The 57,473-nt window shown below is 62.7% G+C and carries 49 protein-coding genes (1 of these 49 running past the window's edge); 31 read left to right on the forward strand and 18 right to left on the reverse strand.

Going from position 1 to position 57,473, the window contains the following annotated elements; translation table 11 throughout:
• The first annotated feature begins 709 nt into the window (after positions 1-709).
• Both mgtA and ACK59Z_RS17420 read left to right on the forward strand, forming a co-directional pair.
• The gene (gene mgtA / locus ACK59Z_RS17415; protein WP_108191336.1) at positions 710-3,424 is read left to right on the forward strand and encodes a magnesium-translocating P-type ATPase; all 2,715 of its coding nucleotides are present in this window, start codon (positions 710-712) and stop codon (positions 3,422-3,424) included.
• 21 nt (positions 3,425-3,445) lie between these two features.
• Entirely contained in the window at positions 3,446-3,823 is a 378-nt protein-coding gene (locus tag ACK59Z_RS17420; protein WP_108191337.1) for a DUF2493 domain-containing protein, read from the forward strand.
• A 106-nt stretch (positions 3,824-3,929) separates the two neighbouring features.
• Here ACK59Z_RS17420 and ACK59Z_RS17425 read toward each other — a convergent pair whose 3' ends face one another.
• From ACK59Z_RS17425 to ACK59Z_RS17440, 4 genes are all read right to left on the reverse strand, one after another.
• Complete coding sequence (locus tag ACK59Z_RS17425; protein WP_108191338.1) at positions 3,930-5,156, reverse strand: MFS transporter; 1,227 nt, start codon at positions 5,154-5,156, stop codon at positions 3,930-3,932.
• Positions 5,157-5,448: 292 nt separating this feature from the next.
• Positions 5,449-6,324, reverse strand: a complete 876-nt coding sequence (locus tag ACK59Z_RS17430) for a universal stress protein (RefSeq protein ID WP_108191372.1) — start codon at positions 6,322-6,324, stop codon at positions 5,449-5,451.
• 159 nt (positions 6,325-6,483) lie between these two features.
• Entirely contained in the window at positions 6,484-6,786 is a 303-nt protein-coding gene (locus ACK59Z_RS17435; RefSeq protein WP_003254138.1) for an AzlD family protein, read from the reverse strand.
• Positions 6,783-7,502 (reverse strand): AzlC family ABC transporter permease, encoded by a 720-nt coding sequence (locus tag ACK59Z_RS17440; protein WP_003254136.1) that lies wholly within the window; start codon positions 7,500-7,502, stop codon positions 6,783-6,785. The genes ACK59Z_RS17435 and ACK59Z_RS17440 overlap by 4 nt, the downstream gene beginning before the upstream one ends.
• Positions 7,503-7,621: 119 nt before the next feature.
• Here ACK59Z_RS17440 and ACK59Z_RS17445 point away from each other — a divergent pair, with 119 nt between their 5' ends.
• Positions 7,622-8,086, forward strand: coding sequence for an Lrp/AsnC family transcriptional regulator (locus ACK59Z_RS17445; protein WP_014753443.1), 465 nt, complete (start codon positions 7,622-7,624; stop codon positions 8,084-8,086).
• A gap of 99 nt (positions 8,087-8,185) precedes the next feature.
• On the opposite strand, the gene ACK59Z_RS17450 is transcribed toward ACK59Z_RS17445, so the two are convergent.
• A complete protein-coding gene (locus tag ACK59Z_RS17450) occupies positions 8,186-9,127 on the reverse strand; it encodes a LysR family transcriptional regulator (RefSeq protein ID WP_003254134.1) in 942 nt (313 codons plus the stop codon).
• Positions 9,128-9,269: 142 nt separating this feature from the next.
• Here ACK59Z_RS17450 and ACK59Z_RS17455 point away from each other — a divergent pair, with 142 nt between their 5' ends.
• The 3 genes from ACK59Z_RS17455 to ACK59Z_RS17465 all read left to right on the forward strand — a co-directional run bounded on the left by ACK59Z_RS17455 (position 9,270) and on the right by ACK59Z_RS17465 (position 12,724).
• Positions 9,270-10,412, forward strand: coding sequence for an iron-containing alcohol dehydrogenase (locus ACK59Z_RS17455; RefSeq protein ID WP_108191339.1), 1,143 nt, complete (start codon positions 9,270-9,272; stop codon positions 10,410-10,412).
• Between the two features lie 44 nt (positions 10,413-10,456).
• Complete coding sequence (locus ACK59Z_RS17460) at positions 10,457-11,800, forward strand: MFS transporter (protein ID WP_108191340.1); 1,344 nt, start codon at positions 10,457-10,459, stop codon at positions 11,798-11,800.
• A gap of 138 nt (positions 11,801-11,938) precedes the next feature.
• On the forward strand, positions 11,939-12,724 hold the full coding sequence (locus ACK59Z_RS17465) for a 2-keto-4-pentenoate hydratase (RefSeq protein ID WP_108191341.1): 786 nt from the start codon (positions 11,939-11,941) through the stop codon (positions 12,722-12,724).
• Here the strand turns inward: ACK59Z_RS17465 and ACK59Z_RS17470 are convergent.
• Positions 12,714-13,532 (reverse strand): helix-turn-helix domain-containing protein, encoded by an 819-nt coding sequence (locus ACK59Z_RS17470; protein WP_108191342.1) that lies wholly within the window; start codon positions 13,530-13,532, stop codon positions 12,714-12,716. The two genes, ACK59Z_RS17465 and ACK59Z_RS17470, sit on opposite strands and share 11 nt — an antisense overlap.
• A gap of 106 nt (positions 13,533-13,638) precedes the next feature.
• On the opposite strand from ACK59Z_RS17470, the gene ACK59Z_RS17475 reads away from it, so the two are divergent.
• The 12 genes from ACK59Z_RS17475 to ACK59Z_RS17530 all read left to right on the forward strand — a co-directional run bounded on the left by ACK59Z_RS17475 (position 13,639) and on the right by ACK59Z_RS17530 (position 24,894).
• Entirely contained in the window at positions 13,639-13,953 is a 315-nt protein-coding gene (locus ACK59Z_RS17475; RefSeq protein ID WP_108191343.1) for a DUF2834 domain-containing protein, read from the forward strand.
• A complete protein-coding gene (locus ACK59Z_RS17480; protein ID WP_108191344.1) occupies positions 13,950-14,375 on the forward strand; it encodes an MAPEG family protein in 426 nt (141 codons plus the stop codon). Before ACK59Z_RS17475 ends, ACK59Z_RS17480 begins: the two co-directional genes overlap by 4 nt.
• Before the next feature lie 71 nt (positions 14,376-14,446).
• A complete protein-coding gene (locus tag ACK59Z_RS17485; RefSeq protein WP_014753437.1) occupies positions 14,447-14,680 on the forward strand; it encodes a hypothetical protein in 234 nt (77 codons plus the stop codon).
• Positions 14,681-14,996: 316 nt separating this feature from the next.
• Entirely contained in the window at positions 14,997-16,028 is a 1,032-nt protein-coding gene (gene pstS, locus ACK59Z_RS17490) for a phosphate ABC transporter substrate-binding protein PstS (protein ID WP_003254123.1), read from the forward strand.
• A 70-nt stretch (positions 16,029-16,098) separates the two neighbouring features.
• On the forward strand, positions 16,099-17,067 hold the full coding sequence (gene pstC, locus ACK59Z_RS17495) for a phosphate ABC transporter permease subunit PstC (protein WP_003254121.1): 969 nt from the start codon (positions 16,099-16,101) through the stop codon (positions 17,065-17,067).
• Positions 17,064-17,957 (forward strand): phosphate ABC transporter permease PstA, encoded by an 894-nt coding sequence (gene pstA, locus ACK59Z_RS17500; protein WP_003254119.1) that lies wholly within the window; start codon positions 17,064-17,066, stop codon positions 17,955-17,957. The genes pstC and pstA overlap by 4 nt, the downstream gene beginning before the upstream one ends.
• A 50-nt stretch (positions 17,958-18,007) precedes the next feature.
• Complete coding sequence (gene pstB, locus ACK59Z_RS17505) at positions 18,008-18,793, forward strand: phosphate ABC transporter ATP-binding protein PstB (protein WP_003254117.1); 786 nt, start codon at positions 18,008-18,010, stop codon at positions 18,791-18,793.
• A 94-nt stretch (positions 18,794-18,887) separates the two neighbouring features.
• Positions 18,888-19,586 carry a hypothetical protein gene (locus tag ACK59Z_RS17510; RefSeq protein ID WP_004574211.1) on the forward strand — a complete coding sequence of 233 codons (699 nt, stop codon included), beginning with the start codon at positions 18,888-18,890 and terminating at the stop codon, positions 19,584-19,586.
• A complete protein-coding gene (locus ACK59Z_RS17515; protein WP_003254112.1) occupies positions 19,586-20,185 on the forward strand; it encodes a hypothetical protein in 600 nt (199 codons plus the stop codon). Before ACK59Z_RS17510 ends, ACK59Z_RS17515 begins: the two co-directional genes overlap by 1 nt.
• A 350-nt stretch (positions 20,186-20,535) precedes the next feature.
• Positions 20,536-21,723 carry a porin gene (locus ACK59Z_RS17520; protein ID WP_003254111.1) on the forward strand — a complete coding sequence of 396 codons (1,188 nt, stop codon included), beginning with the start codon at positions 20,536-20,538 and terminating at the stop codon, positions 21,721-21,723.
• Between the two features lie 140 nt (positions 21,724-21,863).
• The gene (gene nosP / locus ACK59Z_RS17525; RefSeq protein WP_003254110.1) at positions 21,864-23,027 is read left to right on the forward strand and encodes a nitric oxide-sensing protein NosP; all 1,164 of its coding nucleotides are present in this window, start codon (positions 21,864-21,866) and stop codon (positions 23,025-23,027) included.
• Entirely contained in the window at positions 22,996-24,894 is a 1,899-nt protein-coding gene (locus ACK59Z_RS17530; RefSeq protein ID WP_014860443.1) for a NahK/ErcS family hybrid sensor histidine kinase/response regulator, read from the forward strand. Before nosP ends, ACK59Z_RS17530 begins: the two co-directional genes overlap by 32 nt.
• A gap of 45 nt (positions 24,895-24,939) precedes the next feature.
• Here ACK59Z_RS17530 and ACK59Z_RS17535 read toward each other — a convergent pair whose 3' ends face one another.
• From ACK59Z_RS17535 to ACK59Z_RS17570, 8 genes are all read right to left on the reverse strand, one after another.
• Positions 24,940-25,605: a response regulator transcription factor gene (locus tag ACK59Z_RS17535; RefSeq protein WP_012052074.1), complete on the reverse strand. Its 666-nt coding sequence runs from the start codon at positions 25,603-25,605 to the stop codon at positions 24,940-24,942.
• A gap of 54 nt (positions 25,606-25,659) precedes the next feature.
• A complete protein-coding gene (locus tag ACK59Z_RS17540; RefSeq protein WP_108191345.1) occupies positions 25,660-26,220 on the reverse strand; it encodes a PQQ-dependent catabolism-associated CXXCW motif protein in 561 nt (186 codons plus the stop codon).
• A 267-nt stretch (positions 26,221-26,487) separates the two neighbouring features.
• A complete protein-coding gene (locus ACK59Z_RS17545; protein WP_003247711.1) occupies positions 26,488-27,270 on the reverse strand; it encodes an amino acid ABC transporter ATP-binding protein in 783 nt (260 codons plus the stop codon).
• Between the two features lie 22 nt (positions 27,271-27,292).
• A complete protein-coding gene (locus ACK59Z_RS17550; protein WP_012052076.1) occupies positions 27,293-28,537 on the reverse strand; it encodes an FAD-binding oxidoreductase in 1,245 nt (414 codons plus the stop codon).
• Positions 28,538-28,553: 16 nt separating this feature from the next.
• Complete coding sequence (locus tag ACK59Z_RS17555) at positions 28,554-29,264, reverse strand: ABC transporter permease (protein ID WP_003247716.1); 711 nt, start codon at positions 29,262-29,264, stop codon at positions 28,554-28,556.
• A complete protein-coding gene (locus ACK59Z_RS17560) occupies positions 29,261-29,980 on the reverse strand; it encodes an ABC transporter permease (RefSeq protein WP_003247720.1) in 720 nt (239 codons plus the stop codon). Before ACK59Z_RS17560 ends, ACK59Z_RS17555 begins: the two co-directional genes overlap by 4 nt.
• A gap of 152 nt (positions 29,981-30,132) precedes the next feature.
• Complete coding sequence (locus ACK59Z_RS17565; protein ID WP_012052077.1) at positions 30,133-30,885, reverse strand: transporter substrate-binding domain-containing protein; 753 nt, start codon at positions 30,883-30,885, stop codon at positions 30,133-30,135.
• 22 nt (positions 30,886-30,907) lie between these two features.
• Positions 30,908-31,780, reverse strand: a complete 873-nt coding sequence (locus ACK59Z_RS17570) for a MurR/RpiR family transcriptional regulator (RefSeq protein WP_019751876.1) — start codon at positions 31,778-31,780, stop codon at positions 30,908-30,910.
• Positions 31,781-31,922: 142 nt separating this feature from the next.
• On the opposite strand from ACK59Z_RS17570, the gene ACK59Z_RS17575 reads away from it, so the two are divergent.
• The 3 genes from ACK59Z_RS17575 to ACK59Z_RS17585 all read left to right on the forward strand — a co-directional run bounded on the left by ACK59Z_RS17575 (position 31,923) and on the right by ACK59Z_RS17585 (position 36,021).
• Positions 31,923-32,948 (forward strand): Ldh family oxidoreductase, encoded by a 1,026-nt coding sequence (locus tag ACK59Z_RS17575; RefSeq protein ID WP_108191347.1) that lies wholly within the window; start codon positions 31,923-31,925, stop codon positions 32,946-32,948.
• 220 nt (positions 32,949-33,168) lie between these two features.
• A complete protein-coding gene (locus tag ACK59Z_RS17580) occupies positions 33,169-34,365 on the forward strand; it encodes an aromatic amino acid transaminase (RefSeq protein ID WP_003247729.1) in 1,197 nt (398 codons plus the stop codon).
• Positions 34,366-34,740: 375 nt separating this feature from the next.
• Positions 34,741-36,021, forward strand: coding sequence for a serine/threonine transporter (locus tag ACK59Z_RS17585; RefSeq protein WP_003247731.1), 1,281 nt, complete (start codon positions 34,741-34,743; stop codon positions 36,019-36,021).
• Between the two features lie 71 nt (positions 36,022-36,092).
• Here the strand turns inward: ACK59Z_RS17585 and ACK59Z_RS17590 are convergent, their stop codons facing one another.
• A complete protein-coding gene (locus tag ACK59Z_RS17590; protein ID WP_258229835.1) occupies positions 36,093-37,280 on the reverse strand; it encodes an MFS transporter in 1,188 nt (395 codons plus the stop codon).
• 297 nt (positions 37,281-37,577) lie between these two features.
• On the opposite strand from ACK59Z_RS17590, the gene tpx reads away from it, so the two are divergent.
• The 6 genes from tpx to ACK59Z_RS17620 all read left to right on the forward strand — a co-directional run bounded on the left by tpx (position 37,578) and on the right by ACK59Z_RS17620 (position 49,637).
• Positions 37,578-38,078 carry a thiol peroxidase gene (gene tpx, locus ACK59Z_RS17595; protein ID WP_064492664.1) on the forward strand — a complete coding sequence of 167 codons (501 nt, stop codon included), beginning with the start codon at positions 37,578-37,580 and terminating at the stop codon, positions 38,076-38,078.
• Positions 38,079-38,425: 347 nt separating this feature from the next.
• Complete coding sequence (locus tag ACK59Z_RS17600) at positions 38,426-39,733, forward strand: MdtA/MuxA family multidrug efflux RND transporter periplasmic adaptor subunit (protein WP_108191351.1); 1,308 nt, start codon at positions 38,426-38,428, stop codon at positions 39,731-39,733.
• Positions 39,730-42,828, forward strand: a complete 3,099-nt coding sequence (locus ACK59Z_RS17605) for an MdtB/MuxB family multidrug efflux RND transporter permease subunit (protein ID WP_108191352.1) — start codon at positions 39,730-39,732, stop codon at positions 42,826-42,828. The genes ACK59Z_RS17600 and ACK59Z_RS17605 overlap by 4 nt, the downstream gene beginning before the upstream one ends.
• Complete coding sequence (locus ACK59Z_RS17610; RefSeq protein WP_108191353.1) at positions 42,825-45,932, forward strand: efflux RND transporter permease subunit; 3,108 nt, start codon at positions 42,825-42,827, stop codon at positions 45,930-45,932. Before ACK59Z_RS17605 ends, ACK59Z_RS17610 begins: the two co-directional genes overlap by 4 nt.
• A complete protein-coding gene (locus ACK59Z_RS17615; protein ID WP_012052084.1) occupies positions 45,929-47,419 on the forward strand; it encodes an efflux transporter outer membrane subunit in 1,491 nt (496 codons plus the stop codon). Before ACK59Z_RS17610 ends, ACK59Z_RS17615 begins: the two co-directional genes overlap by 4 nt.
• Before the next feature lie 130 nt (positions 47,420-47,549).
• Positions 47,550-49,637, forward strand: coding sequence for a bifunctional diguanylate cyclase/phosphodiesterase (locus ACK59Z_RS17620; protein WP_108191354.1), 2,088 nt, complete (start codon positions 47,550-47,552; stop codon positions 49,635-49,637).
• Positions 49,638-49,688: 51 nt separating this feature from the next.
• Here ACK59Z_RS17620 and ACK59Z_RS17625 read toward each other — a convergent pair whose 3' ends face one another.
• Together ACK59Z_RS17625 and ACK59Z_RS17630 are read right to left on the reverse strand one after the other, a co-directional pair.
• Positions 49,689-49,949: a DUF1652 domain-containing protein gene (locus ACK59Z_RS17625; protein WP_003247746.1), complete on the reverse strand. Its 261-nt coding sequence runs from the start codon at positions 49,947-49,949 to the stop codon at positions 49,689-49,691.
• 275 nt (positions 49,950-50,224) lie between these two features.
• Positions 50,225-50,872, reverse strand: a complete 648-nt coding sequence (locus tag ACK59Z_RS17630) for a DUF1345 domain-containing protein (RefSeq protein ID WP_003247748.1) — start codon at positions 50,870-50,872, stop codon at positions 50,225-50,227.
• Between the two features lie 173 nt (positions 50,873-51,045).
• Here ACK59Z_RS17630 and pgm point away from each other — a divergent pair, with 173 nt between their 5' ends.
• From pgm to ACK59Z_RS17650, 4 genes are all read left to right on the forward strand, one after another.
• Complete coding sequence (gene pgm, locus ACK59Z_RS17635) at positions 51,046-52,683, forward strand: phosphoglucomutase (alpha-D-glucose-1,6-bisphosphate-dependent) (RefSeq protein WP_108191355.1); 1,638 nt, start codon at positions 51,046-51,048, stop codon at positions 52,681-52,683.
• A gap of 78 nt (positions 52,684-52,761) precedes the next feature.
• Positions 52,762-53,274, forward strand: a complete 513-nt coding sequence (locus ACK59Z_RS17640) for a sigma-70 family RNA polymerase sigma factor (protein ID WP_108191356.1) — start codon at positions 52,762-52,764, stop codon at positions 53,272-53,274.
• Positions 53,271-54,215 carry a FecR domain-containing protein gene (locus ACK59Z_RS17645; RefSeq protein ID WP_409293513.1) on the forward strand — a complete coding sequence of 315 codons (945 nt, stop codon included), beginning with the start codon at positions 53,271-53,273 and terminating at the stop codon, positions 54,213-54,215. The genes ACK59Z_RS17640 and ACK59Z_RS17645 overlap by 4 nt, the downstream gene beginning before the upstream one ends.
• 67 nt (positions 54,216-54,282) lie before the next feature.
• Entirely contained in the window at positions 54,283-56,688 is a 2,406-nt protein-coding gene (locus ACK59Z_RS17650; protein ID WP_409293514.1) for a TonB-dependent siderophore receptor, read from the forward strand.
• 125 nt (positions 56,689-56,813) lie between these two features.
• Here ACK59Z_RS17650 and ACK59Z_RS17655 read toward each other — a convergent pair whose 3' ends face one another.
• On the reverse strand, positions 56,814-57,473 hold the 3' portion of the coding sequence (locus tag ACK59Z_RS17655; protein WP_108191359.1) for a LysR family transcriptional regulator. Its footprint extends 279 nt past the window's final position; 660 of the gene's 939 nt are visible here — the last part of the coding sequence; the start codon falls outside the window, past its right edge; its stop codon occupies positions 56,814-56,816.

Raw genomic sequence — 57,473 nt, forward strand, 5'->3', positions numbered from 1 at the left:
GTGAAACTTATGTAAGTTTACCCTTAAGTGTTGAGCAAGATACTACGCTTGAATAAAGTTCGACCGCCCCGAGCACGGGGCCTTTTTTCCCTTCACTGAAGAACTCAATGGACACAGTATCTCGTCGCTGCCTGACCTCTGCCGAATGGCCGGGTCAGGCACTTGAACCGGAACACCGGTCCCGACACCCTGGTCGGGCAAGCCGCGCCAGAGCCTGATGCTCCGCCGTGACTTGCCGCCGCCGGTGTTGGCCGGTTGGAGGCAAGCTCATGAACCTCACTTCATTCGTTTCACATCGCCAGCCTGCGTGCCTTGCACCGCGGCAGGCCTGCGCCTGGCCGCGGCGTCTGCACGGCTACCTTGACCACCACCAGCACCCCCCAAGTAGTTGCGGGGTGCTGGTGCGTGTTCATGCACGCTTGAGCCCCCGCACTTCTCACTGAATAAAAGATATTGAACGGTATCTTTGTGCTCGAACTTTTTACCTTAAAAGTTCGCGGGATAACTATTGCCCTGTGTTTATGAAAAGGAATCAAACCATGGATTGCGCGAGTAGAAAGTTCGCTGCCGACACAACTTCCGACTCTCGGCAGCGGACAGACAACTGTCGGAAAGAACCAGCATTATTCAGCGACCCGACATGCCTTCGTTCACCGCCTGAGTGAAACGTCTGTGTGTCGTGCCGCCGCAGCGGCAGGAGCACAGCAACATGACTGTCAAATACCGTAACACCTCATCGGCCAAGGCCGAACGCGAAACCCGCCTGTCCACCCGCGCCGCCCGTGAAGCGCGCAATGGCCTGGCGGTCACCCTCGCCAACCTCGATGCCAGCGAACAGGGCCTGACCGAGCACGAAGCCGCCAAGCGCCTGGCGCGCGATGGGGCCAACCATGTTGCCCACGACCCGCAACCCCACGCCCTGGTGCAGCTGCTCAAGGCCCTGAACAACCCGTTCATCTATGTACTGCTGACCCTGGCCGGGATCAGCTTCGTCACCGACTACTGGCTGCCGGTCAGTGCAGGCGAAGCAGACGACGCCGACCTGACCAAGGTCATCATCATCATGACCATGGTCAGCCTCAGCAGCCTGCTGCGCTTCTGGCAGGAGTACCGCTCGAACAAGGCTGCCGATGCGCTCAAGGCAATGGTGCGCAGCACTGCCACGGTGTTGCGCCGCGAGCAGATCGGGCAAGCCCCGCGCCTGCGCGAAGTGCCCATGGACGAACTGGTGGCCGGCGACATCGTGCAGCTTTCTGCAGGTGACATGATTCCCGCCGATATCCGTCTGCTCGAAGCGCGTGACCTGTTTATCAGCCAGGCCGTGCTCACCGGCGAGGCGTTGCCGGTCGAAAAGTACGACACCTTGGGTAATGTCGCGCAGAAGTCCGCCGCCGAGCATGGCGCACATCAGGACAACCTGCTCGAGTTGCCGAACATCTGCTTTATGGGTACCAATGTGGTCAGTGGCCGCGCCCGCGCCGTGGTGGTGGCGACCGGCCGACGCACCTATTTTGGCTCGCTGGCCAAGGCCATTGCCGGTTCGCGCAGCCAGACCGCTTTTGACCGCGGCGTGAACAGCGTCAGTAGCCTGCTGATCCGCTTCATGCTGGTGATGGTGCCGGTGGTGTTCATGATCAACGGTGTGGTGAAAGGCGACTGGGGTGATGCCTTCCTCTTCGCGCTTGCCGTGGCAGTGGGCCTGACCCCGGAAATGCTGCCGATGATCGTCAGCGCCAACCTGGCCAAGGGCGCCGTGGCCATGGCCCGGCGCAAGGTGGTGGTCAAACGCCTGAACGCCATCCAGAACCTGGGCTCCATGGACGTACTGTGCACCGACAAGACCGGTACGCTCACCCAGGACCGGATCATCCTCGAGCACCATGTGCGCTTCGACGGCCAAACCGACAAGCACATCCTTGAGCTGGCCTGGCTCAACAGCCATCACCAAAGCGGCATCCGCAACCTGATGGACCAGGCCGTGCTGCATTTCGCCGGCCAGGACCACCAGTTCCAGGCGCCTTACGCCTACGCAAAGGTCGACGAACTGCCGTTCGACTTCATCCGCCGCCGCCTGTCAGTGGTGGTGAAGAATGCCTTGGGCGATCACCTGCTGGTAAGCAAAGGGGCGGTCGAGGAAATGCTCGCCATCGCCACCCATGTGCAGGAAGGCGATAAGGTCGTTGCCCTCGATTCGTGCCGCCGCCAGCAGCTGATGGCCAGTGTCGATGCCTTCAACCAGGACGGCTTCCGCGTGCTGGTGGTTGCCACCCGGGAGATCCCGGCGGCCGACGGCAAGGCGCAGTATCACACCGAAGATGAGCGCGATCTGGTCATCCAGGGCTTGCTGACCTTCCTCGACCCGCCCAAGGAAACGGCCGGCCCGGCCATTGCCGCCTTGCGCGACATGGGCGTGCAGGTAAAGGTACTGACCGGCGACAACCCGGTGGTCACGTCCAAGGTCTGCCGTGAAGTGGGCCTGGCGCCAGGCCAGCCGTTGCTCGGCCAGGACATCGAGGGCATGGACGACACCACCCTGAAGCTTCAGGTGGAGGAGCGCACCGTCTTCGCCAAGCTCACCCCGTTGCAGAAATCACGGGTGCTCAAGGCCCTGCAGGCCAATGGTCACACCGTGGGCTTTCTTGGCGACGGCATCAACGATGCCGCCGCCCTGCGCGATGCTGACGTCGGTATCTCGGTGGACAGCGGCACCGACATCGCCAAGGAATCGGCCGATATCATTTTGCTGGAAAAGAGCCTGATGGTGCTCGAGGAGGGCGTGCTCAAAGGCCGCGAAACCTTCGGCAACATCATGAAGTACCTGTGCATGACTGCCAGTTCCAATTTCGGCAACGTGTTCTCGGTCCTGGTGGCCAGTGCGTTCATTCCGTTCCTGCCCATGCTGGCGATCCACTTGTTGCTGCAGAACCTGATGTATGACTTTTCCCAGCTGTCGCTGCCCTGGGACCGCATGGACAAGGCGTTCCTCAGCAAGCCACGCAAATGGGATGCCCGCAACATCGGCCGCTTCATGTTGTGGATAGGTCCTACGTCGTCGATCTTCGACATCACCACGTTCGCCCTGATGTGGTACGTGTTCGCCGCCAACAGCGTCGAAATGCAGGCGCTGTTCCAGTCTGGCTGGTTCATCGAGGGCTTGCTGTCACAGACGCTGGTAGTGCACATGCTGCGCACTCGCAAGGTACCGTTCTTCCAGAGCACCGCTGCATTGCCGGTGGTTTTGGCAACGGGGCTGGTCATGGCATTGGGTATCTACATCCCGTTCTCCCCGGTGGGCGCGATGGTTGGCCTGGTGCCGCTGCCGTGGGAGTACTTCCCTTGGCTGGCCGCCACCCTGCTGGGCTACTGCGTGGTCGCCCAGGCCATGAAGACCCTCTATATCCGCCGTTTCGGCCAGTGGTTCTGAGCGATGCAAGGAGAGCAGACCATGCGAGTACTGATTTGTGCAGGACGCAACTACGCCGACACCCGACGCTGTCGCCAGGCCTTGGACGACGTCCAGCGCCAGCGGCCGATCCGGGTGTTGATCCACGGTGGCAGCCAGTTCATTGGAGGGGAAATCGAAAGCTGGGCGCGCGAGCATGGCGCCGATCTGGTGCGCTACCCGCCAAACTGGCAGCTGCACGGCAAGCAGGCCGAACGCTTGCGCAACCTGTTCATGCTCAATGACAGCCGCCCTGACCTGTTGCTTGCCTTGCCCGGTGGCGATGACACCGAGGAGCTGCTGGCCAGGGCCCGTGGCGCCGAGGTTCAGGTGGTGTGCGCCAGGCAACCACGCCAGCCCGAGCGGGACGATTGCAGCTAATGCAAGCGCCTGGAGCCGTACGGTACCTGTAGGAGCGGGCTTGCCCGCGAAGCAGGCGCCTCGGTTTCACGGCCCCACGCTTTGCGCAGCCGCCTTGGGCGGCTGCTTAGCCTGGCTGCGCCGCCAGATCGTTGCTGACGTTGCGCCCCAGCACCAACACGGTTACAAAGCCACAGCCCACCAGCGCCGTGGCCAGGCTCAGCAGCACCGCAGTGCCCATATGGTCCACGACTTGCCCGCCGAAGAACGAGCCCACGGCAATGATTACCTGGAACAGGGCCACGAACAGCGGCATGCCACGTTCGACATCCTTGGGCGCCACGACAAACATCCAGATATTGGCACAGGCCGGGAACGCACCGAAGGCAAAGCCCCACAGCGCGATCAGCATGGCGGCGCCCGTCATGCCGGTGGCGAAGTGCGGGAACAGGGCGGTGCTGACTGCGATCATGAGCGCGACCAGCATCAGGGTATGCCGCACGCTGCGGTTGGCCGCAAAGCCGGCGAAGATGTTGCCCATGAAGCCGGCCACGCCATACAGCAGCAACAATGAACCGATCGTAGGCCCGTCAAAGCCGGCATTCTGTTTGAAGAACGGTGCGACGTAGGTGTACGCCGCAAAGTGCGCCAGGCCGATCAGCAACACGGCGATCAAACCGACCCGTGCTTGCGGGTTGGTGAACAACGCCGGCAGGTCGCGGATGCGAATGGCCTTTTCCGGCATCAGCCGCGGCAGCAGGAAGACCTGTGCCAGCAGCACCGGTACGCCTACCAGTGCAGTGACCAGGAACGTCATGCGCCAGCCCATCAGGCCACTCAGCCAGGTGCCGACAGGCACGCCCACTACCGTCGCCAGGGTTACGCCCGCCATGATGATGGAGTTGGCTTTGGCTACGCCCATCCCGTCAGGTGCCAGGCGGCCGCTGAGGGCGATGGCTGTCGCCCAGAAGCCGCCGATACTGATACCCAGTAGCACACGGCCGGCCAACAGCAGGTTGAAGTCGCCGGCGTAGGCGACGATGGCGTTGGCGATGATCATGATCAGCGTCAGGCCGATCAGCAGGTAGCGCCGGTCCAGCGCGCCGACGCCTACGGAAATCAACGGGGCGGCTAACGCAGCCATGATCCCTGGCAGGGTCACCATCAGGCCGGCAAGGCCTGCACTGATGCCCAGGTCGCTGGCCACATCGTTCAGCACCCCCACCGGGAGGAACTCACTGGTGACCAGGGCGAAAGCACCCACGGCTACCGAGAGGATTGCCAGCCATTGCTGGGTCACGCTTTGTTGGCTGTGTTCGGGAAGGCCGCGAGGGGCCTGGCTGTTGCTTGGCATGGGTTAGGTTCCATGAGGGATCTCGCCTGTAGCAGGCGCAGGAGCGGGGGGATTTGCAGGGGATTGTAGAGGCGGCCGTGCCCAACCGACAGGCAGGCCGCTCGATAGTCATCATCAGTGCAATCGATGAAACGCTTTGCGTAGAGCCGCTGCTCTCAGCAATGATGCCCCACTCGCGAATGCAGTGGGCAGGAGGAGCTCTTTTCAAGTCCGCACGTCAGCAGGCAAGGCCAGCCACCGTGGCTTGACCTGGATAGGCGCAACAGGCGGCAGTGCAGAACGTTCACGCAGCCTAAGGTGTTACCAGCACATCACACTGCGATTCGTTCAGTACATGCTTGGTGACGCTGCCCACCAGCAGTTCCTCCAGCGCGCTTGCCCCCTGCTTGCCGACCACGATCAGGTCGCACTCCAGCTCCTGTTCCTGCTCGGCAATGCGCCAGCCAGGGTCGCCGTGCACGAGGATCTGCCGTGCATCGGCCAGGCCGGCAGCCTCACTCAGCGCCGCGAGCTGTACTTGTGCATCCTTGCGGATGACATTGCGGTAGTGGGTGAGGGTATCGTGGTCGAGATGGGCGAAGCGCACGCTGGCTTCGAACGGGGCTTCGTACGCATGCAGCAGAATGATCTCTGCTTGCGGGGCAATGGCCTTGGCCAATTCGATCGTGCGCAGTGAAACGGACGAAAAATCGACTGGCACCAGCACGGTGCGGTAGGCATCACGAGGGGCCGGCTTGACCACCAGCAAAGGGCAGGGCATGCGGTTGAGCAGTTTCTGCACGGTCGAGCCCAGCAGCAGGCGCCGCGCTACGTTCTGGCCCCTGGCCCCACACACCAGCAGGTCGCTGTGCTTGTCCTGCACCACCCGGTTGATCTCCGTGATCACCGAGCCGCTGGCGACCTGCACGCCAGCGGAGATACCGTAACGCTGGAACAGCAGCGCTGCCAGTGCGTGGGTTTTCTCGCCTGCGCTATCCAGTACGCGTTTCAACAGATCGTCATCAGGCGTCACCAACTGTTTGAGGCGCTCGAAGGGTGCCGGGTTGGCAACGTAGAGCAGGTCCAGCGAGGCCTGTTGCGCATCGCTCAGGTAGGCCGCGCGCTCAGCGGCGTTGCGAGCATGTGGGGAAAGGTCGGTGGCAACCAGTATGTGTTTCAGCGGGTTCATGTGGGGCTCCTTGGTCAAGGCGCGCACAGCGATCAAGCGGTAAACCTTGCGCACTGTGCACCTGTCGGTACTTGAGTCATTCCTTGCGTGCAGCCATCGTCGCGCGAACCCGGCGCGAGGGCTTGATTTGGGTCAATGGCGTGCAGGTGTAGCGGCAGGTCATGCCGGCAACAGCACGCGCAGCAACCCCGTCACGACAATGGCAAATACCACTACCGGCAACAGGGAAAACCGCGCAGCGGCGTACATGGTAAGCCCCAGAGCAATCAGGTCGGCCGGGTGCCCGGAAACGAACTTGGGCGCGATCACGGCAATCAGCACGCAGCCGGGCGCGGCGTTCAGCACCTGGGTCAGTTGCGGGCCCAGGGTGCGGTTGCGCAGCAGTAAAAAACCCAGCGCACGGGTCAGGTAGGTGACCACGGCCATGCCCACGATGGTGACCAGCGTAGCAACGTCAATCATGGCTTGGCCCACAAATAGGCGGTCACCAGGCCGGCTACAGTGCCCGCGAGCACGTACCAGCCACCGGGGATCAGTAGGTAGAACAGCGCTGCGGTGAACAGGCTGAATAACCATGGCAGGGCAGCGTGTACACCTTTCCACAGGCCTTTGAGCAGTACCAGAAAGACCGCGGCGAAGGCCATGTCGAAGCCATAGCTGCGCAGGTCCCCGAGCAATGGCCCGATCTGCGTGCCAAGGCTGGTGAAGGTGACCCAGGTGATCCAAAGGGATAGCGACACGCCCATGAAATAGCACAGGCTGAAGCCACCACGCTGGCGTGCATCGGCCAGGCCCATGGCCCAACTTTCGTCACACATGAAGAACAGCGCTCCTAATGCCTTGGGCAACGGCAGGTGGCTCAAGCAAGGCGCCAGCGTCGCGCCCATCAGCAGGTGGCGGCTGTTGATCAACAGGGTCATGGCAACAATCACAAGGATTGCTGGCGGTGAGGTCCACAGCTCGATTGCGGCCAACTCCGAGCCGCCACCGAAGTTGAGGCCAGTCATCAGTGCCACTGCGCCTGCTGTCAATTGGTGCTGGGACGCTTGCGCACCGAGTACCAGGGCAAAGGGGATGAACCCAAGCAATACCGGCAGGGCGGCAACGGCGCCACGGCGCAGTTCGCTGTGCGGCGTGGTGGCGGGTGGGTCGTTCAGTACAGGTTCAAGGGCATTCATGGTCACCTCCAATGGAGGAAAATTATTCCAATGAACGACTGAAATTGGCTTGCGTAGTTGCGCTGATGCGCAGAGCATTTGGCAGTTGCTACCGATAATATAGAAAAAAAGGTTTATCAATGCCAATCAAGCTAGATGCCATCGACCGACGTATCCTCCGGGCGCTGCAGCGCGACGGCAGGTTGCAGAACCAGGAGCTGGCCAAACAGGTAGGCTTGTCTGCCTCGCCGTGCCTGCGCCGGGTACGCCTGTTGGAGGAGGCTGGGGTGATCGAGCGTTATGTGGCGCTGCTGGACCCGGCCAAGGTCTCGCTAGGCCTGACCCTGTTCGTGAGGGTATGGCTCAAGCGTCAGGACCAGGAAACCACGGACGAATTTGTCGAGGCTGTGCGCCAGTTGCCCGAAGTGGTGGAGTGCCATGTGATGGCGGGCGATTGTGATTTGATGCTACGGGTGGTGGCAGCAGACCTGGAGGCCTATCGACGCTTCCAGGTGGCGCACCTGACCAGCCTGAGCGTGGTCCAGAACGTGAAGACCGAAGTCCCGATGGAAAAAATCAAGCTCACCACCGAACTGCCGGTGTAGCTGCAATGCTGATTACTCAGGGCTGGCGGGCTGCCTCATTACTGTCTTGACCCTCAGCCTTTCAGCCCGGATTTCCCAGTGGCCTGCCATGAAACCGCATTAACTGTCGCAGCGCTGTCGGCCCTGCAACAGCAGCAGTTCGGTGAGCGTGTCCATGGCCGGTGTTGCCTGGCTGCCTTTACGGGTCACCAACTCGTAGGGGTCGCTGACCGAGCCCATGCTCAAGGGCAGTATGCTGACCTGTTGATTCATTGCACATTGCTGGGCCACGTCGATCGACACCAGCGCAACGAAGTCAGGACGGTTTTGCAACAGCGACAAGGTCGCCAGGATCGAAGTGGTTTCAACCAGGTGCAGCGGGAAGCGCAGCCCGGCATCGTGAAATTCGCGCTCCAGTTGCACGCGCATGGGCATGTTGGCCCGGTAGACGATCCAGCGGCTCTCGGCCAGGTCGGCAAGGCTCAGGCTTGGCGCATGCTTCAGCGGGTGGTCGATGTTGGCGATGACCGCCAGTGTCTCATCCTGGACAAAGGTGCTGGCGAACAGCTGCGGCGTATTGCTGACACTGGTGCGGCACAGGGCAATGTCCAGGCGGCCGCTCTCGATCTGCGTCAGCAGCGACTGGCTGGTGTCTTCGATGATTTCGAACGACATCTGTGGCTGGATGCTGGCCAGCTGTGACACCGCCTTCATCAGCAACGGCACCGCGCCCATGATCGCCCCCACAGCCAGCCGGCCGCCGACCCCACGCAGGATTGCATCCAGATCGTGCCGCAGGTTGGCGATATCGGTCTGTAACAGGCGTGCGTAGCGGATTGCGCAGTGTCCGGCGGCCGTGGGCTCCAGGCCTCGGTTGGTGCGGTTGAACAGCACAGTGCCGAAGGTGGTTTCGATTTCCTGCAAGGCCTTGCTGGCACCAGGCTGGGTAAGCCCGACGCTGCTTGCTGCACCGAGCAGCGAGCGGTGCTCGTCCAACTCGATCAACAAGCGCAGATGGCGGGCGTGCAGGCGGGACATGATCGAATTGAGCGATGGGGTCATCTGGTATTCGTCCTGGTTATACCGATATGGATTGTTCTCAATACCATGGCCAGCCGCGCATTCCTATACTGGCGCTGCACAGTGTCGCATCCAGTGCGGCTGAAACGCCCAGAACAATAAAGCCAGGAGTCTGCCAAGCCTTATGTCCCTGATCAACTACATCACCCAGATCCAATTCGATATCGGTGCCATTGCCTGCCTGCCCGCCGAATGTGAGCGCATTGGTATAACCAGGCCTTTGATCGTGACCGACCGTGGCGTGCGTGCCGCCGGTATCGTCGATACGGCGTTGAACACCTTCTCCAGCGACATGGCACAACTGCCGATCTACGACGGTACGCCATCCAACCCCAACGAGCATGCCGTGCGTGAGGCCGTGGCCATGTTCAAGGCATATGGCTGTGATGGCATCATCGCCATTGGCGGTGGATCGGCAATCGACCTGGCCAAGGGGGTGGCGGTGTGTGCCCGGCACGACGGCCCGTTGAAGGGCTTTGCGGTGATCGAGGGCGGCCTGGCCCGGATCACCCCGGCGACCGCGCCGGTGATTGCCGTGCCGACCACCGCCGGCACGGGGAGCGAAGTCGGGCGCGGTGCCATCCTGATACTCGATGACGGGCGCAAGGTGGGGGTGATCTCGCCCCATGTGGTGCCCAAGGCCGCCATCTGTGACCCGGCACTGACCCTCGGGCTGCCGGCACAACTCACGGCTGCCACCGGCATGGACGCGATTGCCCACTGCCTGGAAACTTTCATGGCACCTGCGTTCAATCCGCCTGCCGACGGCATTGCCCTGGACGGCCTGTGGCGGGCCTGGCGCTTCATCGAGCGAGCCACCCGCGCGCCGGGCGACCTGGACGGGCGCATCAATATGATGAGCGCATCGCTGCAAGGTGCGCTGGCCTTCCAGAAAGGCCTGGGCTGCGTGCACAGCCTTAGCCACGCGCTGGGCGGGATCAACCCGCGCCTGCACCACGGCACCCTCAATGCGATCTTCCTGCCTGCCGTCATCCGCTTCAACCGCACGGCCGAAACGGTGGTGAATGAACACAAGATGCAACGCATCGCCCAGGCGATGGGGCTGGCCGATGACAGCCAGATCGAAGATGCCATTCGCCACATGACCCGTACGCTGGGCCTGCCGACCGGCCTTGGCGAACTGGATGTCAACCCGGACCTGTTCCCGCGCATCGTCCAGGGTGCGTTGGCCGATCACAGCCACCGCACCAACCCACGTGAGGCATCTGCCGAGGACTACCAGTGGCTGCTTGAAGCGTCCATGTAAGCCGTTACCTGCTGTTCAACCAATAACAACAAAAGTGAACGCCCATGAATACCAAATATGCGCAACCCGGGCTTGCCCGCGAACCTGAAGCGGTCGCCAGCTCGAACCCGTTCAGAAAGTACCAGGTCATCACCGTCAGCCTGTTGCTGGTGATCGGCATCATCAATTACGTCGACCGCAGTGCGCTGTCGATTGCCAATACGTCCATTCAGCGCGACATGGGCATCACGCCGTCACAGATGGGCATTCTGCTGTCGGCGTTTTCCCTGGCGTATGCCTTTTCGCAACTGCCCTTGGGCATGATCATCGACCGCCTGGGCAGCAAGATTTCGCTGGGGGCGGCCCTGCTGGGCTGGTCGGTGGCACAGACGGCTTCTGGCCTGATCAACAGTTTTTCTGCATTCATCGGGCTCAGGGTGGTGCTGGGAATTGGCGAGGCGCCGATGTTCCCGTCGGCGGCCAAGGCGCTGGCGGAGTGGTTCGAGGCCGAGAAGCGGGGGACGCCGACCGGCATCGTGCTGTCATCGACCTGCATCGGGCCGTGTCTGGCGCCGCCGTTGCTGACGCTGCTGATGGTCACCTGGGGCTGGCGCGGCATGTTCATCGTCACCGGAGTGTTCGGCATTCTGGTTGCCGCCTGCTGGTTCGCTTTCTACAAAAGCAAGGCGCGGTACCTGGCCGAACTGCCTGCCGAGGCGCGTGAGCAGCTGCTGGCGGCCCAGGCGCATAAACAGGCGGTGCCAAGCGCCAGGCCCAGTGTGCAGGCACAACTGGCGGCGTGGGCCGAACTGTTCCGCCACAAGAGCACCTGGGGTGCAGTACTGGGCTTCATGGGGGTGATCTACATGCTGTGGCTGCACCTGACCTGGCTGCCGGGCTACTTCGAGCGCGAGCATGGCTTGAGCCTGTACCAGACCGCCTGGGTGGTTTCGCTGGCCTATGTATTCGGCGCGTTGGGCACCATTGTCGCGGGCCGCATCTGCGACCGCCTGGTGAAGTACGGTGCCAGTGTGCTGGGTAGCCGCAAGCGGGTTGTAGTGACTGCGTTGCTCGCGGCGGCCGCATTCACCGTTCCCCTGTCGTTCGGTAGCGGCTTCCTGCTCAGCGTGGCGCTGCTGTGTTGCGCACTGTTCAGCGTGAACATGGCCAGCTCTACCGCATGGATGATCGCCAACACCGTGGTCGATAGCCAGCGCGTGGCCTCGTTTGGCTCGATCCAGAACTTCGGCGGCTACCTGGCAGGCTCTGTGGCGCCCATCGTGACCGGGTTCAGCATTCAGCAGACCGGGTCCTTCGCTTCGGCATTCCTGATCAGTGCCGCCGTGGCCGCGGTTGCTGCGATGGCTTATGTGTTGTTGTTGAAGCAGCCGGTTTCCACTGATCGCTGAGCATGCACCTGCAGGCGGGTTTCATCAGGCAGTTCAATAACAATTTGTGATGATTGGCATCATGACAATATATTTATCATTATCAATTTCAGGTCATAGCATCTGTTGCCTGCCATCGCCTATCTCAATGAGGTCTTGATGAACCGTTCGCTTTTCGTACACCAACGCACTGCAGCCTTGCTACTGCAACACTGGCGCAGCGGTGACCTGCTGACGGAACTGCCCGCCAGCCTCAAGCCCGAGACATTGAAACAAGGCTATGACAGCCAGGACCAGTTGTTTGCCGCTGCCGCAGGCCAGCGCGCCGGGTGGAAGCTGGGCGTTGGCAGCCCAGCTGGCATGCGTGCAGGCAAGTTGTCGCGGCCCTTGATTGGCCAACTGGAAGCGGGGCGTTGCCATGCCGATGGCGCACATATCCCGCTGCCAGCGCTTACGCCGGTGACCATCGAATGCGAAATTGCCTTCGTGCTGGAGCGGGATATTCCTCCGCAAGCCGGGCGCGTACCGGTGAGTGAGGATATTCGCGCCACGTGCGTCACCTTTGAAGTGGTGCGTTCGCGCTTTGTCGACCGCAAGGCTGTCGGCTGGCCAAGTTTTGTGGCTGACAACGTGGGGTTTGAAGCATTGGTGGTCGGCAATAGCCTGGGCGCCGGTATCAATGTGCCGTTGCTCGCCGACCTGGCCGAAACCACCGAGGTGCATGTGGATGGTCAATGGCGCGCCGGTGGCTTGTCTGGCGATGCGGCCACCGACCCGCTGGTGTCGCTGGCTCACCTGTACGCGCACGCTGCCGAGCGTGGCCAGACCCTGAAGGCCGGGGATATCGTGACCACCGGGGCCATGTGCCAGCCGTTCGACCTGCATGAAACAGGCCACCAGGTCAGCGCCAGGTTCCTTGGCCAGACCCTGACGTTCACGCTGTAACGGCCGACCATTGCTCGAACGCTGCCAGCATTCTTTGCCGGGTCTGTGGGTCGGCGGGGATCAGGTGTTCGATGCGCAGTGACTGCACGGTGACATCCTGCGGCATGCCAAAGGTGGTGAACGTGGACAGGAACCGCAGCTCACCATACGGGGTGTTCACGCGGGTCAGCAGCAGAGGGGTGGCTGTCGTCATCTGGCACGGGCTTGCCGGTGCCGGCAAGTCGCGTAAGCGCGCTGCCAGTGCCGGATTGCCTGCGGCCTCCCTGGAGGCACGTTGCCAGGCTGCAGCGCGGATTTCCGGCGCGTTGGCCAAGTGATCACCCAGACCACCGGGGCACAGCAATGTCTGCAGCAGGTTGAGGCCGGTTGCCGGCTGTGCGCTGACACCGGCCATCGCCAGCAGCAGCCCGGTACTGGCGTTGGCGGCGATGACGTCCCAGTGGCTGTCGATGACGATCGCCGGAGCGGGGTTGTTCACCTGCAGAATATGCTCGATGGCAGTATTCACCAAGGCCAGTTCAGGCGCATCGAGTGGCGTGGCGGCGTAGCGGGGCGCGTATCCTGCAGCAACGAACACTTCGTTGCACCGCTCCAGCGGCGCATCCAGGGCCGAGAGGAGGGCATGCAACGTGCCTGGGCTGGCCTTGGCGCGTCCTGTTTCCACACAGCTCAGATGACGCTGCGACAGCCCCGTCAGCAGCGCCAGCTCCAGCTGGCTGAGGTTGGCCTGACGGCGCAGTTCGCGAAGATGCTGGCCCGCTGAGATGTGCGGGGCAGGGGTGCTGCGATGGAACAGATGCTGATTCATGCGTTGCCCTGATCGTCCTTGAGTGCAATGTCCATGACCTCACGGGTCATTGAGTGCAAGCAACCCTATCACTACTGTGCCGGCAAACCCTATCAAGGAGAGCTATATGGGCTTGCGTATCTGCGCGCTGGCAATACTGGTGCTGTTTTCGCTGTATAGCGGCTGGACCATGCTGATTGCCGAGCAATCGCTGCTGGCATTCGGGCTGGCACTGCTGGCGCAGCCGGACACGGCCCAGGTGGTCATCGACCTGTACCTGATGGCCGGGCTGGCCGGTTGCTGGATGGTGAGAGACAACCGCATGCGCGGCAGCGCCGGGATCGCGGTGCTGCCTTACCTGCTGCTGACCGTCGTGTTCGTTTCGCTGGGGCCGTTGCTGTACCTGGTGATCAGAGGCGTTGCCGAGGGGCGCCAGCCATGAGCAGTGCCTTGCAGGCCTATGCGCTGTGTGTGGTGGTGCTGTTCCTCAAGATGTTCCTGGTTTCCTGCTATCAGGGCTATCACCGCTTGCGCTTCGTCGCGTTCACCAACCCGGAGGACGCTGCCGTGTTCGGGCGCGTCGCCCAGGCCGCAGAACGCCCGCAGGTGATACGGGCTGCCAAGGTATGGGCCAACGACCTGGAGAACATTCCCCTGTTCTTTGCCCTCGGCGGGCTGGCTGTTGCGCTGGAAGCCGCCACGCTACCGGTACTGTGGCTGAGTGTGGTGTTCACGGTTGCCAGGGTCCTGCACACGCTGGCCTACCTGCGCGGTTTGCAGCCCTGGAGAACGTTGTTCTATGGCATCGGGGTCATTTGCCTGATGGGGTTCTGCCTACTCATCACCGCGAGAATAGGCGGCTGAACCAAAATATTGCATGAGTCATCTTGATGCTTTCACATAGCAGTACTAATACTTAAGCACTGCCGAAGGGGATGATCATGCAGACACGCTTCGTTGTGGTTCCCGCAGTGCCACTCAAGAAAGAGGCTTATCCTCGGCGGCTTGGCTTTCCTGCCGCACTGGGGGAGGGTTACGACCTCTACGACACCCAGGACAAGATGCGTCTGAGCCTGAACTTTTCCACCCGTGCCCAGGCTGAGTTCGAATGTGCATGCCGCAACCGCTGTGCGGATGCCGGTGATGCAGGTCTTGCCGGCATCGGTTGATCGCCTGCAGTGGCCAGGTTCTTGTTCCTGGTGCTGCGTTACAGGGTCTTCGCGCCTGCCGGTTTGCCTGAACGGTTGAAACCCTGCGCGTCTAAAAAGTGCCGGCTAATGGGCGAGCGGTGCTTTGGACTCGTACGGCCGTCATCCAATCGGCACATTCAAGCGTTAGCGTTGAGGCCGGAGCCGTTTCAGGGTTCCAGCTCGGCGCCTGATGGCACAGTCAATAAGCTCTACCGCGCGGCCTGCCATTCAATAGTCACAAAGTTGTAACACAGCTGATGCAAAGTGTGCCGGCCATCACATGGAGCACATTTTGATGAAACGCCTGATGAAGTCTGCTGCACTCGCCGTTGCCGTTTCCCTTTGCGCCACCTCGGCAGCCTTTGCTGCAGAAAACGTTCGGTTGACCGGTTCGGGCGCCAGCTTCCCTGCACCGATCTACCTGACCTGGTTCAAGGACTTCAGCAAGAACACGGCTGGCGTCACCGTCGATTACCAGTCCAAGGGCAGTGGCGCGGGCGTTCAGGACTTCCTGAACAAGACCGTCGACTTCGCCGCCAGCGACTCGGCCATGAGCGAAGCAGACATTGCCAAGGTTGGCGAAGGCGTGCAATTGCTGCCAATGACCGCCGGTGAAATCGTCCTGGCTTACAACCTGCCGGGTAACCCTAAAGGGCTGAAGCTGCCGCGCGACGTCTACTCCAATATCTTCCTCGGCAAGATCACCCAGTGGAACGACCCGCAAATCGCGGCGGCCAACCCTGACCTGAAGCTGCCTGCCACCCCGATCACCGTGGTCGTACGTGCCGACTCCAGCGGCACCACTGCCGTCTTCACCAAGCACCTGTCGGCCATCAACGCTGACTTCAAGCAAGGGCTGGGCGAAGGCAACACCGTCAACTGGCCGGCCACCGACAAGTTCATCAAGTCGCCGAAGAACGACGGCGTAACCGCCACTGTCCGCCAGACCCCGGGCGCCATCGGCTACATCGAGTACGGCTTCGCCAAGCTGGCCAAGGTCGACTTCGCCATGTTGCAGAACAAGGCTGGCCAATATGTCGTGCCGAATGCCGAGAGCGGTGCCGAAGCACTGGCTGCGGTGAACATGCCGGAAAACCTGGTGGCCTGGCTGCCTGACCCGGACGGTGCCAAGTCCTACCCGATCACTTCCTATACCTGGATGATTTTCCGCAAGGACAACGGCAACCCGGAAAAAGCCAAGGCCATGCGTGAAATGGTCGAGTACAGCCTGACCAAAGGCCAGACCATCGCCGACTCGATGGGTTACATCCCGCTGCCGCCGTCGGTAGTCGACCAGGTGCGTAAAGCGTCCGCCAACATCCAGTAATACCCAGGCGCTCCCGGTATTGGCATGAAGCCATGCCGGGGGTGTTTGTCCCTTGTCCCGGAACTCGCCAATGAACACTCCTTTTGCCATACCGGATAACCCCGACTCCGCGTGCCAGCCACCGTCTACGAAAGACTTTCTGGTCGATCGCACCTTCCGTGCGCTTGCGCGCATTGGCGTGGTGTTGGTACTGGCGCTGGTCTTCGCGCTGGTCTACGAAGTCGGCCGCAAGGCACTGCCCGGCATTGAAAAGCACGGTTTTGACGTGTTGTTCGGCAGCGTCTGGGACGTTAACCAAGGCAAGTACGGTATTCTGCCAGCAATCTGGGGGACGCTGTACAGCGCCTTGATCGCCCTGTTGATCGCCGGTTTCTTCGGCGTCAGCATGGCCATTTTCCTGACCCAGGATTTCCTTCCGGCCAAGCTTGCCGCGGTGTTTCGCACCATCGTCGAGTTGCTTGCCGCCATCCCCAGTGTGGTGTACGGCCTGTGGGGCATCTATGTGGTTATCCCGGCGATTCGCCCGCTGACCGCCTGGCTGAACAGCGAGCTGGGCTGGATCCCGTTTTTCGGCACTTCCCTGAGTGGCCCAGGCCTGCTGCCTGCGGCGTTGGTACTGGCGATCATGATCCTGCCGACCATCGCGGCGGTTTCCCAGGATGCGTTGACCAGCGTACCGATGAAAACCAAGCAGGCTGCCTACGGCATGGGGACCACCCACTGGGAAGCCATCCTCAAGGTGATGGTGCCCTCGGCGGCTACCGGCATCTTCGGCTCGCTGGTGCTCGGCCTGGGCCGTGCACTCGGCGAAACCATGGCGCTGGCCATGCTGGTCGGCAACGCCAACACCATTTCCCTGTCCTTGTTCGCACCGGCCAACACCCTGGCGGCGCTGCTGGCGCTGAACTTCCCGGAAGCCGGCCCGAACGAGGTTGAAGTGCTGATGTACGCGGCACTGGTACTGATGTTCATCACCCTGCTGGTGAACGTCCTCGGCTCGATGATCATGCTCTACGCTCAGCGGGGTAACAAACAATGACTGACCTGACGACCCCTGTTGCCGCGCTGCCCAGCCTGCAGCGCAAGCTGGAAGGCCGCGCCCTGCGCAGCCTGGTATTGACCACCCTGGCATGGTTCGCGGCACTGGTGGCCAGCGTGCCGCTGATTTCCGTGCTGTACATGCTGATCACTCGCGGCGGGGCACGCCTTAACCTGGAAGTGTTCACCGAGCTGCCGCCGACCGGCTTCGAGATGGGCGGTGGTTTCGGTAACGCCATGGCCGGTACCTTCGTCATGGTCGGCATTGCCGCCGCCATCGCTGTGCCGGTCGGTATCCTGGCAGCGGTGTTCCTGGCCGAGCTCGGCCCGGACAGCAAGCTGGCCAATGCCGCGCGCTTTGCCGCCAAGATGCTCACTGGCCTGCCCTCGATCTTGGCCGGGGTGTTTGCCTACGCCCTGGTGGTGATGACCACCGGTACCTACTCGGCACCGGCAGGCGGCGTGGCGCTGGCGGTATTGATGCTGCCGATCGTGGTGCTCACCGCCGAAGAGTCGATGAAGATGGTGCCCAAGATCATGAAGGACGCCGCCTACGGCATGGGTTGCACCCGCGCCCAGGTGATCTGGAAGATCGTGCTGCCTACCGGCCTGCCGGCCATCCTCACCGGCGTCATGCTGGCCGTGGCTCGCGCCGCTGGCGAAACCGCGCCACTGCTGTTCACCGCGTTGTTCAGCAACTACTGGATCTACCACGACGGCGACCTGGCGGTGATGAACCCCACGGCCTCGCTTGCGGTACTGATCTACAACTTCTCCGGCATGCCGTTCGACAACCAGCTGGAGCTCGCCTGGGCGGCCTCGCTGGTGCTGGTAATGATCGTGCTGGTCATCAACATTTTGAGCCGAGTCTTCGGCAAGCCCAAGTATTGAGAAAGGGAGCATCCAACTTGAACGTATCCACTGCGCAAAGAGCCGCTCCCATGGTCAGCGAAGCCCCCATCGTCATGGACTGCAAGCTCGACAAGATTTTCTACGGTAACTTCATGGCCGTGCGTGACAGCCATGTGCCGATCAGGAAAAACGAGATCACCGGTTTCATCGGCCCTTCGGGCTGCGGCAAAAGTACCGTGCTGCGTAGCTTGAACCGTATGAATGACCTGGTGAAGGGCTTCCGCTTCGAAGGCCATGTGCACTTTCTTGGGCAAGATGTCTACGGCAAGGGCGTCGACCCTGTTGTAGTACGCCGCTATATCGGCATGGTGTTCCAGCAGCCCAACCCGTTCTCGATGAGTATCTTCGACAATGTGGCCTTCGGCCTGCGCCTGAACCGCTACAAAGGCGACTTGGGCGATCGCGTGAAGCACGCCTTGCAAGGCGCCGCGCTGTGGGACGAAGTGAAGGACAAGCTCAAGGTCAGCGGGCTGTCACTGTCCGGTGGCCAGCAGCAGCGCCTGTGCATCGCCCGTGCCATCGCCACCGAGCCGGAAGTGCTGTTGCTGGACGAGCCCTGCTCGGCACTCGACCCGATTGCCACCCGCCGCGTGGAGGAGCTGATGGTCGAGCTGAAAAAGGACTACACCATCGCCCTGGTGACCCATAACATGCAGCAGGCGATTCGTGTGGCCGACACCACCGCGTTCTTCTCGGTGGATATTTCCCAGGGCACCCGCACCGGCTACCTGGTCGAGATGGGCCCGACCGCGCAGATTTTCCAGAACCCGCGTGAGCAGCTGACCAGCGACTACATCAGCGGCAAGTTCAGCTAAGCCATACAAGCTCAAGGTGGGCGGGTGTTGCTGCCAGGAAGGTTGCAACACCCGGCCGCGTTACCTTCCGTTAAAGTGTTACCCGGGATTACCAATGCGAGCGACGCGTCGTCTTGATCTGTCAGCGGTAGAGCGCGCACTGCGCGAGGTGCAGGGCCGTTTTGCCGAACTCAGCCAGCATTTCACCGAACCGCGGGACCCGTTTACCGACGAGGTGCTGCTGAATGTGGTTGAAGGCTATGCGCTGATTGACGACTATGTCGCTCGCGGTATCGACCTGTTCGACCTGCAACAGCTGAACCTGATGCTGGAAATCAATGCCACCGTGCTATGCGGCAGCGATCCGGCCCGTCGCCTGGAATTCGCCCCGCACCTTGCGGCAACCGAAGCGCACTTTTTCAACAACGTGGAAGGTGGCATCAAGGATTTGTACAACTGGTACTGCGCGTACCGCAGCGATTCCATCTGGAAGCGGGCAGCGGGTGTGTATGTACGGATCCTCAGCAAGCCGCAGCTGTTCATCGAAGGCAACAACCGCACGGGTTCGCTTATTGTCAGCTATTTGTTGATGCGTGCCGGGCTGCCGCCATTCGTGCTGTCGCTGGACAACGCCGAGGGTTACTTCAACCCGTCCTCGGTCATACGCAACTCCGCCAAACACGGTGTCAAGGCTTTGTACGAACTCCCCAAGATCAAGAAAAAGTACGCCGCGTTCCTGGAAGCGAAGGCGCCAGAGCCCGGCAAGTTCTTCCTGAACGGCACGCCCGTGCCTGCCTGTGAGGGGAGCCGCTGATGCAAGGTTCATCCCTGTTCGCACGAGGGCGGCAAGCCATCGAACGCAAGCTCAAGCGTGGCCAGGTACGCATTTCGTTCGATATCGACGACACGCTGGCCTGCCTGCCCGAACACGCCGCCGCCGAGGACAGCAAGCTGCCGGGTTTCGTCCATCGCTGGCTGGGTGAGCCCCTGCGCAGCGGCACCCGCGAACTGATCCGCGACCTGCGCCGCCAGGGCTGCAGCATCTGGATCTACACCTCCTCGGGGCGTACCCCGGCTTACATCCGCCGCTGGCTGATGCTTTACGGCATTCATGTCGATGGCGTGGTCAACAGCGATCGGCACCAGCACATCCTGGCCCAGAACGGGCTGGAAAACTCACCCTCCAAGCTGCCTTCGGCTTTTGATATCGACCTGCACGTAGATGATTCCGAAGGTGTGCGCCTGGAAGGTGTCGACCACGGTTTCCGCGTGGTGGTGGTGTGCCCGAAGGATGAGCACTGGGCGCAGAAGGTGAAGGACGCGGTGGTGGATGTGCAGGCACGGCTGGCCTGGCAGCAACCGCATCGCTATGAGATGCCCGCTTGCCAGCGTTCGCAGGCACTGGCTTCCTGAAGCCAGGAGATTCCGCTCAGACAATGTAAAGGGGCTGCTTTGCAGCCCTTCGCGGGCTCGCCCGCTCCCACAGGGATCTTGGATATGGATATCCAAAGATTGTGGGAGCGGGCGAGCCCGCGAAGGGCCGCAAGGCGGCCCCGGTTCATTCAATCGTATGGATGCCCGCCTGCCACTCCTGCCTAAGCCATAAGTCTCGAACCCAGACCCAAGCAGGTACCGGGACCAAATCACCGGGCCACACCCTCCCGCCCCAAAGCACTCGCCACCCCACGCCAAAGCAGCGTTTCTGGCAATTTGCCCACTTCTGATAATCGCCTCCGACATCCCGTCCCCGTTTGGAGCGCGCCATGCACAACAACAATAAGCACCTGCCGCCTCGTTTTCTCGCAGCCGCCATCGCCAGCTTTTCTGCGCTTGGCCTGAGCAGCGTCGCCGAAGCCGAGATCATGCTGTACGACAAGGACCAGACGACGTTTTCCACCGATGGCTACATCAACGCCTTCTACGTCAACAGCAAGGTCGACCGCGAGGGCGAGCAGTTTGACCGCCGCCAGTCGCGGGTGAAGATGGGCTTCTTGCCCAACTACCTTGGCTTCAACATGGGCAAGCAGGTGGATGACCTGAAGCTCGGCGCGCGTGCCTCGTTCTGGGTAACCATCAACGACAGTGAAACCAACGGCACCGACACTGCCATCGACGTGCGCCAGTTTTACGGCACGGTGGCCAACCCCGAGTGGGGCGAGGTGCTGATCGGCAAGGACTTCGGGCTGTTCGCCCGTTCCAACATCCTGCTCGACGAACTGCTGGCCGGTTATGGCCAGGTCAGCGACACCCTGGGGCTGGTGGACGGCGGCGGGGTGTCGTTCGGCAACATTGGCAGCGGCTACCCATACCCGTTCCCTACCTCACAGATCACCTACCGTACGCCCGTGATGGAGGGCCTGCGGGTGGCGGTGGGCATCATGGACCCGGTGGACACCAACGACAGCAGCCCGACCGGAAAGGCCTACCAGGAAAACCCACGCACCGAGAGCGAGATCACCTACCAGTTCGACCTGGGTGGGGCGCAGATCTACAGCTGGGTCAACGGCAGTTACCAGACCTCGGACAATACTGACTCCACGGTAGAAACGATCACTTCCAAGGGGGTGGGTTACGGGGTGCAGGCAAAGATGGGCGGCTGGTCGCTGACCGGCTCGGGGTTCCAGGCCAAAGGCATCAACCCGTTCTTCACCAACAATGCCGGCGAACCGGTTTTGCGCAACGTCGACAGTGATGGCTACCTGCTGCAGGGCTCGTACAAGTTCGGCAAGAACCGCGTGGCGCTGTCCTATGGCAAGACCAAGGACGATGGCAACGGTGCGGTTGGCAGCGGCGCGGACTACGAGACCCGGGGTGTGGCGCTGTTCCATGACATCAACGACAACCTGAAACTGGTGGCCGAGTACAACCAGTTTTCCATCGACGGGCATGACACCAGTGCGCAGAACGAAGACACCGATACCTTTGCGGTGGGCGCGGTGTTGACCTGGTAAGTGGCCGGGGCCGCAAGGCGGCCCCGAATGACGCGGTCATTTACGCCCATGGAACCGCCCACCCGCTACCCAAGTAGCATTCGTCACCCGACCCCCGCTCCTTAAACTGATCACTCAGCCACCCCGTGCCGGAGACCACGATGCAGCAGGCTCATAACGACGGTGTGGTCAGTGCCATGTCTCAGGCTACCGACGCACGGCTGGCCGCTCAGGACCTGGCGCGGCAGTTGCTGCACCCGCACCTGGGGTTCGTGCTGTTCTTCTGCTCCGCCGAATACGACTTGCAGGCTTTGGGCGAAGCGTTGGAACAGGACTTTGGCGGCATACGCCTGGTCGGCTGCACCAGCGCCGGTGAAATCACCCCGCTGGGCTACGGCCGCAATTGCGTGACGGCGGTGGGCTTCGATCACCGGCACTTTTCGATCGCCACCGCGTTGATCGATGAGATGGAGCGCTTCAGCCTGATCGACGCGCAGCAGATGGTCGAGCGGCTGGTCGGCACCTGCCGCAGCAATACCCTGGCGCCAATCAAGGGCCACAGCTTTGCACTCACGCTGCTCGATGGCTTGTCCAGCCGCGAGGAGATGGTGCTTGCCGCACTCAGCGCAGCCCTGGGGGATATCCCGCACTTCGGCGGCTCGGCCGGTGACGACAACTACCTGAACCGCACCCATGTGTATTACGGCGGTACATTCCACAACGGTGCAGCCGTGGTGGTGCTGGTCAACACCTGGCTCGACTTCGAAGTGTTCACCACGCATCACATCCTGCCGCGCCAGGAAAAGCTGGTGGTCACCGGTGCCGACAGCGCCCAGCGCCGGGTTTTCGAACTGAATGCCGAGCCGGCGGCCGAGGAATATGCCCGCCACATCGGTGTGCCCGTGGCTGCGCTCGATCACCGGGTGTTCGCCGCCCACCCGCTGGCCGTGCGCATTCATGATCAGTACTACGTGCGGGCGATCCAGCAAATGCACCCTGACCTCAGCTTGAGCTTCTACTGCGCGGTGGAGAACGGCATCGTGCTCACGGCCATGACCCCGGGCCCGCTGTTGCCGAACCTGCACCAGCTGTTCGATGGCCTGCACCAGCGTCTCGGACCGTTGCTGCTGACCATCGGTTGTGATTGTTTCCTGCGGCGGCTGGAACTGGAGGCCCACCACGGCCTGGAGCCGGTCGGCGCGTTCCTGCGCGAGCAACGGGTGATCGGCTTCAACACCTACGGAGAACAGTTCAATGGCATGCACATCAACCAGACCTTCACCGGGGTCGCCATTGCCCGCAACCGGCCTCCTGTCGGTCGCTGAACTGCAGGCCGAGCTGACCCGGCTGCAGCACCAGAACCACAAGCTGCAGCGTATCAATGACGCATTGATCGAGCGCATCGAGTCGGGCGTGACCCGGGGCAACGACCCATACGCCGCGTTCCAGCATTCAGTGGTGCTGGCCGAGCAGGTGCGCGAACGCACCGATGCGTTGAACCAGGCCATGGCCGAGCTCAAGGCCGTCAACCGCCTGCTCAGCGAGGCCCGGCAGCGGGCTGAGACGGCCCATCAGCACCAGATTCGCCTGATTACCGACAACGTCCCGGCACTGATCGCCTACCTGAACGCCGATCTGGTCTACGAATTCACCAACAAGGTTTACGAGGAGTGGTATTGCTGGCCGCATGGCGTGATGCTGGGCCAGAGCCTGCGCGAGGCCCACAGCGAGCAGCATTACCAGCGCCTGGAAGGCTACGTGGCGCGGGCGCTGGCGGGGGAGAGCGTGACGTTCGAGTTCGCCGAGACCAATATCAACGGCCAGGAACGCTACATGCTACGTTCCTACGTACCGAACCGCCTGGCCAGTGGCGAAGTGGTGGGTATCTTCGTGCTGATCCGCGATATCACCGAGCGCCGCAACACCGCACAGGCGTTGCACCAGGCGTATCAGCACCTGGAGCAACGGGTGCGCGAGCGGACTGCCGAACTGACCAGCCTCAACGACCAGTTGCTGCGCGAAATCGAAGAGCGCAGCCAGGCCGAGTCGCGTCTGCGCGAGGCCAAGCGCGAGGCCGAGCAGGCCAACCTGTCGAAAACCAAGTTCCTGGCTGCGGTCAGCCATGACCTGCTGCAACCGCTGAACGCGGCGCGGCTGTTCACCAGTGCGTTGCTCGAGCGCGATGAGCCGCAAAATGCTGCCCACCTGGTGCGAAATGTCAGCAATTCGCTGGAGGATGTGGAAAACCTGTTGGGTACCCTGGTGGATATTTCCAAGCTCGATGCCGGGGTGATCAAGGCCGATGTCGCCCCGTTTGCCCTCCACGAACTGATGGACAACCTGGCTGCCGAATACGCCCAGGTGGCGCGTAGCGAAGGGTTAGAGCTGCATTTTGTGGGGTGTTCTGCCGTCGTGCGCAGTGACATCCAGCTGCTGGCGCGCATCCTGCGCAACCTGCTCAGCAATGCTATCCGCTACACCCGCAGCGGGCGCGTGGTGCTGGGGTGTCGGCGCCAGCGCGGTGGCGTGCGGATTGAAGTGTGGGACAGCGGCATCGGCATTGCCGAAGAACACCTGGAAGACATGTTCCTGGAGTTCAAACGGGGTGATGTGCAGCGCCCGGACCAGGACCGTGGGCTGGGCCTGGGCCTGGCAATCGTGGAGAAGATCGCCGGCATCCTCGGCCACCGGATCCGCGTGCGGTCATGGCTGGGCAAAGGCTCGGTGTTCGCTGTCGAGGTGCCGCTGAGCGCCACTGCACCCAAGGCCCAGCCGAGCCAGGCGATCTGCGAGCCAATGCTCGAACGCCTGCGCGGGGCGCGGGTGTGGGTACTGGATAACGATGCGGCGATTTGCGCGGGCATGCGCACCTTGCTGGAAGGTTGGGGCTGCCGGGTGGTCACTGCGCTGTCGGAGGAAGACCTGGCGCGCCAGGTGGACAACTACCACGCCGAGGCCGACCTGCTGATTGCCGACTACCACCTGGACAATGACTGCAATGGTGTCGACGCCGTAGCGCGGATCAATGCCCGCCGCGCCCAGCCGCTACCGGCGCTGATGATCACGGCCAACTACAGCAACGATCTCAAGCAGCAGATCCGCGAGCTGGGTCACACGCTGATGCACAAGCCCGTAAGGCCTATGAAACTCAAGACGGCGATGAGTCATCTGCTGGCCAGTGGCGTGGCATAGCGGTTGGCCGCTTCGCGGGTTTACCCGCGAAGCGGCCGGAACAGGTCAACGGCGCAGATAGTCAGCAAAATCGATATCGCCAGCACTGAGGATGGCTTGTACCCGGTTGTGCACATTAAGTTTGCGCAAGATCGCCGAAACGTGGGCCTTGACTGTGGTTTCGGCGATGTCCAGCGTGTAGGCGATCTGTTTGTTCGATTCGCCTTTGGTCATGCGCTCGAGCACCAGCAGTTGCTTGCGGGTCAGGGCCTGGAGCATTTCCGGCGGGAAGCTTGGGGCATCGTTATGGCGCCGGCTGGTGCTGTTTTTTTGTGCGCGGATGATGTCTGGCGGCAGGTAGACATTGCCATTGAGGATCTGCTCGATCGCTTCGATCATCTGTGAGCGTGGCGACGACTTGGTGATGAAGCCCACGGCACCGTAGGTAATGGCCTGCAGCACGATCTGCTTTTCCTGCTCGGCCGAAACGATGACCACCGGCGTGGTCGGCGCCTCGTTGCGCAGGGTGATCAGGCCATTGAGGCCGTGCATGCCGGGCATGTTCAGGTCGAGCAGGATCAGGTCGAGGTCGTCATGCGCCTGGGTCAGGGCCAGGGCGCTTTCAAGGTCCGCGGTCTCCATGACCTCGCTGCCCTGGAAGCCATCGCTGATGACATTGTGGATGGCTTCGCGAAACAGGGGGTGATCGTCGGCAATCAGAATTTTGTACATGGCCTTTTCACCTTGTTTTTATTGGATGGAGCGGGGCACGCATACACAGGCATTTCAGGGGAACGGCACCGGTTGTGCCGGCTGTAATGGCAGGTTGGCTTGCTGCCATGCATCCAGGCCGTCGCGGTACCAATACAGGTTGTTATAGCCCAAGGCTTTCGCGCGTTTTACCGCGTTCCAGCTTAACCAGCAATCGGAGCGGCAGTAAAAGACCAGTGGTTGGTCCGGGTGCCCGGCCGTGGCTTTTTGCAGGTTACGCACGAAGTAGTCCTGCCATGCCGGGCTCAGTTCGCCGTCGCCGGCGTTGGCCAGCCACAGGCTGCCGGGGAGGTTGCTGTGTGGTTCGTCTTCGATGAAACGACCTTGCAGCCATTGGCGGCGATAGACGTCGATCAGCACCGGCCTGGGCGTCTGGCCCAGCAGGCTTTGCAAAGTGGCGGTGTCGACGACCTGGCCGCCTTCGACCTGTTGCGGGGTCGGGCTGCGATAGTGCGTGGTGCGATAGCCGTCGGCGGAGAACAGCGGTGCCGTGTCAGCCTGGGCGATGCCTAGCGTCAGGCTCAGCGAAAGTACCGCCAGCAAGGAGCGTGGCAGCCGGGGCAGGGCACGTGGCATGGAGGTTTTTCCTTTTGTTATGGACTCATTACATGCCAGTGGCGGTGCTTTGTGAATGCGACGATAGACAGTAAATGCAGTACTAAAGTAGTAGATGGCCGGGCGCCTGAAGGCAGGGAGACGCCCAAAGTGTGGGAGCGGGCTTGTGTCGCGAAAGGGCCGCAAAGCGGCCCTCGGATTTCAGCACTGTTCATAGATTGCCCGGGCTGCTGCGCAGCCCTTTCGCGGCACAAGGCCGCTCGCACACGTTCAGTGACAGGTCTTCAATCAGTGCAGTATCTGCGCCAGGAACGCCTTGGCCCGCTCGGTGCGCGGCTGGTTGAAGAACACCTGCGGCGGGCTGTCCTCGATGATCTGCCCACCCTCAAGGAACAGCACGCGCTCGGCGACCTGCCGGGCAAAGCCCATTTCATGGGTGACGCATAGCATGGTCATGCCCGTGCCAGCCAACTGCACCAGCACGTCCAGCACCTCGGCGACCATTTCCGGGTCCAGCGCCGAAGTGGGCTCGTCGAACAGCATGATCCGCGGCTTCATGCACAGCGCCCGGGCGATTGCCACGCGCTGCTGCTGGCCGCCGGACAGCTGGCTGGGGTACTTGTGCGCCTGGCTTTCGATGCCGACTTTGCTCAGGTACATGCGTGCCCGCTCCTCGGCGTCCTTGCGTGACAGCCCGCGCACGCTGGTGGGGGCCAGCAGGCAGTTGTCGAGCACGCTCATGTGCGGGAACAGGTTGAAGTGCTGGAACACCATGCCGATGTCGCTGCGTACCTGTGCGGCCTCGCGCGTGGTGGCCGCCAGGTCGATGCCGTCCACCTGGATGCTGCCCTGCTGGGCGACTTCCAGGCGGTTGATGCAACGGATCAGGGTCGACTTGCCCGAGCCGGACGGCCCGCACAGCACGATGCGTTCGCCTTCGCGCACCTGCAGGTCGATGTCACGCAGCACGTGGAACGCGCCATAGTGCTTGTTCAGGCCTTCGATGCGTATCAGCACCGAACGCGGGTCGGGTTCGGGGGCAAGGGTGGCAAGGCTCAGTGGTGCGGTCATCTTGTTGTTCTCCCGCGTGGGTTCAGTCGAAACGGGTCGCGCTGTAAGGCGCGGGGTCGGTGAAGGGGGGCTCGCCAGTGAGTAGCTCGGCCAGCAGCCGGCCGCAGACTGGGCCCAGCGTGAGGCCGTGATGGGCGTGACCGAAGTTGAACCACAGCCCTGGGTGGCGCGGCGCCGGCCCGATCACCGGGCGCATGTCCGGCAGGCAGGGGCGGCGGCCCAGCCATGGCGTGTCGTCCAGACGATCGCCGAGGGCCGGGAACAGCTTGCGCGCCAAGGCCTCGCAGCGGCCCAGCTGAATCTGATTGCCAGGCGCACTGGCTGCGTCGAACTCGATGCCGGTGGTCAGGCGCACGCCGCGCGCCATCGGCGCCAGTACATAGCCGCCTTGGGTGTCGCAGATCGAGTGCTCCAGCTGAGCGCCGTCACGGGTGCTGTAGTGCATGTGGTAGCCCCGCTTGATGGCCAGCGGGATCTGGTAGCCCAGGCCGCTGAACAGGTCGGCTGACTGAGGCCCAAGGCAGGCCACCACCTCGTCGGCAGTGATCGGGCCACGCTGGCTCTCTACCCGCCATTGGCCATTGGCCTGGCGCAGGCTGCGCGCATCGCCATGCACGAACTGCCCGCCGCGCTGCAGGAACAGCGCCGCATAGCCACGGGTGAGTGCGCCGGGGTTGTTCACGGTCTTCGGGTCGAGCCAGTGGATGCCACCGACCACGGTGGCGTCCAGCTGATGTTCACGTGCCTGCAGCTGCCCGCATTCAAGGATTTCGAACCGCAAGCCGTAGCGGCTCAGGCCCTTGGCATCGGTTTTTGCCTGCTCGAACAGCGCGGGGTCGCGGAACACTTCGATCCAGCCTTTGGCTTGCACCAGGCCCTCCAGGCCGGCGGCAGCGATCAGCGCGTCATGCTCGTCGACACAGCGCTGCACCAGCGGCAACATATCGGCGGCGGCGCCGGCCAGGCGCCCGGGTGCCGACTGGCGCCAGTAACGCCACAGCCACGGTGCGGCCTTGGGCAGGTGCGCCAGGCTGTAGCGCACATCGGGCTGGCGGTTCAGGCCGTAGCGCAGCAGTGCGCCGAGTTGCCGCGGGAAGGCATAGGGGATGACACTGGAGCGCTCGATCAGCCCGGCGTTACCGTGGCTGGTGCCGCTGCCCGGTTCGTCGCGGTCGATCAGAATTACCTGGCGCCCGCGTGCCTGCAGGTGCAGCGCGGTGCTGACGCCGACGATGCCGGCGCCGAGGACAAGGGTCTGGCAATGCATGAAACGTATCCTTCGGTCAGTTCAGGTGGCGGCCCAGGCGGGCTTCCAGGTGTTTCAGCAGGCGCCGCACCAGTTCGACGATCACCAGGTAGAGCACGGCGGCCCACAGGTAGATCTGGAAGTCGAAACTGCGCGAGAAGGCCAGTTTGGTCACGCCCATCAGGTCGTAGATCGTCACCAGCGAGGCGATCGCGCTGGCCTTGATCATCAGGATCAGTTCGTTGCCCAACGGGCCAATGGCTACCAGCAGCGACTGCGGCAATATCACCTTGAAGAACGTGGTCGAGCGCTTCAGGTTCAGCGCCCGTGCCGCTTCATGCTGGCCAGGCGCAACCGCCATCAGGCTGCCGCGGAAGATCTCGGCCTGGTAGGCGGCAGTGTTCAGGGTGAACGCCAGCAAGGTGCAAAACCACGCATCCCGGAAGAACCACCACAGGCCGACGTCCTGCCAGAAGCCCTTGAGCGAGCCCAGGCCGTAATACAGCAGGAACAATTGCGCCAGCAGCGGCGAGCCGCGGAAGAAGTACACGTAGCCAGCTGCCATGCGCTGCAGCACCAGGCTGCGAGACAGGCGGGCAAGGGCCAGCAGAAGGCCGAGCACAGCACCCAGGCTGAAGGAAATCGCCACCAGCTTGGCGGTTACCAGCAGGCCGTCGATGAAGCGCGGGCCGTAGCGTTCCAGCAGGTCGGGGTCAAGCACCATTGCCAGCAGTTGATCGAAGCTCATGCGCGTGCTCCTTGCAGGTGGCGGTTGCTGCGCCGTTCGATGTAGGCGAACACGCGCCCGGACAGTGCCGCGAACAGCAGGTAGCCCAGGCAGGCGACGCCGTAGAAGAACATCGGCTCCTTGGTTACGCTGACCGCCAGGTTGGTCTGGCGCATCAGGTCGACCAGCGAGATGGTCGACACCAGCGAGGTGTCCTTGAGCAGCGACAGCCAGTTGTTGGACAAGCCGGGCAGGGCGATGCGGGTCAGTTGTGGCAGCAACACCTTGAAGAAACCGGTGCGCTTGCTAAGCCCAAGCGCCGAGCAGGCTTCCAGCTGGCCCTTGGGCAGGGTCTTGAAGGCTGCCAGCCAGATCTCGCTGGAAAACGCGGCGAACACCAGGCTGAAGGCGATCATCGCGGCGAGGAAGGTGTTGATGAGGAACTCACCTTGGTAGCCCATGGCGGCGAGGATCTTCTGCGCGGCGATCTGGCAGCCGTAATAGATGATCAGCAAGGTCAGCAGCTCGGGCAGGCCGCGGAAGACGGTGGAAAAAGTGGTGGCCCAGGCCCGTGGCAGGCGTTTGCGTGAGCGCGCCGCCAGGGCGACCACCAGGCCCAGTGGCAGGCCGATGGGCAGGCAGGCCAAGGCCAGGGAAACGGTAACCAGCGCGCCGGCCAGCAGCGCCTGGCCCCAGCCTCCGCTGGCGAAAGACAGCAAGGACAATTGATCGAGCATGACGAACCTCTTGGGCAGGTTATGCGGCCTTGTGGGAGCGGCCTTGCGTCGCGACAGGGCTGCGTAGCGGCCCAGGGTTTATGCAACTGCAGAGATTGCCGGGGCCGCTACGCAAGGCCGCTCCCACAGGGGGGCGCACAACTTCCTGAAGATCAGTTGTAGATATCGAAAGCAAAGTACTTGCTGGCGATCTTCTGGTAGGTGCCGTTGGCCACGATCTGTTGCAGCGCGGTATTCAGGCGCTGGCGCAGGGCTTCGTCGTCCTTGCGCACAGCGATCGCGGCATCGGCCTTGGTGTCGGCCACGTCGCCAAGGATCTTGCAGCAATCCCCGCCGTTCTTGTTCATCCACTCGTGCAGCGGGAATTTGTCGGCAATCACGCCGTCCAGGCGGCCGGCCGCCAGGTCTGCGTTGGCTTCGTCCATGGTCGGGTACAGTTTCACGTCGGCACCGGCCTTGCCGTACACGTCTTCGGCATAGATGGCCTGGGTAGAGGAAGACTGCGCACCGACGGTGTAGCCGACAAAGTCGGTCTGGGCGCTGTCGATCTTGCTGTCCTTGGCAACCGCCACGGTCAGGGGCGTGCGGTAGTAGTGGTCGGTGAAGGCGATCTTCTTGCGTCGCTCTTCGGTGTCGATCATCGATGCCACCACCGCGTCATACTTGCGCGCCATCAGGGCGGGGATGATGCCTTCCCAGTCCTGGGCCACCAGCGTGCATTCGACTTTCATCTGCTCGCACAGGGCGTGGGTGATGTCGACATCGAAGCCGTGCAGCTTGTTATCGGCGTCTACATAGTTGAAGGGCGGGTAGGCACCCTCGGTGGCGAACCGCAGGGTTTCAGCGCTGGCGGCACCCGCCAGCAGCAGGGCGCACGCACCCAGCAAGGCCATGGACTTGTTCATCTCGCACCTCATTGCACTCTTGCTATTGTTGTTTGCCCGTCGACCACGAGGTGTAGCCGACGAATTCGTTATGTAGAGCGGCAGTTGCTTCCAAGCGTTTTTCAACATCCGGTCCGAGCTTCTTGCAGACCTCGTTGACCATCAGATGCACCCACGACAGCATCGTCGAGGTGGATTCCCAGAACAGGTTGAATTCGGTGGGGATGCGGAACACTTCGTCGGCATTGGCATCCGCCCAGTCACAGAAGGTGTCGGTCACCAGGGTGACCGCAATGCCAGCCTCGCGCGCCTTCTGGCACAGCATCAGGGCATGGCGGGAATAACGGCGCGCCTCGAACACCACCAGGGCGCTGTCTTCGGCGCGGCCCAGCAGCACTTCGCCGAAGTGCCCGGCGCTGATGTCCACCCGTTGCACACCATCGCGCAGGTATTGCAGCAGGTGGCTCATGCACATGGCGATACCGCGCTCGGTCTGGAAGCCGGCGATGAATACCCGCGGTTTGCTCGCCAGGCGTTGCGCCACGTTGTGCCAGGCGGGGCTCTGGCGGTATTCGTGTACGCGCACCAGGGCGGCGATTTCCAGCTCCAGGCTGCCGGCGTTGTCGCTGGCGTCCTGATTCTGGCGGTAATCTTGCAGGCGATCACCTACCAGCCACGGGCCATCGCCCAGATCGTTCTGCAGGTCTTGCTTAAGCGCCTTGAGGTGGGCATAACCCAATGAGCGACAGTAGCGCCCGACGCTGGATTCGCTGACGCCCAGCTTGGCGGCAATGCTGGCCGAGGTCTGGAACGGCAGTTCGTGCAGGTTGGCAAGCATGTAGGTGGCGATCTTGCGACCCGAGGCAGCGGCCCCTTCGAGGCTGTTTTCCAGGCGTTGCTTGATCAGTTGGCTCATGCTGCGGCTCCAGGGGTGAGGCTTGGGAAGAAAATGAATGTTTTCTGTCATCAAGTCAACATTTGACAGATTGCTGTCACATGAAGGAAAGTTTTTGTCGTTGCAACGCTGTAGCCATTCCAAAATCAACAAGGAGCTTCAGATGTCCGCACCTTCCACCAGCACCGTTGTGCGCATGCCTTTTACCGAGCTGCAAAGCCTGTTGCAGGCCATTTTCCAGCGCCATGGGTGCAGCGAGGCCGTGGCCCGGGTGCTGGCCCACAACTGCGCCAGCGCCCAGCGTGATGGCGCCCATAGCCATGGGGTGTTCCGCATGCCCGGTTATGTCTCGACCTTGGCCAGCGGCTGGGTCGATGGCCAGGCCACGCCACAGGTCAGCGACGTGGCCGCCGGCTATGTGCGTGTCGATGCTGCGGGCGGTTTTGCCCAGCCGGCACTGGCGGCCGCCCGTGAGCTGTTGGTGGCGAAGGCGCGCAGCGCAGGCATTGCCGCGCTGGCAATCCACAACTCGCACCACTTCGCCGCGCTATGGCCGGATGTCGAGCCGTTCGCCGAAGAGGGCCTGGTAGCCCTCAGCGTGGTCAACAGCATGACCTGCGTGGTGCCGCATGGTGCGCGCAAGCCGCTGTTCGGTACCAACCCCATCGCTTTTGCTGCGCCTTGCGCCGAGCATGACCCGATCGTTTTCGACATGGCTACCAGTGCCATGGCCCATGGCGATGTGCAGATTGCCGCGCGCGCCGGCCAGCAATTGCCGGAGGGCATGGGGGTGGATGCCGATGGCCAGCCGACCACCGACCCGAAGGCGATTCTGGAAGGCGGGGCCTTGCTGCCATTCGGCGGGCACAAGGGCTCGGCGTTGTCGATGATGGTCGAGCTGCTGGCGGCGGCGCTGACCGGCGGTCATTTCTCCTGGGAGTTCGATTGGTCCGGCCATCCGGGAGCGAAAACGCCATGGACCGGGCAGTTGATCATCGTCATCGACCCAGGCAAGGCCGAGGGCGAGCGCTTTGCCCAGCGCAGCCGCGAGCTGGTGGAGCACATGCAGGCGGTGGGGCTGACGCGCATGCCGGGCGAGCGGCGCTACCGTGAGCGCGAGGTGGCCGAGGAGGAGGGGGTGGCGGTGACCGAGCAGGAGTTGCAAGGCCTGAAGGACCTGCTTGGCTGATCTGGCCCCTTCGCGGGTAAACCCACATGTGCCTGAGCTGTTCCCAGGCTGTGCGCTGAACCCGTAGGAGCGGGTTTACCCGCGAAGAATCCAGCACGAATTTCCAGCCATGCAATGTTGCATAGACAACCTTGCACAATAGTGGATGTTCCTGAGCCCGCTCTGCGGGTATGCTCAGGGCTGACTTTCCGTACCGTCCTGATCCAAGGAGCTGCACGCTGTGTTCAAACATGTCGATGCCTATGCCGGCGACCCGATCCTCTCGTTGATGGAAACCTTCAAGGCCGACCCGCGCGCCGACAAGGTCAACCTGAGTATTGGCCTGTACTACGATGAGGCTGGCGTGGTGCCGCAACTGGCGGCGGTGGATGCGGTGGAAAAACGCATTGCCGGTCAGGACCACGAAGCCTCCCTGTACCTGCCGATGGAAGGCCTGGCCAGCTACCGCCAAGCCATCCAGGCGCTGCTGTTCGGTGCTGATCACCCGGCCGTGACCGGCGGCCGTGTGGCCACCGTACAGACCGTGGGTGGCTCCGGCGCCCTGAAAGTCGGTGCCGACTTCCTCAAGCGCTACTTCCCGCAGTCCGAAGTCTGGGTCAGCAACCCGACCTGGGACAACCACCGCGCCATCTTCGAAGGTGCAGGCTTCAAGGTGCACACCTACCCGTACTTTGACCAGGCCACCCGTGGCGTGGACTTCGACGGCATGCTGGCCACCTTGCAGAGCCTGCCGGCCAACAGCGTTGTACTGCTGCACCCGTGCTGCCACAACCCTACCGGTGCCGATCTGCAGCAGCACCAGTGGCAACAAGTGGTCGAAGTGGTCAAGGCGCGCCAGCTGATCCCGTTCCTCGACATCGCTTATCAAGGCTTCGCCGAAGGCCTGGTAGAAGACGCCTACGCTATCCGCGAAATGGCCCGTGCCGGCGTGCCGTGCCTGGTCAGCAACTCCTTCTCGAAAATCTTCTCGCTGTATGGCGAGCGGGTGGGCGGCCTGTCGGTGGTGTGTGATGACGAGGCCACTGCCCAGAGCGTGCTTGGCCAGCTGAAGGCCACCGTGCGCCGCAACTACTCCAGCCCGCCCAACTTCGGCGCCCAGCTGGTTGCTGGCGTACTGAGCGATGCTGGCCTGAATGCCCAGTGGGCCGAAGAAGTCGAAGTGATGCGCAAGCGTATCCTCGACATGCGCCAGGCGCTGGTCGATGCCCTGGCCGTGTTGCTGCCGGGCCAGGACTTCCAGTTCTTCCTGCGCCAGCGCGGCATGTTCAGCTACACCGGCTTTAGCGTCGAGCAGGTACGTCGCCTGCGTGACGAGTTCGGCGTGTACCTGATCGACAGCGGCCGTGTGTGCATGTCCGGCCTGCGCCCGGCCAACCTGCAACGGGTTGCCGAAGCGTTCGCTGCCGTTCAGAAGTAACTCGCCAGCCACGGCCCCTCCTGCGGGGCGCGGTTGGACTTTGTGGGAGCGGCCTTGCGTCGCGAAAGGGGTGCGGAGCGCCCCCACGATTGCAGCTCTGCCGCTGAAATTGCTGGGGCCGCTTTGCGGCCCTATCGCGACGCAAGGCCGCTCCCACAGGCGGCCCCACAGGCTCCCAGGCCGCTACATTCCACCGAACGGCACCAGCAATGCCTTCCACTTGTAAAGACAAGTGCAACCGCTCCTCGGAAAAGGGCTTCGCAAGTGCAACCTTTCCGTGCACAATCGCGCCCCTCTTTTCCGGTTGAGTTGGGCGAAACGTCTATTTCGCCATTCTCAGCCTGTTGCAGTCTTGCGAGTGGAGCTTCACCCGGAATGAATGAGCAGGCCCCAAGCGTTGAACAACGCTTTGCAGAATCGACCCCCGCCGCCCTCGGCACTTGGGCGCGTCACGACACCACCTGGATGCTGGGCCTGTTCGGCACAGCCATCGGCGCCGGGACACTGTTCCTGCCGATCAACGCCGGCCTTGGCGGCTTCTGGCCGCTGCTGATCCTGGCCGTGCTGGCCTTCCCGATGACCTATTTCGCCCATCGCGGGCTGACCCGTTTCGTCCTTTCCGGGCGCGATGGCAGCGACATCACCGAAGTGGTCAAGGAGCATTTCGGCATCACCGCCGGTGCCTCGATCACCGTGCTGTACTTCTTCGCCATCTTCCCGATCCTGCTTATCTACAGCGTGGCGCTGACCAACACCGTGTCCAGCTTCATGGAACACCAGCTGCACATGCAGCCGCCGCCACGGGCAATCCTGTCATTCGTGCTGATCCTCGGCCTGCTGGCCATCGTGCGCTGCGGGGAGCAGGCCACGGTCAAGGTCATGAGCCTGCTGGTCTACCCGTTCATCGTCGCTCTGGCGTTGCTGGGCCTGTACCTGGTGCCGCACTGGACCGGTGGCATTCTCGACAGCGCCACAGAGGTGCCGCCGGCCTCGGCCTTCCTGCACACCCTGTGGCTGGCCATTCCGGTGATGGTGTTCTCGTTCAACCATTCGCCGATCATCTCGGCCTTTGCCGTCGACCAGAAGCGCCGTTACGGCGCGCACGCCGACGAGCGCAGCGGCCAGATCCTGCGTCGTGCCCACCTGCTGATGGTGGTGATGGTGCTGTTCTTCGTGTTCAGCTGCGTGCTCACCCTGAGCAGCGCCCAGCTGGCCGAAGCCAAGGCGCAGAACCTGTCGATCCTGTCGTACCTGGCCAACCACTTCAGCAACCCGACCATCGCGTTCGCTGCGCCGTTGATCGCCTTCGTGGCCATCGCCAAGTCGTTCCTCGGCCACTATATCGGTGCCAGCGAAGGCCTGAAGGGCATCATCGCCAAGACCGGTGCGCGCCCAGGCGCCAAGGCCCTGGACCGCGTGGTTGCCGCACTGATGCTGGTGGTGTGCTGGATCGTCGCCACGCTCAACCCGAGCATTCTCGGCATGATCGAGTCGCTCGGCGGCCCGATTCTCGCGGTGCTGTTGTTCCTGATGCCGATGTACGCCATTCGCCGTGTGCCATCGATGCGCAAGTACAGTGGTGCGGCCTCCAACGTGTTCGTTGTCGTGGTCGGCCTGGTTGCGCTGACCTCGGTGGTGTACGGCCTTGTAAGCTGATTCACCCGTTTCATTCAAGAATGCCCGGGTCGCTTGTCGCCACCCGGGCATTTTTTTGCCTGATCAAGGGTTCAGCAGCGTTGCATTCCATCGTCCTTGGTGCATGCAAGCAGCCACCTTCCGCACAGGCTGGCCACCACGAACAGCACGCCCAAGCCGGCCGGTAGCTCGCTTTCCAAACCTGCGACCACACTGCTCGTCAAACCGGCACCGGCGAACAGCAATGTCGTATTGAGCGACGCTGCCGCACCTGCCTGAAGCGGATAGCGCACCAAAGCCTGGGTCGTTGCGGCGGGGCGTACCAGGGTTGTCCCGGTGGTACAGACAATCATCGGCAGTAGAACACCCAGCACAGATAAACCTGCCACCCATTCCCACATCAAAAGGGTAATGCCCGCCGTACTTATAAGCAGCAAGCCTGCTTTTATTTGAGCTTGCGGGCTTACGCGACTGTTCAAGTAGGTCGCAGCCATGCCGCCGACGATGTATGCCAACCCATAGCCGATAAAGACCAGAGAAAATTGATAGGCCGTCAGCTCCAGCCTGCCCATCAGCAGCAAGGGCGCTATGACGATAAAGGAAAAATGGCAGGCAAAGGCGAGGCTGGAGAGCATGGAATGCGCGAGATAGTCCGTGTCTCGCAGCATCACCCGATAACTGGACATGCTTGGCGCCCGGTCATGCGACGCAGGTGCGTCATGGAGCAGCACACACGATAGAAGTGAAACGATTGCAGCGATGATCACGAATACCGTAAAGCTTGCCTTCCAGCCAAACGACTGTTGAAGAAAGGCACCTGCCAGCGGTGACAGGGAGATGAACAACCCGCTCGCGCTTGTTAACAGGATGCGCATGGCATTGCGTTGTGTACCGCTGTAGAGGTCCTGCACAAGCGCCTGGCCTAGCACGAGGCTGCCGCAACCCAGGGCCTGCACCAAGCGAAAGGCCATGAACGTTTCATATTGGGTTGAAAATACGCAACCGAGCGCCCCCACAATAGATACGCTCAACCCAGCGAGCAACAAACGCTTGCGCCCGATGCCATCCGACAGTGGGCCGATCACGATTTGCGCCATGGCCACACCGACAGCAAAAAAGCTCACTGAGTACGCAATCTGTTTTGTGTCGACCCGAAACTCATCTGAGAGCGCAGGGAATGATGGGAGGATCACGTCCAGAGGAAACACACCCAGCAGACATAACAAAATCAGCAACGTCGAGCACAGGTGGCGCCGAAGCGAACCAGTGGGGCGGTTCATGCCATTAACTCCTCGATTGGAATTGCAAGAAATAGCTTTCGTCATCCAGTAAATCAGTACGCTAAAGATGTACAAGGTGAGCGTGGTAGCGAAACTTCCGATAGAGGTGTAGGAATTGTAGGGGGGCGGGATGGGCACTCGGCAACGGCGAGGCCACTGGCCGTAACCGCGGCTATCAGCATTTTTTGTCCACAAAAATCGTCCGGCAATGGAACAATTTCACCTGCCCCCATAGGCACCCGGCTGCCTTCATGCTTAACTCAGTGTCCTTTTCAAACCCCGCATAAGGATTTCGTCATGGCTCAAGTGACTCTCAAAGGCAACCCGGTCCAGGTCAACGGTAACCTGCCACAGGCCGGCGCCCAGGCTCCGGCTTTCTCCCTGGTAGGTGAAGGCCTGGCTGACAAGTCGCTGAAAGACTACGCCGGCAAGCGCAAGGTGCTGAATATCTTCCCAAGCGTCGATACCCCGACCTGCGCCACCTCGGTGCGCAAGTTCAACGCCCAGGCCAACGACGTCGCCAACACCGTGGTGCTGTGCATCTCGGCTGACCTGCCGTTCGCCCAGGCACGCTTCTGCGGCACTGAAGGGCTGGACAACGTGAAGAACCTGTCGACCCTGCGTGGCCGCGAGTTCCTCGAAAACTACGGCGTAGCCATCGCCGACGGCCCGCTGGCCGGCCTGGCCGCCCGCGCCGTGGTGGTGCTGGACGAGAACGACAAGGTGCTGCACAGCGAACTGGTTGGCGAAATTGCTGACGAGCCGAACTACGAGGCGGCGCTGGCTGTACTGAAGTAAGGATTGCGTGGGGCAGGGCGGGCGCCTGTAGCCTGTGATGGCCTCTTCGCGGGTAAACCCGCTCCTACAACGTGCGGCACAGGTTTCAACGGCTGTGACATCCCCGTAGGAGCGGGTTCACCCGCGAAAGGGCCAGACCAGGCAACCGAACCTTCAGGCTCGCCACCGCTCCAAGCAACACCCTGTAACGGCCCGGAACACGTTCCGGGCCGTTTTCATTTAAAATTCCGCCTCTTGGCAACGTCAGGCAAAGGTAAACCTCTGGTAAAGGCCCTTTGCTAAAACGATGGCAGTGCTTATCGTTCATCCTCCTCAAGTCGTCATTCCGAACAAGGTTCGTTCAACCCATGCAAGCGTCCAATTCCCGTTCCCTTCGTCGCTGGCTCGTCGGCCTGCTGATCCTGCTGCTGGTGGCTGCACTGGCCTGGTGGCTGTGGCCCGCAGCGACGCCTGCGCATAAAGAAGCCGGTGGCGTGCGCGGTGGCAAGGGCATGGGCATGATCGGCGGCCGCCCAGGTTTTGGCGGCTCCAGCGACCCAGTGCCGGTACGCGTCGTGCCGGTGCGGACAGGCGACTTCCCCCTCTACTACAAAGCCTTGGGCACGGTCACCGCGACCAACACGGTCAATGTGCGCAGCCGCGTGGCTGGCGAACTGGTGAACATCCACTTCAAGGAAGGCCAGCGCGTCAAGGCTGGCGACCTGCTGGCCGAAATCGACCCGCGCCCTTATCGCATCGCCCTGCAGCAGGCCGAAGGCACCTTGGCGCAGAACCAGGCACAGTTGAAGAACGCTCAGGTCGACCTGGCCCGCTATAAAGGCCTGTACGCCGAAGACAGCATCGCCAAGCAAACCCTGGACACTGCCGAAGCCCAGGTTGCGCAGTTCCAGGGGCTGGTCAAGACCAATCAGGCACAGGTCAACGACGCCCGCCTGAACCTCGATTTCACCCAGATCCGTGCGCCGATCAGTGGCCGTGTGGGCCTGCGCCAGCTCGATCTGGGCAACCTGGTGGCCGCCAACGACACCACCGCGCTGGTGGTGATCACCCAGACCGAGCCGATCAACGTCGCCTTCACCCTGCCGGAAACCGAACTGAGCACTGTGCTGGAGCGCTACCGCAGTGGCGCCAGCCTGCCGGTCGAGGCCTGGGACCGCGGTGACAGCAAGCTGCAATCCACCGGTGTGCTGGGCAGCATCGACAACCAGATCGACACCACCACCGGCACGCTGAAGTTCAAAGGCCGCTTCGAGAACAAGGACCTGGCCCTGTTCCCCAACCAGTTCGTCAACGTGCGCTTGCTGGCCGACACCCTCAAACAGGTGGTCATGGCCCCGGCCGCGGCCATCCAGTTTGGCAACGATGGCACCTTTGCCTATGTGGTCAACGAGAAGAGCACTGTCAATGTCCGCAAGCTGAAGGTGGGCGCCAGCGATGGCGAGAACAGCGTCATTCTCGACGGCTTGAAGGCCGGCGACCGCCTGGTGCTGGAAGGCACCGACCGCCTGCGCGAAGGCACCCAGGTGGAAGTGGTCGAAGACAGCTCGCAAGTGCCGACCACCCCGGGCCAGCACTTGCAAGGGCAGGAAGCCAAGGGGGCGGCGCAAACAGATGAAGCACAACCTGGCAACGCAGCAGGCAAGGCGGGCGCATGAACCTCTCGCGCCTGTTCATCCTGCGCCCGGTCGCCACCACGCTGAGCATGCTGGCCATCGTGCTGGCTGGCCTGATCGCCTACAAGTTGCTGCCGGTTTCCGCCTTGCCGCAGGTGGATTACCCGACCATTCGTGTCATGACCCTGTACCCCGGCGCCAGCCCGCAGGTGATGACCAGCGCTGTCACCGCGCCACTGGAGCGCCAGTTCGGCCAGATGCCGGGCCTGGAGCAGATGGCCTCGACCAGTTCTGGCGGTGCGTCGGTGCTGACCCTGCGTTTCAACCTCGACATGAACATGGACGTTGCCGAGCAACAGGTGCAGGCCGCGATCAACGCCGCCAGCAACCTGCTGCCCAGTGACCTGCCGGCACCGCCGGTGTACAACAAGGTCAACCCGGCCGACACCCCGGTGCTGACCCTGGCCATCTCCAGCAAGACCATGCCGCTGCCCAAGCTCAACGACCTGGTCGATACCCGCGTGGCGCAAAAGCTGGCGCAAATCAGCGGCGTGGGCATGGTCAGCATTGCCGGTGGCCAGCGCCAGGCGGTACGCATCAAGGTCAACGTCGACGCCCTGGCGGCCAATGGCTTGAATCTGGATGACGTGCGCACGCTGATCGGTGCCTCCAACGTCAACCAGCCCAAAGGCAACTTCGACGGCCCGACCCGGGTCTCGATGCTCGATGCCAACGACCAGCTGCGCTCTCCCGAGGAATACGCCAACCTGATCCTGGCCTACAACAACGGTGCGCCGCTGCGCCTGAAAGATGTGGCCGAAATCGTCGACGGCGCCGAGAACGAGCGGCTGGCCGCCTGGGCGAACGAGAACCATGCTGTGCTGCTGAACATCCAGCGTCAGCCGGGCGCCAACGTGATCGAAGTGGTCGACCGCATCAAGGGCCTGCTGCCGTCGATCACCGACAACCTGCCGGCCGGCCTCGATGTCTCGGTGCTGACCGACCGCACCCAGACCATTCGTGCCGCGGTCAAGGACGTGCAGCACGAACTGCTGATCGCCATCGTTCTGGTGGTGATGGTCACCTTCGTCTTCTTGCGCCGCTTCAGCGCCACCCTCATTCCGTCGATTGCCGTGCCACTGTCGCTGATCGGGACGTTCGGGGTCATGTACCTGGCCGGGTTCTCGGTCAACAACCTGACACTCATGGCCCTGACCATCGCCACCGGCTTTGTGGTCGATGATGCCATCGTCATGCTGGAGAACATCTCCCGGCATATCGAAGAGGGCGAGACGCCCATGCAGGCGGCGCTCAAGGGTGCCAGGCAGATTGGCTTCACCCTGATTTCGCTGACCTTCTCGCTGATTGCGGTACTGATCCCGTTGCTGTTCATGGCGGACGTGGTCGGTCGCCTGTTCCGCGAGTTCGCCATCACGCTGGCAGTCGCCATTCTGATTTCCCTGGTGGTGTCCCTGACCCTGACACCGATGATGTGCGCGCGTCTGCTCAAGCGCGAGCCCAAGGAAGAAGAACAAGGCCGCTTCTACCGTGCCAGTGGCGCCTGGATCGACTGGCTGATCAAGCACTACGGCAGTACCCTGCAGTGGGTGCTCAAGCATCAGCCGCTGACCTTGCTGGTGGCGGTTGCCAGCCTGGTGCTCACGGTGTTTCTGTACATGGTCGTGCCCAAGGGCTTCTTCCCGGTGCAGGACACGGGGGTGATCCAGGGTATTTCCGAAGCGCCGCAGTCCACCTCGTTCGCCGCCATGAGCGAACGTCAGCAGGCCCTGAGCAAGGTCATCCTGCAAGACCCGGCCGTGCAAAGCCTGTCGTCCTACATTGGCGTAGACGGCGACAACGCCACGCTCAACAGTGGTCGCCTGCTGATCAACCTCAAGCCCCACGGCGAGCGCGATGTCAGCGCCAGCGAAGTGATCAGCCGCCTGCAGCCACAGGTCGACCGGCTGGTGGGCATCCGCCTGTTCATGCAGCCGGTGCAAGACCTGAGCATCGAGGACCGGGTCAGCCGCACCCAGTACCAGTTCAGCCTGTCGTCGCCGGACGCCGACCTGCTGGCGCAGTGGAGCGGCAAGCTGGTGCAGGCGCTGCAGCAGCGCCCGGAACTGGCCGATGTGGCCAGCGACCTGCAGGACAAGGGCTTGCAGGTGTACCTGGTCATCGACCGTGACATGGCCAGCCGCCTGGGGATCAGCGTGTCGCAGATCACCAATGCCCTGTACGACGCCTTCGGCCAGCGGCAGATCTCGACCATCTACACTCAGGCCAGCCAGTACCGCGTGGTGTTGCAGTCCAAGGACGCCGCAACGATCGGCCCGCAGGCGCTGGAGTCGATCCACGTCAAGGCCACCGATGGCGGCCAGGTGCGCCTTTCGGCGCTGGCGCGGATCGAGCAGCGTCAAGCCCAGCTGGCTATTTCCCACATCGGCCAGTTCCCGGCAGTGACCTTGTCGTTCAACCTGGCTCACGGCGCGTCGCTGGGCGAAGCCGTGCAGGTGATCGAGCAGGTGCAGCAGGACATCGGCATGCCGCTGGGTGTGCAGACCCGCTTCCAGGGTGCGGCCGAGGCCTTCCAGGCATCGTTGTCGAGCACCTTGCTGCTGATTCTGGCGGCGGTGGTGACCATGTACATCGTGCTGGGGGTGCTGTACGAAAGCTACATCCACCCGATCACCATCCTCTCGACCCTGCCGTCAGCGGCGGTCGGCGCCTTGCTGGCCTTGCTCATCAGCGGTAACGACCTGGGCATGATCGCCATCATCGGCATCATCCTGCTGATCGGTATCGTCAAGAAGAACGCGATCATGATGATCGACTTCGCCCTGGAGGCCGAGCGCCATCAGGGCATGAGCCCGCGCGATGCCATCTACCAGGCGGCGCTGCTGCGCTTCCGGCCGATCCTGATGACCACCCTGGCCGCGCTGTTTGGTGCGGTGCCGCTGATGCTTGCCACCGGTTCCGGTGCCGAGCTGCGCCAGCCACTGGGCCTGGTGATGGTCGGCGGGTTGCTGGTCAGCCAGGTGCTGACGCTGTTCACCACCCCGGTCATCTACCTGTACTTCGATCGCCTGGCCCGCCGCCTGCGCCCGGCCACTGACGTGAAGCAGGCCCAGGCATGAACCTGTCCGGGCCTTTCATCCGTCGCCCGGTGGCGACCATGCTGTTGAGCCTGGCGATCATGCTGCTGGGTGGGGTCAGCTTTGGCTTGCTACCGGTGGCGCCACTGCCGCAAATGGACTTCCCGGTGATCGTGGTGTCGGCGAACCTCTCTGGTGCCAGCCCCGAGGTCATGGCGTCCACCGTGGCCACACCGCTGGAACGCAAGCTGGGCAGCATCGCCGGCGTCACCACGCTCACCAGCAGCTCCAACCAGGGGGCGACACGGGTAATCATCGGCTTCGAGATGGGCCGTGACATCGATGGCGCAGCCCGTGAGGTGCAAGCGGCGATCAACGCTACCCGCAACCTGCTGCCCAGTGGCATGCGTAGCATGCCCACCTACAAGAAGATCAACCCGTCGCAGGCGCCGATCATGGTGCTGTCACTGACTTCGGATGTGTTGCAGAAGGGCCAGCTGTATGACCTGGCCGACACCATCCTTTCACAGAGCCTGGCTCAGGTAGCGGGGGTAGGGGAGGTGCAGATCGGCGGCAGTTCGCTGCCTGCCGTGCGCATTGCCGTCGAGCCGCAACTGCTCAACCAGTACAACCTGTCGCTGGACGAAGTGCGCACTGCCGTGTCCAACGCCAACCAGCGCCGGCCCATGGGCTTTGTCGAGGACACCGAGCGCAACTGGCAGGTGCGGGCCAACGACCAGCTGGAAAGTGCCAAGGATTACGAGCCGGTGGTTATTCGCCAGCAGAACGGCACCATTCTGCGCCTGTCTGACGTGGCGACGGTCACCGACGGCGTTGAAAACCGTTACAACAGCGGCTTCTTCAACGACCAGGCAGCGGTGCTGCTGGTGGTCAACCGCCAGAGCGGCGCCAACATCATCGAAACGGTCGACCAGATCAAGGCGCAGCTACCGGCATTGCAGTCGTTGCTGCCCGCCAGCGTGCACCTGAACGTGGCCATGGACCGCTCGCCCGTGATCAAGGCCACCCTCAAAGAGGCCGAGCACACCCTGCTGATCGCCGTGGTGCTGGTGATCCTGGTGGTCTACCTGTTCCTCGGCAGCCTGCGCGCCTCGCTGATCCCCAGCCTGGCGGTGCCGGTATCGCTGGTGGGTACGTTCGCGGTCATGTACGTGTGCGGTTTCTCGCTCAACAATCTGTCGCTGATGGCGCTGATCCTTGCCACCGGGCTGGTGGTGGACGATGCCATCGTGGTGCTGGAAAACATCTCCAGGCACATCGAGAACGGCCAGCCACCGATGAAGGCGGCCTTCCTGGGCGCCAAGGAGGTGGGCTTCACCTTGCTGTCGATGAACGTGTCGCTGGTGGCGGTGTTCGTCTCCATCCTGTTCATGGGCGGCATCGTGCGCAACCTGTTCCAGGAGTTTTCCATCACCCTGGCGGCGGCGATCATCGTCTCGCTGGTGGTGTCGCTCACCCTTACACCGATGCTCTGCGCCCGCTGGCTCAAGCCGCACCAGGCCCAGCAGACACGTCTGCAGCGCTGGAGCGACAAGCTGCATCAGCGCATGGTTGCTGCCTATGACCGCAGCCTGGGCTGGGCCCTGCGCCACAAGCGCCTGACCCTGCTCAGCCTGTTGGCCACCATCGGCATCAACATCGCCCTGTACGTGGTGGTGCCCAAGACGCTGATACCCCAGCAGGATACCGGCCAGTTGATGGGCTTCATCCGGGGTGACGACGGCCTGTCGTTCACGGTGATGCAGCCGAAGATGGAAATCTACCGCCGCGCCTTGCTGGCCGACCCGGCAGTACAGAGCGTTGCCGGTTTCATCGGTGGCAACAGCGGTACCAACAACGCCATGGTGCTGGTGCGCCTGAAACCGATCAGCGAGCGCAAGATCGATGCGCAGAAGGTGATCGAACGCCTGCGCAAGGAGCTGCCCAAAGTGCCCGGCGGGCGCCTGTTCCTGATGGCCGACCAGGACCTGCAACTGGGTGGCGGTGGGCGTGACCAGACCTCCTCTCAGTACCTGTATACCCTGCAAAGTGGCGACCTGGCGGCGTTGCGCGAATGGTTTCCCAAGGTGGTCGCGGCGCTGCGTGCACTGCCTGAGCTGACCGCCATTGACGCCCGCGATGGTGCCGGTACCCAACAGGTGACGCTGGTGGTCGACCGTGACCAGGCCAAGCGCCTGGGCATCGACATGGACATGGTCACCGCAGTACTGAACAACGCCTACAGCCAGCGGCAGATCTCCACCATCTACGACAGCCTCAACCAGTACCAGGTGGTGCTCGAGATCAACCCGAAATACGCCTGGGACCCGAGCACGCTGGAGCAAGTGCAGGTGATCACCGCCGACGGCGCCCGGGTACCGCTGTCGACCATCGCCCACTACGAGAACAGCCTGGCCAACGACCGGGTCAGCCACGAAGGCCAGTTCGCTTCGGAAGACATCGCCTTCGACGTCGCCGAGGGCTACAGCCCCGATCAGGCCATGGCGGCACTGGAGCGCGCGGTGGCCAAACTGGGCCTGCCCGAGGAGGTGATTGCCAAGCTCGGCGGCACTGCCGATGCCTTTGCCCAGACCCAGCAGGGCCAGCCATTCATGATCCTTGGCGCACTGCTGCTGGTGTACCTGGTGCTGGGCATTCTGTATGAAAGCTACATTCACCCGCTGACCATTCTCTCGACACTGCCTTCGGCGGGCGTCGGGGCCTTGCTGGCGCTGTACGTCACCGGTGGCGAGTTCAGCCTGATCTCGTTGCTGGGGCTGTTCCTGTTGATTGGGGTGGTGAAAAAGAATGCCATCCTGATGATCGACCTGGCCTTGCAGCTGGAGCGCCATCAGGGCTTTTCGCCGGAAGAGTCGATCCGCCAGGCCTGCCTGCTGCGCCTGCGGCCGATCCTGATGACCACCCTGGCGGCGATCCTTGGCGCATTGCCGTTGCTGCTGAGCCAGGCTGAAGGCGCAGAAATGCGTCAGCCGCTGGGCCTGACCATCATCGGTGGCCTGGTGTTCAGCCAGATCCTCACCCTTTATACGACGCCGGTGGTTTACCTGTACCTGGACCGCCTGCGCCACCGTTTCAACCGTTGGCGCGGCGTGCGCACCGACGCCGCCCTGGAAACCCCGCTATGACTTTTGCCCAGACCCCACTTCACCGTGCCCTGCAGGCACTGACCCGTGGCCGTGGCTCGCGCCTGCTTGGTGCCGGGTTGTGCGTGGCCTTGCTCAGTGCCTGTACCCTGAGCCCGGACTACCACCGCCCCGAGCTGAACAGCACGGCGGCGCAGTTCAAGCACGCCGAAGGCTGGACCCAGGCCTCGCCGTCCGACGCCATCGCCCGTGGCGCCTGGTGGGAAATCTACGGTGATGCCGGGCTCAACGCGCTGGTCGAAGAGCTTAACCGCAGCAACCAGACCGTGGCGCAATCAGAAGCCCAGTACCGCCAGGCCCAGGCGCTGGTGCGCAGCAGCCGTGCGGCGCTGTTCCCCAGCCTGGACCTGAGCGCCAGCAAGAACCGTTCGGCGCAGGGCACCGGCAGCTCCAGTTCCAGCCTGTCCAATAACAGCAGCGGCATTCGCAACACCTACAACGCGCAGTTGGGCGTGAGCTGGGAGATCGACCTGTGGGGCAAGCTGCGCGAAACCCTGAATGCCAACGAGGCCAGTGCCGAAGCGAGTTTCGCCGACCTTGCGTCGATCCGCTTGAGCCAACAGTCGGAGCTGGTGCAGAACTACCTGCAATTGCGGGTGATCGATGAGCAGAAGCGCTTGCTGGAAGCCACCGTGGCGGCTTATGAGCGCTCGCTGCGAATGAACGAAAACCAGTACCGCGCCGGTGTCGCCGGCCCGGATGCCGTGGCCCAGGCCCGTACGCAGCTCAAAAGCACCCAGGCTGACTTGATTGACCTGATCTGGCAGCGTGCGCAGTTCGAAAACGCCATCGCCGTGCTGCTGGGCAAGACGCCTGCCGACTTCGCCCTGGCCGACAGCAAGGCGATTCCCGCGTTGCCGCAAATACCGGTTTCGCTGCCTTCGCAGCTGCTGGAGCGGCGCCCGGACATCGCGGCAGCCGAACGCAACGTGATGGCGGCCAACGCCAACATCGGGGTGTCGCGGGCAGCCTACTTCCCGGACCTCAGCCTGAGCATGAGTGGTGGTTATTCCAGCAGCAGCTTCAGCAACTGGATCGAGTTGCCCAACCGCTACTGGTCGGTAGGCCCGCAGTTGGCGTTGACCCTGTTCGACGCCGGCAAACGCAGCGCCGAGGTCGACCGCACGGTGGCCGTGTATGACCAGACGGTGGCGCAGTACCGCCAGACCGTGCTGGACGGCTTCAAGGAAGTGGAAAACCTGCTGGTTCAACTGAAGGTGTATGGCGATGAAGCCGTGGTGCGCCAAGAGGCGCTTGACGCCGCCCGTGAGTCGTTGCGCCTGACCGAAAACCAGTACCGTGCCGGGCTGATCGGCTATCTGGATGTGGTCAACGTGCAAACCACGGCGCTGAGCAACGAGCGCAGTGTGCTGAACCTGCTGCAAGGGCGCCTGGTGGCCAGTGTGCAACTGGTGGCTGCGTTGGGCGGCGGCTGGGATGCAGAGCAGGCGTTTGCCGAGCAGAATTGACCAAACGCAGAGGGGGTAGGCTGCGGTTATTGGATCCATTCCCATTCGCAAAAACCCCGTGCGTTTCGCTTAAGCTTGAGTACAATCGTCAGCTTTTGTCGGGCCCCCTGTCCCGGCGCTGGAACTCTCAATGCTGACCGGTAGCTACTCCTCTTCGCTGGTGTTGATTTCGCTGTGCGTGGCGATACTGGCATCCTATACCGCCCTTGACCTGACCGGCCGCATCGCCACGGCCAAGGGCCGCGCTGCCTGCCTGTGGATGGGCGGCGGTGCGTTGGCCATGGGCATCGGCGTGTGGTCGATGCACTTCATTGGCATGCTTGCCTTCAGCTTGCCCATCGACTTGGGGTACGACCTGGCCCTGACCGCGTTCTCGCTGCTGATCGCTGTGCTGTCCTCGGGCTTTGCCTTGTGGCTGGTCAGTCAGCCGAGCCTGCCAGCGCTGCAGTTGGGGTTCGGTGCGCTGATCATGGGCGCCGGTATCGCCTGCATGCACTACACCGGCATGGCCGCGCTGCGCATGCTGCCAGGCATCGATTACGACCCGACGTTGTTCGGCGCTTCGCTGCTGATTGCCGTAGGCGCCTCGGCGGCGGCATTGTGGATTGCCTTCCGCCTGCGCACACACACACCCTATATACGGCAGATCCGCGGCCTGGCGGCGGTGGTCATGGGCGTTGCCATCGTGGGCATGCATTACACCGGCATGGCAGCGGCAAACTTCCCCGAGGGCAGCTTCTGCGGCGCGCTGGGGGGCGGGTTGCAGGGGGACAGCCTTGTTTACCTGGTGCTGATCACCACGCTGGCAGTACTGGCAGTGGCTTTGCTGACTTCGGTGCTGGACGCGCGTCTCGAGGCACGTACTGCCGAGTTGGCCCGTTCGCTGACCTTGGCCAACCAGGAACTGACCCAACTGGCCTTGCACGACACCCTCACCGATCTGCCCAACCGTACCCTGCTGGCGGACCGCATCGAACAGGCCATTGCCAAAGTGGCGGAGCAGGGCGGTTGTTTTGCCCTGATGTTCATTGATCTGGACGGCTTCAAACCCGTCAACGATGCCTTTGGCCATCATATCGGTGACCTTCTGCTCAAAGCGGTGGCGGCCCGCCTGCGCGGCCACCTGCACAGCCAGGACACGCTGGCACGGATTGGCGGCGACGAATTCGTGCTGCTGGTGGAACTGCAGGAGCCGAACGATGCCATGGACGTGGCGGTCAAGCAGGTAAACCTGGTGTCCCGGCCTTTCCGCGTGGCCGAGCACGACCTGCAACTGTCGGCGAGCCTGGGCATCGTTCTGTACCCGGGCAATGGCCAGGACCAGCATGAGCTGCTGCGTAACGCCGACGCTGCCATGTACCATGCCAAGAGCGCCGGCAAGAACGGTTACAGCTTCTTCGATGTGTCGATGAACAGCAACGCGCGCCAGCAGTTGCAGCTGCTGCAGGACTTGCGCCTGGCGCTTGAGCAGCGCCAGTTCCGCTTGCATTATCAGCCCAAGTTCGACGCCCAGGCCTGCCAGCCGATCGGTGCCGAAGCATTGCTGCGCTGGGAGCACCCGCAGCAGGGCCTGCTGCTGCCTGACCGCTTCATCGGCCTGGCAGAAAAGACCGGCCTGATCATCCCCATTGGTGAGTGGGTACTCACTGAGGCCTGCCGTCAGATGCGTCAGTGGCTGGACCAGGGGCACCATGGCTGGCGCATGGCGGTGAACCTGTCGGCCATCCAGTTCTGCCATGCCGGTCTGGTCGACAGCGTGGCCCGCGCCCTGCAGCAGAACGGCTTGCCAGCCAACTGCCTGACACTGGAAATTACCGAAACCACCGCCATGCACGATGCCGATGCCAGCCTGACCGTGCTGCAGCGCCTGTCCGACATGGGCGTGGACTTGTCCATTGATGACTTTGGTACGGGCTATTCCAGCCTGATGTACCTCAAGCGCCTGCCAGCCAACGAGCTGAAAATCGACCGCGGCTTCGTACGCGACCTGGAGCAGGACAGTGACGATGCAGCGATTGTTTCGGCAATTGTCGCACTGGGCCAGGCGTTAGGCCTGCGTATCGTTGCCGAGGGGGTTGAAACCGACAAGCAGCAGGACTTCCTGACCCGTCTGGGGTGTGATTCGTTGCAGGGCTACCTGCTGGGCCAGCCCGTGCCGGCCGAGCAGTTCATGAGCAAGTTGCAGGACATGGGCCCGGAACTCACTGCTGCGGGCTAGGCGCTGTATGAAGAGCCTTGATACTCGGTGAGGCTGCGTTGAAAACAGAGCCTAGACTGCATCGCGCAAGGTAAAGGCGGGAATGAAGGCATCCATTTCCGCCTCGACGGCCTCGATGATGCGCTCTACATCGGCGGCGGCCATGATCGCTGCACAGGGGATGCCCGCAATCGCCAGCAGGGTTTCACCGCTGGCGCGGTCGAACAGCCGCGCGACCATGCTGCGTGGCGCATCCATGCTGGCCTCGAAACCCAACGGATGGAAATGCCAGCGCATCACCTGGCAGGCGTTGGGGAACGTCATCTTGTTCATGCCAGCCTCCTTTTCCGTACCTGGACGTGATGAGCGGGTGGCCACATCGATGCGGCCGCCGGGAAACTAAAGATAGCACCTGCTACGCGCGATTATCGGTTGCAAGTACGACAAATGTGCGAATGCATGACAGCGGTCACACCCTTGTCATGGGTCCAGTGTGTGGGCTGGCTGCACGGGCAAACGTTTTCCCGACCGCAAGGTGTCAGGTAACCATCGGGTTTCGTGGCGTTCGCTGACGTTCGACGCGCAGGTTTTTCAGACGAGCGGCTTGCTTAACCCAGCAACCCGGCAGCGATGTTGATAGTGAACCCCAGAATCGCCGTATTGAACACGAAGCCCACCAACGAATGCGCCAGCACCACCCGCCGCAACCCACGCCCGGCGACGCCCACGTCCGAGGTTTGCACCGCCACGCTGATGGTGAACGAGAAGTAGTGGAAGTCCCAGTAATCCGGGTTGCGCTCGCCATCAGCGAAGCGCAGTGGGGGTTCGTGGTTTTGCCCGGTGTAGAACAGGCGGGCGTAGTGCAGGGTGAATATGCAGCCGATCAGCAGCCAGGAACCGGCGACGGTCAGGCCAGTGTAGAGATAGTGCACGGCCAGGGCCGTGCCTTGCAGGCCGCGGCTGGAGACCAGTTGCAGGGTGACCGCGGCAAGGCTGGCGATGGCGGCGATGCACACGGTCAGCAGGACCAGGCCTGCGTTCTCGTCTTCGACGCCGGCGACTTTGCGGACCTTTTCCGGGCTGGCTGTCCAGCTCAGGTAGAGCACCAGCAGCAGGTACAGCCACACCCCCAAGTTCCAGCCAGCGAGGATGTGCTGCACGGTATCACCGGCGGGGATCAGCCAGGCGCCAGCGAGGCCGACTGCAGCGGCGAGGCTCAGGCGGGGGTGTGTGCGGGTCAGGCGATGGAAAGCCATGGGGCCTCATTCACAAGGGGTATGGCTTGTACTCTAGACCGTCATAGGGTGGGGTGGGAGGCGCAATACCCTGCAGGGCCTGGGGTTTCTTTGAGTCCCCCATCGCACGGCATTGCAACTCTCAGTACACTGCACGTTCCAACACCAACATCCGTTGAACTCGAGGTTTTTGCATGACGCTCAGTCCTTTGGCAGGCAAGCCGGCTCCGGCCAGCGTGCTGGTCGATATTCCCCGGCTGCTTACCGCCTATTACACGGGCCGCCCAGACGCTGCCGTGGCGGCCCAGCGCGTGGCCTTCGGCACCTCGGGGCACCGGGGCAGTTCGCTTGAATTGAGTTTCAACGAGTATCACGTCCTGGCCATTAGCCAGGCGATCTGCCTGTACCGGCAGGAAAAAGGCATCGATGGCCCGCTGTTCATCGGCGCCGATACCCACGCCCTGTCAGCGCCGGCGACCGCCAGCGCCCTGGAAGTGCTGGCCGCCAACGGCGTGCAGGTGATGCTGTCCAAGGATGACGAATACACGCCGACGCCGGCGGTTTCCCACGCCATCCTCTGCCACAACCGTGGCCGCACGCAGGGCCTGGCTGACGGTATTGTCATCACCCCGTCGCACAACCCGCCGCAAAGCGGTGGCTTCAAGTACAACCCGCCCAACGGCGGCCCGGCTGACAGCGACGTGACCAAGTGGATCGAGGGCAAGGCCAACGAGCTGCTGGCGGCTAACCTGGCGGGCGTCAAGCGCATGGGCCATGCCCAGGCGCTGCAGGCGCCGACCACCCACCGCCACGATTACGTCAGCAACTATGTGGCCGACCTGGAAAACGTCATCGATTTCGATGTCATCCGTGGCGCCGGGTTGCGCCTGGGCGTCGACCCGCTGGGCGGGGCAGGGGTACGCTACTGGTCGGCCATTGCCAAGCACTACCAGCTGGACCTGGAAGTGGTGAACACCGAGGTCGACCCGACCTTCCGCTTCATGACCGTCGACTGGGACGGCCAGATCCGCATGGACCCTTCCTCACCGTATGCCATGCAGGGCCTGATAGGCCTGCGCGAGCGCTTTGATGTGGCCTTCGCCTGCGACCCGGACCACGACCGCCACGGCATCGTCACCCCTGACGGCCTGCTGCAACCCAACAACTACCTCGCCGTGGCCATCGACTACCTGTTCCGCCACCGCCCACAGTGGCGCACCGACGCCGCCGTGGGCAAGACCGTGGTCTCCAGCGGCCTGATCGACCGCGTTACCCAACGACTGGGCCGCGATCTGTATGAGGTGCCGGTGGGCTTCAAATTCTTCGCCCAGGGCCTGTACGACGGTTCGCTCGGTTTTGGTGGCGAAGAAAGTGCAGGGGCTTCGTTCCTGCGCCGCGATGGCTCGGTGTGGGCCACCGACAAGGACGGGTTGATCCCGGCCTTGCTGGCCGCCGAAATGACCGCCCGTACCGGGCGTAACCCGAGCCAGGCTTATGCCGACCTGACCGACGCGCTGGGCAAGCCGTTCGCCACCCGTGTCGAGGCCAAGGCCGATGCGCGGCAGAAGGCGTTGCTGAGCAAGCTGGCGCCGGAGCAGGTGAAGTCGACAGAGCTGGCCGGTGAGCCGATCGTGCAGATCCTCAGCCACGCCCCAGGCAATGGCCAGGCGATTGGCGGGCTTAAGGTGATGACTGCCAATGGCTGGTTCGCCGCGCGCCCGTCGGGTACTGAAGACATCTACAAGATCTACGCCGAAAGCTTCATCGACGAGGCGCATTTGCAGCGTCTGGTGCAGGAAGCACAAGTGCTGGTCGATGAAGCAATTGCCTGACCGGTAACAAACCGCTTGGTTCTGTGGCGGGATGTAAATTAGAATTAATCTTATTTACTCCGCCGCAGGACCCTCCTCATGATCGACGCCGCGCCGCCACCGCAGCCTGGCCTGCCTGCCCTGTACCGGGAGCATCGCGGCTGGCTTGAAGCCTGGTTGCGCCGGCGTATGGGCAATGCCTGGGATGCCGCCGACCTCAGTCAGGATACTTTTCTGCGCATTCTGGCCAGCGCCCAGCCGCTGGCAGACATACGCGAACCGCGTGCCTACCTGCTGACCGTGGGCAAGCGTTTGCTCAGCAACTTCCACCAGCGACGTAGCCTGGAGCAGGCCTACCTTGATGCCTTGGCGCAGTTGCCCGAGCAACACGTGCCGTCGCCAGAACAGCGCTGGGTACTGCTCGAAACCCTGCAAGCATTGGATGAATTGCTCGACGGCCTCAAGCCGGCGATACGCAAGGCCTTTCTCTGGAGCCAGCTGGAAGGCTTGGGCTACGCCGAGATTGGCCAGCGCCTGGGCGTCTGCCAACGCTCGGTGAAACGCTACATGGCGCAGGCTTACGAACATTGCCTGTTGGCCGAGTTGCAATGAGCCCCCACCCCCCAGAAACCCGCGAGGCGCTGCGTGCTGCAGCCCGTTGGCTAGCATTACTGGATTCTGGCGACGCAAGCGAATCTGACCTGCTGCGTCTGGCGCAATGGCGCGCCAGCAGTCACCTGCACGAAGACGCCTGGCAAAAGGCATCGCTGCTGCGAGCGCGGTTTGCCGGGTTGCCCGGCGCATTGGCGATGGCCGCCCTGGATCGTCCGGATGCCGGTCGTCGGGCATTGCTCAAACAAGCCCTGGGTGTGACCGCGTTGTTGCCGGTGGCCTGGCTGGTGAGCCGTGAGCTGCCGCTGGATGCCTGGACCGCCGACATGCGCACCGCGGTAGGAGAGCGCAGGCAGGCACTGCTGAGCGACGGCACCTTGTTGCAGTTGAACACCGACAGTGCGGTCGATATCGAGCTGGGTGCAGGCCGCGTGGCACTGCTGCGCGGTGAAGTGGCCGTCAGCGTGCCCGCTAACCTGAGCCTCACCTTGCAGGTGCCTTACGGCCGGGTGGTGCTCAGTGGGGGCGAGGCGTGCCTGCGCCTGCTTGATGAGGCCTGCCGGGTATCGGCGATCAAGGGGGCGGTCAGCCTGCAGCCGTTGCGGGGTCCAGCCGTGATGCTACAGGCCGGCCAACAGGCCAGTTTGCAGGCGGCCGGCGTTGGCCCTGTCAAAGCGTTCGACGCATGGCAACTGGGCTGGCGCGAAGGTGCGCTACGGCTGGACGACCGCCCGCTGGGCGAGTTGCTGCACGAACTGCGCAGGTATCGCCCCGGCGTACTGCGCTGGGCACCAGAACTGGAGCGCTTGCGTGTTACCGGCACGTTCCGCCTTGACGACACCGACCGGGTGTTGGCCCTGCTCGCCGCCAGCCTGCCGTTGCAAGTGCAGACCCGCACGCGTTATTGGGTGAGCCTGGCCGCACGAGAAAATCGAGCATGAGGCTGTCCCCTTTTTTTCACTCGCCGGTCATTACCGGTAGGAGAAAATAAAAGGGGAGCCTTGTTCAATGCCTGCAGTAAAATCTTGCCGCCTGCGCCCACTGGCGCGCGCAGCACATCCATTGTTCGCGATGAGCCTGCTGTTGTGTGCACCCGCCTGGGCCGATGAGCCGGCCCGGCGTACGTTCCAGGTGGCGCCAGCCAGCCTGGGTGCCGCTTTGACCCATTTCGCCGACCAGGCCGGTGTCAGCCTTTCGCTGGACCCGGCATTGGTAGAGGGCCGGCAAAGTAACGGCTTGTCCGGTCGTTACAGTGTCGATGAAGGCTTCAACCAGTTGCTGCGCAGTAGCGGCCTGCAGGCGCTACCGGTGGGTGAGGGGGCCTTCACCCTGATGCCGGCCCCCCAGGCCAGTGGCGCGCTGGAAATCGCCCCCACCCGCATCGTCGGCGGCCTGGCCGCAGGCAACGAAACGCAGTCGTATGCCGGTGGCCAAGTGGCACGCCAAGGGGCACAAGGTTTGCTCGGTTCGCGCGACTTCATGGAAACCCCGTTCAGCATCACCAGCTACACCAGCGATCTGGTCAAGAACCAACAGGCGCGCACCTTGGGCGAGCTGATTGCCAGTGACCCTTCAGTGCGTGCTACCAACCCGGCGGGCGGGCGTTTCGAGCAGTTCACCATTCGCGGCTTCAGCCTGTTCAACAGTGATGTGGCCTACAACGGTCTCTATGGCATCTTGCCGACGTATTCGATCGACATGGAAATGGCCGACCGGGTCGACATCATCAAAGGCCCCAGCCAGTTGATCAATGGCATTTCGCCGCGTGGCAGCGTGGGCGGCGGTATCAACGTGCAGCCCAAGCGAGCCGCTGACAAGCCGATCACCGAATTCACCGGCAGCTACGCCTCGGCCGGCCAGGCTGGCGGCGCAGTGGACATCGGCCGTCGCTTTGGTGAAGGCCAGCAGTTCGGCGTGCGCTTCAATGGCGTGAAGCAGGCCGGTGATACCGAATGGGACCACCAGCGCGTCGACCGCGAAATGGCGGTGCTGGGCCTGGATTTTCGAGGCGAGCGCCTGCGTCTCTCGGCAGACCTTGGCCACACCGAGCGCGATACCGACGCCCCGCAGGAGCGTGTGCTGGTCGGTGCCAATGCCAATGTGCCCAATGCCAATGACGTACGCCACAACTACGCCCAGGCCTGGAGCAAGGCGCGTACCAACGACACCTTCGGTGCGCTGAACGCCGAGTACGATATCAGCGAATCGCTGCTGGCCTATGGTGCGGTCGGTGCGCGCAAGAGCAACCACGACTTCCTGCGCCATAATGTGTCGATCACCAACGATGCCGGCGACTTCACCGTGCAGCCGCGTGACTTTACCCGGGACGAGTCGGTGCGCACCGCCATGGCCGGTTTACGTCACTGGTTCCATACCGGGCCGGTGAGCCATGCGCTGAACCTGGCCGCCACCTATTACTACATGGACTTCACCAACGGCGGGGCGCGCTATGCCTCGGCGCCGAGTAACCTCTACAACCCGGTGGCCGCACCGACACCCGGTACGCCAACCCGCCTCGACCCCGAGGTCTACACGGAAAACCGCTTCTCCGGCGTGGCCCTGGCCGATACCCTTGGCTTTTTCGACGACCGCCTGCTGTTGACCCTGGGGGCGCGCTGGCAACGGGTGCAGGTGGATGACTGGAGCGACGGCGTAAAAGGCGATACGGGCTATGACGAAGAAAAGGTCTCGCCTTCTGGGGGCGTACTGCTCAAGGTCACCGACCAGCTCTCGTTGTATGCCAACTACATGGAGGGCCTGAGCCAAGGCAAGATCGCCCCATCGACCTCGATCAACGAAGACCAGATCTTCCCGCCGTTCACCAGCCGCCAGATCGAGGTGGGGGCCAAGTACGACCTCGGCCAGGTGGCCTTTACTGCCAGCGCCTTCCGCATTCGCCAGCCGGCCTACGAGACCAACCCCGCCTCGCGGGTGTTCGGCCCCAATGGCAAGCGTGACAACCGCGGCATCGAGCTGAGTGTGTTCGGTGAGCCGGTGCAGGGCGTGCGGGTGTTGGGTGGGGTGATGTATATCGACAGCGAGCTGACCGACACCGTCGGCGGTGCCTACGATGGCAACCGTGCGCCGGCCACGCCCGAATACAACGTCAATCTGGGGGCTGAATGGGACGTGCCAGGGGTGAACGGCCTGACCTTCACAGCGCGCGGCACTCACTCCAGCTCGCAGTACCTGGACCAGAATAACAGCAAGCGCATCGACGGCTGGGAGCGTTATGACCTGGGTGCACGTTATGCCTTCAAGGTGGACGCCACCGAGGTTACCTTGCGGGCCAGTGTCGAGAATGTGCTCGATGATCGCTACTGGAGCTCGGCAGGGGCGCCGGATGACAGTGAGCCGGGGTTGACCCTGTCCACCCCGCGGACCTATCTGCTCTCGGCCACGGTCGGCTTTTAAACCGAACCCTTGTATACCCAGCGGGAGCGGACGTGCCCGCGAATCTGGCGACTCGGTGCATGGCACCGGCTTCGGCAGTGTTCGCGGCTGAAACCTTTCCCACAGGGGGGCAGTTGCGTAGCTGATCAGCCCGGCGCAAGCGCCCGGCCCAGCTTCTGCGCCTGCCCCTGCAACACCCGCATCAACTGCAGCGCTGCATGCGAGGGCGGCTCGAAGCGCGAATAGACGAAGCTGATATCGAAGTGAATCTCATCGGCCAACGGCACCACCGCCAGCCCGCTGTCCTGTGCAACGAACTCGTCGATCACGCTGATGCCCATGCCTTGCTTGACCAACGCCACAGCCTCGTTGGCATTGGTGAACGACAGCAGTGATTTCAGCTGCAGCCCGCGGCGCCCGATGTGGTCGGCCAACAGCTTGCCAAACGGCATGTCGGGCCGGAACAGCAGCAACGCATGGCCCTCCAGCTGCTGCAGGGTCAGCGCGGGCTGACCGGCCAAAGGGTGACCCGGCGGCATCACCACTACCATGCGTCCACGCATGAACGCTTGCGAATGCAGGTGGTCGTGCACCACCGGCAGGGCGGCGATCGACAGGTCGACCTTCTTCGACAAGATCTGGTTGGGCATTTCGCCCATCAACGAGGTTTGCCACTCGATATTCAGTGACGGTGATTCACGCTTGAGCTGGGCCAGGGCCATCGGGATCACCACCGTGGACAACGACGCACTGCACGAGATACGCAACTTGCGCTGGCCGCCAGCGCCCAGCGCCAGGGCACATTC

It is taken from the genome of Pseudomonas sp. KCJK9058 (assembly GCF_046230975.1).
Lineage (GTDB): Bacteria > Pseudomonadota > Gammaproteobacteria > Pseudomonadales > Pseudomonadaceae > Aquipseudomonas > Aquipseudomonas alloputida.

Coding starts and splice junctions, on each gene's coding strand:
- mgtA (WP_108191336.1), top strand. CDS start 710: ATGACTGTCAAATACCGTAACACCTCATCGGCCAAGGCCGAACGCGAA.
- ACK59Z_RS17420 (WP_108191337.1), top strand. CDS start 3,446: ATGCGAGTACTGATTTGTGCAGGACGCAACTACGCCGACACCCGACGC.
- ACK59Z_RS17425 (WP_108191338.1), bottom strand. CDS start 5,156: ATGCCAAGCAACAGCCAGGCCCCTCGCGGCCTTCCCGAACACAGCCAA.
- ACK59Z_RS17430 (WP_108191372.1), bottom strand. CDS start 6,324: ATGAACCCGCTGAAACACATACTGGTTGCCACCGACCTTTCCCCACAT.
- ACK59Z_RS17435 (WP_003254138.1), bottom strand. CDS start 6,786: ATGATTGACGTTGCTACGCTGGTCACCATCGTGGGCATGGCCGTGGTC.
- ACK59Z_RS17440 (WP_003254136.1), bottom strand. CDS start 7,502: ATGAATGCCCTTGAACCTGTACTGAACGACCCACCCGCCACCACGCCG.
- ACK59Z_RS17445 (WP_014753443.1), top strand. CDS start 7,622: ATGCCAATCAAGCTAGATGCCATCGACCGACGTATCCTCCGGGCGCTG.
- ACK59Z_RS17450 (WP_003254134.1), bottom strand. CDS start 9,127: ATGACCCCATCGCTCAATTCGATCATGTCCCGCCTGCACGCCCGCCAT.
- ACK59Z_RS17455 (WP_108191339.1), top strand. CDS start 9,270: ATGTCCCTGATCAACTACATCACCCAGATCCAATTCGATATCGGTGCC.
- ACK59Z_RS17460 (WP_108191340.1), top strand. CDS start 10,457: ATGAATACCAAATATGCGCAACCCGGGCTTGCCCGCGAACCTGAAGCG.
- ACK59Z_RS17465 (WP_108191341.1), top strand. CDS start 11,939: ATGAACCGTTCGCTTTTCGTACACCAACGCACTGCAGCCTTGCTACTG.
- ACK59Z_RS17470 (WP_108191342.1), bottom strand. CDS start 13,532: ATGAATCAGCATCTGTTCCATCGCAGCACCCCTGCCCCGCACATCTCA.
- ACK59Z_RS17475 (WP_108191343.1), top strand. CDS start 13,639: ATGGGCTTGCGTATCTGCGCGCTGGCAATACTGGTGCTGTTTTCGCTG.
- ACK59Z_RS17480 (WP_108191344.1), top strand. CDS start 13,950: ATGAGCAGTGCCTTGCAGGCCTATGCGCTGTGTGTGGTGGTGCTGTTC.
- ACK59Z_RS17485 (WP_014753437.1), top strand. CDS start 14,447: ATGATCATGCAGACACGCTTCGTTGTGGTTCCCGCAGTGCCACTCAAG.
- pstS (WP_003254123.1), top strand. CDS start 14,997: ATGAAACGCCTGATGAAGTCTGCTGCACTCGCCGTTGCCGTTTCCCTT.
- pstC (WP_003254121.1), top strand. CDS start 16,099: ATGAACACTCCTTTTGCCATACCGGATAACCCCGACTCCGCGTGCCAG.
- pstA (WP_003254119.1), top strand. CDS start 17,064: ATGACTGACCTGACGACCCCTGTTGCCGCGCTGCCCAGCCTGCAGCGC.
- pstB (WP_003254117.1), top strand. CDS start 18,008: ATGGTCAGCGAAGCCCCCATCGTCATGGACTGCAAGCTCGACAAGATT.
- ACK59Z_RS17510 (WP_004574211.1), top strand. CDS start 18,888: ATGCGAGCGACGCGTCGTCTTGATCTGTCAGCGGTAGAGCGCGCACTG.
- ACK59Z_RS17515 (WP_003254112.1), top strand. CDS start 19,586: ATGCAAGGTTCATCCCTGTTCGCACGAGGGCGGCAAGCCATCGAACGC.
- ACK59Z_RS17520 (WP_003254111.1), top strand. CDS start 20,536: ATGCACAACAACAATAAGCACCTGCCGCCTCGTTTTCTCGCAGCCGCC.
- nosP (WP_003254110.1), top strand. CDS start 21,864: ATGCAGCAGGCTCATAACGACGGTGTGGTCAGTGCCATGTCTCAGGCT.
- ACK59Z_RS17535 (WP_012052074.1), bottom strand. CDS start 25,605: ATGTACAAAATTCTGATTGCCGACGATCACCCCCTGTTTCGCGAAGCC.
- ACK59Z_RS17540 (WP_108191345.1), bottom strand. CDS start 26,220: ATGCCACGTGCCCTGCCCCGGCTGCCACGCTCCTTGCTGGCGGTACTT.
- ACK59Z_RS17545 (WP_003247711.1), bottom strand. CDS start 27,270: ATGACCGCACCACTGAGCCTTGCCACCCTTGCCCCCGAACCCGACCCG.
- ACK59Z_RS17550 (WP_012052076.1), bottom strand. CDS start 28,537: ATGCATTGCCAGACCCTTGTCCTCGGCGCCGGCATCGTCGGCGTCAGC.
- ACK59Z_RS17555 (WP_003247716.1), bottom strand. CDS start 29,264: ATGAGCTTCGATCAACTGCTGGCAATGGTGCTTGACCCCGACCTGCTG.
- ACK59Z_RS17560 (WP_003247720.1), bottom strand. CDS start 29,980: ATGCTCGATCAATTGTCCTTGCTGTCTTTCGCCAGCGGAGGCTGGGGC.
- ACK59Z_RS17565 (WP_012052077.1), bottom strand. CDS start 30,885: ATGAACAAGTCCATGGCCTTGCTGGGTGCGTGCGCCCTGCTGCTGGCG.
- ACK59Z_RS17570 (WP_019751876.1), bottom strand. CDS start 31,780: ATGAGCCAACTGATCAAGCAACGCCTGGAAAACAGCCTCGAAGGGGCC.
- ACK59Z_RS17575 (WP_108191347.1), top strand. CDS start 31,923: ATGTCCGCACCTTCCACCAGCACCGTTGTGCGCATGCCTTTTACCGAG.
- ACK59Z_RS17585 (WP_003247731.1), top strand. CDS start 34,741: ATGAATGAGCAGGCCCCAAGCGTTGAACAACGCTTTGCAGAATCGACC.
- ACK59Z_RS17590 (WP_258229835.1), bottom strand. CDS start 37,280: ATGAACCGCCCCACTGGTTCGCTTCGGCGCCACCTGTGCTCGACGTTG.
- tpx (WP_064492664.1), top strand. CDS start 37,578: ATGGCTCAAGTGACTCTCAAAGGCAACCCGGTCCAGGTCAACGGTAAC.
- ACK59Z_RS17600 (WP_108191351.1), top strand. CDS start 38,426: ATGCAAGCGTCCAATTCCCGTTCCCTTCGTCGCTGGCTCGTCGGCCTG.
- ACK59Z_RS17605 (WP_108191352.1), top strand. CDS start 39,730: ATGAACCTCTCGCGCCTGTTCATCCTGCGCCCGGTCGCCACCACGCTG.
- ACK59Z_RS17610 (WP_108191353.1), top strand. CDS start 42,825: ATGAACCTGTCCGGGCCTTTCATCCGTCGCCCGGTGGCGACCATGCTG.
- ACK59Z_RS17615 (WP_012052084.1), top strand. CDS start 45,929: ATGACTTTTGCCCAGACCCCACTTCACCGTGCCCTGCAGGCACTGACC.
- ACK59Z_RS17620 (WP_108191354.1), top strand. CDS start 47,550: ATGCTGACCGGTAGCTACTCCTCTTCGCTGGTGTTGATTTCGCTGTGC.
- ACK59Z_RS17625 (WP_003247746.1), bottom strand. CDS start 49,949: ATGAACAAGATGACGTTCCCCAACGCCTGCCAGGTGATGCGCTGGCAT.
- ACK59Z_RS17630 (WP_003247748.1), bottom strand. CDS start 50,872: ATGGCTTTCCATCGCCTGACCCGCACACACCCCCGCCTGAGCCTCGCC.
- pgm (WP_108191355.1), top strand. CDS start 51,046: ATGACGCTCAGTCCTTTGGCAGGCAAGCCGGCTCCGGCCAGCGTGCTG.
- ACK59Z_RS17640 (WP_108191356.1), top strand. CDS start 52,762: ATGATCGACGCCGCGCCGCCACCGCAGCCTGGCCTGCCTGCCCTGTAC.
- ACK59Z_RS17645 (WP_409293513.1), top strand. CDS start 53,271: ATGAGCCCCCACCCCCCAGAAACCCGCGAGGCGCTGCGTGCTGCAGCC.
- ACK59Z_RS17650 (WP_409293514.1), top strand. CDS start 54,283: ATGCCTGCAGTAAAATCTTGCCGCCTGCGCCCACTGGCGCGCGCAGCA.